Consider the following 52,481-nt stretch of genomic DNA (forward strand, 5'->3'; position numbering starts at 1 on the left):
ATGCTGTGCGTGACCCACGAAATGGGCTTCGCGCGCAAGGTCGCCAACCGCGTCATCTTCATGGACCGCGGCGAGATCATCGAGCAGAACAGCCCGGACGAGTTCTTCGACAACCCGCAGAACGAGCGCACCAAGCTGTTCCTGAGCCAGATCCTGCATTGAGGCCGGGCGCCGCCGGGCGCCGCGACCCGAACCGAAGCCGCCTTCCCTGGAAGGCGGCTTTTCTTTGGGCGCCGGCCGTGGGCGAAGCGGCGCGAAAGGAAAGGCGCCGAGCACGCCGGGGTGGCCGGCGTACGTTGTTTCCAGTCGGCCGGGGCGCGACGTTCACGGGAAAAACGCTCGGTTCTCCCGGTATCCCTTTGTTACGCCGTTCACCCCGCTGCGGTATGCTACCGACCGCCATCGATGCAATGAGAGGAGCAAACCAAATGAAACAGACCCCCCGCGGCGCCATGCGCCGTGTCCTGCTGGGCGGCGCCGCGGCCCTGGCCGCCACGCTGGCCCTGGGCGCGCCCGCGCTGGCGCAGAACACCGATTTCCCCACCAAGCCGCTGCGCTTCGTGGTGCCTTACCCGCCCGGCGGCCCGCTCGACACCATGGCCCGCATGCTGGCCGAGAAGGTGCGCGGCTCGCTCGGCCAACCCGTCGTGGTGGAAAACCGCTCGGGCGCCGGCGGCAACATCGGCGCCGACCTGGTGGCCAAGGCCCCGGCCGACGGCTACACCCTGGTGATGGGCGCCGTCGCGACCCACGCCATCAACCCCTGGCTGTTCGCCAACCTGCCCTATGACCCGGTGAAGGATTTCGCCCCGGTCACCATCGTGGCGTCGGTGCCGAACGTGCTGGTGATGAACGTCGAGTTCGCCGCCAAGAACAAGATCGAGAAGCTGTCGGACCTGATCGAGTACGCCAAGAAGAACCCGGGCAAGCTGAACTACGGTTCGGGCGGCAACGGCAGCGCCGGCCACCTGTCGGGCGAACTGCTCAAGGCGCGCGCCGGCATCAACGTCGAGCACATTCCCTACCAGGGCGCGGCCCCGGCGCAACTGGCGCTGCTGTCCGGCCAGTCGGACTTCATGTTCGACAACCTGGCGGCTTCGGCTCCGCTGATCAAGGACGGCAAGGTCAAGGCGCTGGCCGTGACCACGGCCAAGCGCTCGTCGCTGCTGGCCGACGTGCCGACGGTGGAAGAGTCGGGCATCAAGGGCTTCGACCTGGGCACCTGGTTCGGCGTCTTCACGACCGGCGGCACGCCGGCGCCGGTGGTGGCCAAGCTGAACAAGGCCTACGCCGAAGCGATGCAGCAGCCCGACGTCAAGCAGCGCCTGCTGACGATGGGTTCGGAAGCGCCGCCCATGACGCCCGAAGCCTTCGCCGAGTTCGTCAAGAACGAGAAGGCCAAGTACCAGGAGATCGTGAAGATTTCCGGCGCCAGCCTGAACTGAGGCCGGCGCGCCTGGCGCGTTTCGTCGGGAACGCGCCGGGCCTGACGCCGCCCCTGTCCGTCGGGGCGGCGTATCCGCCGGGCGCCGCGATCGCGGCGCCCGCGCTTCATCCCCACGCTTCGGTCATCCCCGCCGTTCGATCATTCGCGCGGCGCGGCCAGCAGGCCGTCGACCAACCGCGTCAGCAGCCTGCGGTCGGTGTCCAGGTCGGTGCAGCCGTACTGGTCGGCCTCGCGGTTCACCCACGCCTCATGCGCGCGCCACTGGTCGCCCGCGGCCTCCAGCCGCAGCGCGTAGATCCAGATGCCGGTCCAACTGCGATGAAAGCGCAACACGCCCTCGTCGAGATAGATGAACCACTTGTCTTCCATTTCGCGCGGGATGCGGCCTTGCCGCAGGCGGGCGTACTGGTCGGCCGTGTAGGTGGCGTCAAAGGGCAGCGCCGCGCGCTTCTTCGGCGCGGGCAGGTGTTTCCAGGATGCGGCTTGGGCGTCGGGCATGGCAACCGGTTTGATTTATGCTGGCGAGATGCGCGCACGCTCGGTAGTGGGCGGGCGCGATCCCTCGAATACTAAGGCCTGATCATGCATTTGTCCCCCGCCATTCCCATCCTGCGCATCTTTTCGGTCGAGAAGGCGCGCGAGTTCTACCTGGATTTCCTCGGCTTCGAGTGGGACTGGGAACATCGCTTCGAACCGGGCCTGCCGCTGTACGCGCAGGTGCATCGCGGCGAGCTGGTGCTGCACCTGAGCGAGCACTACGGCGATGCCACGCCGGGCGCGGCCATCTTCGTGCGCACCACCGGCGTCGACGATTACCAGGCCGAACTGATCGGCAAGCAGTACGGCTACGCGCGGCCCGGCGTCGAGGACGCGCCCTGGGGCCGGCTGCTGCGGGTGACCGACCCGTTCGGCAACCGCCTGACGTTCTGCGAATCGCAAGACTGAGTCCATGAGCCGCGCTACCCGGGCGCGCGCGCACGCCCAGGTAGCGCCGCGCGCGCTCCAGCGTTCCCGGCGGATCCGCGACGCCAGGTCCTCGGCGGCTACATCTTGCAGTCGGCCGCGTGCACGTCGGTGTGGTCGCGGGCGATGACCTTGAGATTCCTGTAGACCAGCTTGCCGTCCGCGCCGGCCTCGATGTGCAGCAGATACCAGTCCTGCACGGGGTGCTGGTTGGGGCCGAACTTGAACTTGCCGCGCACGCTGGGGAAGTCGGCACGGCGCAGCGCGTCGCGGAACGCGTCGGCCTTGCCGGTGATGTCGCCGTCCACGGCCTTCAGGCCCGAGGCGATCAGGTTGGCGGTGTCGTAGGCCTGCGCCGCATAGGCGGTGGGCGCGCGGTTGTAGGCCTTGGTGAAGGCTTCGACGAAGTGCCTGTTCTGCGGGTTGTCCAGGTCCGCGCTCCACAGCGAACTCAGGTAGAAGCCCTTGCCGGCGGTGCCGGTGGCGGCCAGCATGCGTTCGTCCATCGAGTAGATGGGCGTGATCATCTTGATCTTGTCGGCCAGGCCGGAGTTGGCGTATTGCTTGGTCAGGTTGATGCCGGCGCCGCCCGGGTGGAACTGGAAGATGGCGTCCGGGTTGAGCGCTCGGATGCGCGCCAGCTCGACCGAGAAGTCGGCCTGTTCCAGCTTGGTGTAGATCTCCTCGGCGATCTCGCCCTTGTAGGTGCGCTTGAAACCGGCGACGGCGTCGCGGCCGGCCTGGTAGTTCGGCGCCATGACGACGACGCGCTTGGCGCCCAGCTCGTTGGCGGCGATGCCGGCGGTGTCGGCGTACGAGTCGTTCTGGAAGGCGACGGCGAAGTAGTTGGGATTGCAGGCCTTGCCGGCGTAGTTGGAGGGGCCGGCGTTCAGGCTGACGTAGAAGCCGCCGGCGTTGAGCACCGTCGGCCCGACCGCCGCCATGACGTTGGAGAAGTTCACGCCGGTGAACAGGCGCACGCCGCCCTGCACCATCTTGTCGGCGATCTGCTTGGCGTTGGCCGGCTTGAGCGCGTCGTCCTCCACGCGCACGTTGACCGGCACGCCGCCGAGCTTGCCGCCGCCTTCCTTGACCGCCAGCATGAAGGCGTCGCGCTCGTCCTCGCCGATGTAGCCGGCGGGCGTGGACAGCGTGCCGATGAAGCCGATGTCCACGGGTTTCTGCTGGGCCTGGACGCCGCCGGCGGCCAGCGCCAGCAGCAGCGCGGCGCCGCCGCGGGTGATGCGTGTCGTCATGGTTGTCTCCTCCTGTGCCTGCTTTTTTTTATGGCTGGATGGGTCCCGCGAGACAGTTCTCCACCTTCCAGCCGTAGAGCCACTGCAACGCGTCGTAGAACTGCGACTGGCCGCGGCCGGTCCACAGCATGTTGCGCACGGTGCGTTCGACACCGCGCGCGTGATAGAGCCTGCCCATCTCGCGGGTCGACCAGACCACGCGCGCGCTGCGCGGAATGCGCACCGATTCGTACAGCCGGAAGGCGGCCTCCAGATCGTGGTCGCAACGCTTGACGGCCTCGCCCAAGGTCACCGCGTCTTCCAGCGCCATGCAGGCGCCCTGGGCCATGTATTGGGTCATGGGGTGGGCGGCGTCGCCCAGGATCGTCATTCGGCCCTGGCCCCACTGTTCGACCGGCTCGCGATCGGCGGTGGCCCAGCGCTTCCACGACGTGGGGCGGTCCAGCATCTGGTGCGGGCGCGGGTGGATGCCCTGGAAATACGACAGCACTTCCTCCTTGCTGCCTTCGCGTACGCCCCATTGTTCCTGCTCGCGGCTGTGGAAGGTCACCACCAGGTTGTATTGCTGGCCGCCGCGCAGCGGGTAGTGCACCAGGTGGCAGTGCGGGCCGGCCCACAGCACCGGCGCGTTGATGCGCAGTTCCTCGGGCATGTTGTCGCGCTCGACCACGGCGCGGTAGACCACGTGGCCGGTCACGCGCGGCGGATCGCCGATCAGGTGTTCGCGGATCACGGACTTGACGCCGTCGGCGCCCACCACGGCGTCGGCCTGGTAGCGGTTGCCTTCGGTGTCGGTGACCTCCACGCGCTTGCCGTCCTGCGCCACGCCGGCGATCTGCGTCGAGGTGCGAAAGCGGATCAACGGATTCTGCTGCACCGCTTCCAGGATCGACAGATGGATATCGGCGCGATGGATCACGGCGTAGGGGCCGCCGAAGCGCTCGCGGAAGGCCTCGCCGGTGTCGATGCGCACCACTTCGCGCGCGTCGACCGCGTCCATCATGATGATGTGGTCGGTGAAGACGGAGCGCTGGCGCGCCGTGGCGCCCACGCCCAGCGCGTCGAGCGCGGCGAAGGCGTTGGGGCCGAGCTGGATGCCGGCGCCGATCTCGCCGATGTGCGCGGCCTGTTCCAGCAGTTGCACCGCGATGCCCTGGCGCGTCAGCGCCAGCGCCGCGGCCAGGCCGCCGATGCCGCCGCCCACGACGATGACGGATTGGGGCGGGTTCTTTGCGGGAGTTGCATTCATTGCCAGGTTCCTTGCGTATTCATTCTTGACGGCCGAGGAAGGCGCCTTGCCGTTGCAGTTGCGCCTGCAGCGCCGCCACCGGCACCTCGGCGGGCGCATGGCCGTCGCGCAGCGCCATGGCGGCTGCGGTGCCGGCGGCCTCGCCCATGACGAAGCAACTGCCGCTGACGCGGGCGGCCGACTGGCCTTCGTGCGTCATCGAGGCGCAGCGTCCGGCCACCAGCACGTTGGCGGCGACGCCGGGACCGCGGCGCGGCACCATCATGCGGAAAGGGAGCTGGTTGTAGCCGCGCGATTCCGGAATCGGCGGCCACAGCCATTGCACGTCGCCGGCGGTGTGCATTTCCAGCGGCCAGCCGTTCACGCCGATGCTGTCCTCGAAGTCGGCGCAGCCCAGCACGTCTTCCTTGGTCAGCATGGCCTCGCCAACGATGCGGCGGGTCTCGCGGATGCCGAGCTGCGGCGCGATGTCGAGCACATAGGCGTTCTCAAAGCCCGGCACCTTGGCGCGCAGGAACTTCAGGTATTCGGTGATCTGGCGGCGGCCTTCCAGCTCGCCGGCCGAGAGCGAGGCGGCGTCGGTGCCGTCGGCCGCGCTGCCGTCGGCGTTGGCCAGTTGCGTGACGTTGACGCGCCACTCGTAGTCATGCTTTTGCGGCCGCACGATGGCGCCGCGCCGCGGGAAAGTGAATTCGCCGCTGGCGGCGGCCTGGTCCATCAGTTGGGGAATGGTCTTCCACGCCTCCTGGGCGCGGGCGCCGTCGACGTTGCCGACCTTGAACATCAGCGTGGGGTAGAGCATGTGGCCGTGCGCGTCGCCCTTTTCGAACGGCAGGCCGCCCCATTGCGCGATGTCGGCGTCGCCCGAGCAGTCGATGAAGACCTTGCCGCGCACCGCGCAGCGGCCGGACTTGGTCTCCAGGAACAGCGCGTCGACATTGCCGGCGGCGTCGCGCGCCAGGCCGGTGGCCAATGCGTGGAACAGGATTTTTGCGCCGCTGTCCTGCACCATGCCGTCGGCGGCGCACTTGAAGGCCGAGACGTCGTAGGCCTGGGCGTGGATCTTGCCCAGGATCAGGTGCGGGTCGTTCAGGCCGTCCAGCGCGCGCATGCGGTCCAGCAGCTCGTCCGTCATGCCGTGCACCACCTGGCGGATGGCGCCGCGCACGTTGGCGTGCAGGCCGCAGAAGTTGGAGACGCCCGCCGCCGTGCCCATGCCGCCGAGAAAGCCATAGCGTTCCACCAGCAGGACGCTGGCGCCGTTGCGGGCGGCGCTGGCAGCCGCCAGGATGCCGGCGGGGCCGCCGCCCAGCACGACAACGTCGTATTCGCCATAGAGCGGCACCTGGCGGGCGGGTTCGGTGAGGGTCATGCTTGTCTCCTTGCTGTCCTGCTTGACTGTCTGGTGGTGCGAAATGCGAAATGCTGGACGGCGAGGCCGCCCGTTCACAGGCCTTCTTATTGGCCCTTGATGCCGAGCTTGGTGATGAGCGGTTCCCAGCGCTTGAGCTCATCGTCCATGTAGGCGCGGAACTCGGCCTGGGTGCTGCCCACCGGATCCATGAACTGCGCCTGCAGGCGCTTGACCACCTCGGGGTCGCGGATCGCCTGGGTCAGCGCGTCCGACAGCTTCTTCTGGATGTCGGCGGGCACCTTGGACGAAATCACGAAACCGATCCAGGCCGAGCCCTCGATGCCGGGCACGCCGACTTCGGCCAGCGTGGGGATCTCGGGCAGCAGGGTGGAACGCCTGGACGAGGTCACGGCCAGCGCCTTCAGGCGGCCGTCCTTGACCATGCTCATGACCGCGATCGGCGGCAGCGCGGCGAACTGCGTGTCGCCCGACAGCAGCGAAGTCAGCGCGGCCGGCGACGACGGATACGGCACGTGCGTGGCGCGCGCGCCGATCCGCTGCAGCAGCAGTTCCACCGCCAGGTGCGAAACGGTGCCGGCGCCGGGCGAGGGGAAGTTGTACTTGTCCGGGTTCTTCTTGAGCGCCTCCAGCAACTGGCCGACGTTGTCGATGCCGGAGTTGGCCGGCACCACCAGCACGTTGGGCTGGTGCACCGCCAGCGTCAGCGGCGCCAGGTCGGTGGCCGGCGCGTAGGGCAGCTTGTCGAACAGCAGCGTGTTGTTCACCAGCGGGCCGGTGATCGAGACGCCGAAGGTGTAGCCGTCGGGCTTGGCGTTGGCGATGGCGAAGGTGCCGATGTTGCCGCTGGCGCCCGGTTTGTTCTCCACCACCACGGTCTGGCCGAGGATGGCGCCGGCCTTCTCGCCGACGATGCGCGCCACCTGGTCGGGGCTGGAGCCCGGACCGAACGGCACCAGCGCCTTGAGCGGCTGCGACGGCCAGGCGTCGGCGGCCTGCGCCGCGCCCAGCGGCGCCAGGGCCACCAGTCCCAGCGCCAGCGCGCGCGCCGTCAAAGCGCGCGCCCGCGCCAGGGTTGAGGGCTTATGCATGCTTGTCTCCCGCGATCTTCATATTGTTGAAATAGGTCTGCTCATTGGCGATGAAGGCCGCCACCATGGCGCGGTAGGCGGCGTCCACCACCTGGTCCAGGTTTTCGAAGCCCTGGTTGTGGCGCTCGGCCAGGCGCCGCGCTTTTTCGAACACCTCGGCCTGGCGCGCCGGCGCGCTGACCTGGAAGGCGTCGCGCTTGAAGCGCGCGGCGTCCTTGACGTACATGGCGCGTTCGGCGATCAGGCGCACGATCTCGTCGTCCAGGCGGTCGATGTTGGCGCGCACTTCGGCCAGGTTGGCGCACAGCGGGCGGTAGTCCGGGTCGGTGTATTCGCGCAGCGGCGCGCCCTGGGTGTCGGGCTCCTGGCCCGGGGAAACTTGCGAGGTCACTTGATGTAGTCCGGTTGGTTGGCGGGCGCGGCCTGCTGGAAGGCGGGTTGCGCGAGGCAATGTTCGTAGACGCCTACAAGGCGCGGGTAGGCCGACAGGTCGCAGCCCATGCGCTGGGCGTTGGCGACCTGCGGCACGACGCAGCAGTCCGCCAGCGTCGGCGCGTCGCCGAAGCAATAGGCGCCGCCGCCATGGCGCGCCAGCAGCGCCTCGACCGCGGTCAGGCCTTCGCGGATCCAGTGGTGATACCAGGCATTCTTCTGCGCGTCGGTGGCGCCCAGCTCTTCCTGCAGGTAGCGCAGGATGCGCATGTTGTTGACCGGGTGGATGTCGCAGGCGATGGCGTTGGAAAGCTCCAGCACGCGGGCGCGTTCGCGCGGCGCGGCCGGGATCAGGCGCGGCTCGGGGTGGGTGGCGTCCAGATAGTCGATGATGGCGAGCGATTGCGACAGTTGGAAATCGCCGTCGGTCAGCAGCGGCACGCCGGCCGACGGATTCCGCGCCACATAGTCCGCGGCGCGCTGTTCCTGCTTGCGCAGGTTCACCGGGGTGATGTCGACCGGCAGGCCCTTGAGCGCCAGCGCGATGCGCACGCGATACGAGGTGGAGCTGTTGAAGAAGCTGTGCAGTTGCATGGGCGGGCTTCCTCAGGCGATCCGCACGCTCAGCGTGCCCAGGCCGTCGACGCCGCCGACCATCGTGTCGCCGCGCACCACCGGGCCCACGCCTTCGGGCGTGCCGGTATAGATCAGATCGCCGGCTTCCAGGCGAAAGTACCGGGACAGGTAGGCGATGGTCTCGGCCACCGACCAGATCAGCTTGCCGATGTCGCTGCGCTGCTTGTCGGCGCCGTTGACCTGCAGCCAGATGCCGGCGCGGTGGATGTCGCGGGCCTGTGCGGCGGGCACCAGTGGACCGATCGGCGCGCTCTGATCGAAGGCCTTGCCCAGTTCCCACGGGCGGCCGGCCTCGCGCATTTTCATCTGCAGGTCGCGGCGCGTCATGTCCAGGCCGACGGCGTAGCCCCAGACGTGTTGCAGCGCCTGGTCGACGGCTATGTTGGCGCCGCCTTTGCCGATGGCCGCGACCAGCTCGATCTCGTAATGCAGGTTGGCGGTCTCGGGCGGGTAGGGCAGCGACAGCGTGCTGCCCTCGGCCACCGGCACCACGGCGTCGGCCGGCTTGCAGAAGAAGAAGGGCGGTTCGCGGTCGGGATCGAAGCCCATTTCGCGGGCGTGGGCGGCGTAGTTGCGGCCGACGCAATAGACGCGGCGCACCGGGAAGCTGTCCTGGCTGCCGGCGACGGGCACGGCAACGGGGGCGGCGGGATCAAACACAAAAGACATGGGTCACCTTTCTGGAATGCGGCGCCGGGGCCCGCGCGGGCCCCGGCCGGAATTGAAATGAAGGGAGGGAGCCGCCTTCAGGCGGTGCGTTCTTCGCGCCACAGGCCCAGCGCGTCCTGCACCGGGCGGTCGGAATAGCTGAACAGGGTGGCGTCTTCCAGCGCCGCCAACTGCACCGGCTGCCACGACGGCGCCACGAACACGTCGCGCGGGCCGAAATGGAATTCGGCGTCGCCGATGCGGGCGATGCCGCGGCCTTCCACCACGCTGTAGACGGTGGAGTCGGTGCTGCGATAGGGCTTGCCCTGGAAGCCGGCCGGCAGAAGCTGCATGAAGGTGGCCATGGTGGGCATGGGGTAGCCGCCCGTGGCCGGGTTCAGGTAGCGCAGCTTGACGCCGTCCCAGGGGTCGAGCTCGCCGTGGCGGTAGAGCGCGTCCAGCGCCTCGCGGCTGCGCTCGTAGGGATAGTTGAAGATCGGCGAGGTGCCGCCGGTGGCGCGATGCCGCACCGGCGCCATGTTGTGGCCGTAGCGCGCCATGCTGTCGCCTTCGGGACGCGTGACCGGCTGGGTGGCGGACGGATAGTTCTCGGCGAAGCCGGCATCCAGGAAGCGCAGCAGCGGGATGTCCAGGCCGTCCAGCCAGACCACCGGTTCGCCGCCGTCGACGGTCTCGGCGTTGCCGTGGTCGTGCCAGGTCCAGGACGGCGTGATGATGAAGTCGCCCGGATGCATGGTGGTGCGCTCGCCGTTGACGGCGGTGTAGGCGCCGCGGCCCTCGACGATGAAGCGCAGGGCGGACTGGGTGTGGCGGTGGCTGGGCGCGATCTCGCCGGGCAGGATCAGTTGCAGGCCGGCGTACAGGCTCTGCGTGATGCTGGCCTGGCCGGGCAGGCCCGGGTTCTCCAGGATCAGCACGCGCCGCACGGCTTCCTCGGCGCTGATGAGCGAGCCGGAGGCCAGCACGTCGTCGCGCACCTCGTCGTATTTCCAGATGGCGGGCACGCAGCGCGGCGCGGGCTGGCGCGGCACCAGGTTGTGCAGCGACTCCCACAGGGGGGCCATGTGCTTCTGGGCGATGCGGGCGTAATAGGCGGCGCGATCCGCGCCGGGGGGGTGACCGTCGGGCATGTCTGTCTCCTGGGGCCGGCGTCGGGGCCGGCTTCTGTGGGCCCGTCGCGGCGGGCGCGGCGGGGCCTGATATGGAGACGATTATGCGTAACGAGCTATGTGTTTTGAAATGAAATTATCTTATTATCCATATCAATAACTATATGGATAAGAGACCAAAGGGGACTCCATGGACTGGACTCACCGATTGCGCCTGCGCAATCTGAAAATGCTGCTCAGCCTGGCCCAGACCCGCAACATCAGCCACTCGGCCGCGATGCTCAACACGACCCAGCCGGGGTTGTCGAAGTGGTTGAAGGATCTGGAGGACGACATCGGCCTGCCGCTGTTCGAGCGCCATGCGCGCGGCCTGCGGCCGACGCCGCACGGCGACGTGCTGATCGCGCACGCGCAGCGGGTCGAGGCGCAACTGGACCGCGCCAGCGCCGACATGGCCGCCTTGCGCGAAGGGGGCGGCGGGCGGGTGGTGATCGGCGCGTCCGGCGCCTCGGCGTCGGATACCGTGCCGCTGGCGGTGATGAAGCTGCTCGAACGCATGCCGCAGGCCCGCGTGAAACTGGTGGAAGGCACCACCGACCGCCTGCTGGCGCAACTGGCGCAGGGCGACCTGGACATCGTGGTGGGCCGCTCGGCGCCCGAGCATCACGATCCGGCCATCCGCTTCGAGGCCCTCTACCTGGAGCCGATCCACCTGGTGGCGCGGCCGCGCCATCCGCTGTTCGCGCGGGAGCAGCCGGGCTGGCCGGAGCTGCTGTCATACCGCTGGATCCTGTGGCCCAAGGGCACGCCGATCCGCAACGCGGTCGACGCCGCGCTGGCCGCGGCCGGCCAGGCGCCGCCGGCCGATCACATCGAATCCAATTCGGTCACCATCAACCTCACGCTGATCAACAACAGCGACATGATCGGCGTCGCTTCGCATCGCGCCGCGCTGCGCTTCACGCAGATGAAGGCGATGCGCATCATTCCGATGCGCCTGTCGGGCTTCGGCTCGGTGGCCATGTACTGGCGCGAGGATGCGTTCCGGCCGACCGCCGTGCAGGAGGCGATGGCCGCGCTGCGCAACACGGTGGCCGAACACGCGCCGGGCGTGACGAGGCTGTGATGGCGCCGTCCGGCCCCGGGCTGAATGCGCTGATCGCGCAATGCCGCCGCCTGGAGGCGGCGCTGCGCGACGAGGCGGGCGCGCCGGACGCATCCGCGGCCATGCACCGTTTCGTTGCCGAGATGGATGCGCGCGCCGCGCCGCCGGGGCTGTGGTCGCCGCTGGCGCTGGCGGTGCTGACCATGGTTGGCGGCATCGGCGTCGGCATCGGCCTGCTGAGCCTGCTGCTGCGGCCGGCCGGGCCGGCGCTGGCGGCCTTCGCGCTGGTGCTGGCCTGCGCCGTCACGGCCCTGGCGCTGGCGATCGGCGTGGTGGCCTTCATGGGCGGCTACAGCCTGGGGCTGGTGCTGCTCAAGCGCACCGCGCTGGCGTTGGCCTCTGCCGGCGTGCTGGGCCTGATCGCCTGGTCGCAGGGCGACATGCGCGCGGTCGGCCCGGTGGTCGCGCTGCTGGGCGGCGCGGGCGCGTGGCTGCTGATGAACAGCAATGCGTTCTATGTGTTCGCCGGCTATCGCGTGGCGCTGCGGGTGATGCAGGCGCAGGCGCGGCGGCCGTAAGCGGCCGGCTGCGTGCGCGTGATGGGTGGGGGGGAGGGGCCGAGGCCGCCGATGCCTCGCGGCGATCCGCGCGCAGGCAGCCGGCGCGTGTCAGCGGCGCGCCGGGCGGCATCCGTTCACTTCGCGGTGTTGGACCAGCCCTTGGACAGCTCCACCGCCTGGCGCCAGCGCCGCATGCGGGCCTCGCGCACCGAGTCCGGCCAGGCCGGTTCGAAGGTGCGCTCGGCCTGCCACTTGGAGGCGAATTCGTCCTGATCCGACCAGAAGCCGACCGCCAGGCCGGCAAGGCCGGCCGCGCCCAGCGCGGTCGATTCGGGCACCCGCGGGCGCACCACCGGCACGCCCAGCAGGTCGGCCTGCATCTGCATCAGCAGGTCGTTGCGGGCGGCGCCGCCGTCCACCCGCAGCTCGGTCAGCGCGATACCGCTGTCGCCGTTCATGCAGGTCAGCAGTTCGGCGCTCTGCAGCGCGATGGATTCGAGCGTGGCGCGGGCGATGTGGGCGCGGGTGGTGCCGCGCGTCAGGCCCACCAGGGTGCCGCGGGCGTAGGGGTCCCAGTGCGGCGCGCCCAGGCCGGCGAAGGCCGGCACCATGAAGACGTCATCGGTGTCGGCCACGCTGGCGGCCAGCGATTCGATTTCCTCGGAACGCTGGATGATGCCCAGGCCGTCGCGCAGCCATTGCACCGCGGCGCCGGCGACGAACACGCCGCCTTCCAGCATGTAGGCCGGACGCCAGCCTGGCTGGCTTTGCGCCGGCAGGCCCCAGCCGACGGTCGACAGCAGGTGGTTGTGCGACTGCACCGGCTTGTCGCCCACGTTCATCAGCATGAAGCAGCCGGTGCCGTAGGTGTTCTTGGCCATGCCCGGCTTGAAGCAGGCCTGGCCGAAGGTGGCGGCCTGCTGGTCGCCGGCCACGCCGGCGATGGGAATCGAGCCGCCCAGCCATTCGGGCAGGGCTTCGCCCACCACCGCGCTGCTGGGCGCGATCGACGGCAGCACGCTGCGCGGAATATTGAGCAGCGCCAGGATCTCGTCGTTCCAGTCCTGCGTGTGCAGGTCGAACAGCATGGTGCGCGAGGCGTTGCTGGGGTCGGTGCTGTGCACCGCGCCGCCGGTCAACTGCCAGATCAGCCAGGTGTCGACGGTGCCGAAGGCCAGTTCTCCGCGCTCGGCCTTCTGGCGCGCGCCGGGCACGTGATCCAGCAGCCAGGCCAGCTTGGTGCCCGAGAAATAGGCGTCCAGCACCAGCCCGGTGCGCGATTGCAGGAAGTCGGCGTGGCCGTCCTGGCGCAACTGGTCGCACATGGGCGCGGTGCGGCGGTCCTGCCAGACGATGGCGCGGGCCAGCGGGCGGCCGCTGGCGCGGTCCCAGATCAGGGTGGTTTCGCGCTGGTTGGTGATGCCGATGGCGGCCACGTCGGCGGCGCTGGCGGCGGCGTTGCGCAGGGCCTCGCGCGCCACGTCCAACTGGCTGTGCCAGATCTCGCCGGGGTCATGTTCGACCCAGCCCGGCCGCGGATAGTGCTGGCGGAATTCACGTTGGCCGATGCCGCGCACCACGCCATCGCGATCGAACACGATGGCGCGGGAGCTGGTGGTGCCCTGGTCCAGGGCTAGGACAAATTCATTCGTCGTCACTGTTCTTGGCGCCGTTCAGGTGTGCCCCGGCCAGCGGGTCGAGGCGTCTAAAGGAAAAGACCGAAGCCGCGCACAGCAGGCCGATGACGATGAAGCCGACGATCACGTCGCCCACCACCAGGCTTTCCGCCCCGCGCAGGGTCATGCTGATGTTCAGGGTCACCGCGGCCACGCCCACGCCCAGGCTGATGCCGAGCTGCTGCGCCATGGCGGCGAAACTGCTGGCGCGGCTCATCTTGGCCGGGGGAATGTCGGCATAGGTTAGCGTATTTACGCCGGTGAACTGCAGCGAGCGGAAGAAGCCGCCGACCAGCAGGATGGCGATCATCAGCCAGACCGGGGTGGTGGGGGTGAACGTGGCGCAGACCACGATGAAGGCGCCGGTCAGCACCGCGTTCACGGTCAGCACGCGGCGAAAGCCGAAATGCCTGACGATGGGCGTGGCGACGAATTTCATCAGCAGCGCGCCGGCGGCGCTGGCGAAGGTGATCAGGCCGGCCGAGAACGGCGACAGGCCGAAGCCCACCTGCAGCAGCATGGCCAGCAGGAAGGGCGTGGCGCCGACCGCGAAGCGGCACAGGTTGCCGCCCAGCGTCGAGATGGCGAAGGTCGGGATGCGCATCAGCGCCAGATCGATGATCGGGTGTTCGGTGCGGCGCGCATGCCAGCCGTAGAGCAGGCCGCAGACGATGCCGACCGCGATCAGGCCCAGCAGCATCGGCAGCGGCATGACGTCGCGGCCGATGGCCTCGAAGCCGCTGACCAGCGTGGCCAGGCACACGGCGCTGAGCAGGAAGCCGAGCCAGTCCAGGCGCGGCGCCGATTCTTCCTTGATCTCGGCCACGTAGCGCAGCACCAGCGCGATGCCGAGCACGCCGATGGGGATGTTGATCAGGAAGATCCAGTGCCACGACATGTACGTGACCATGAAACCGCCCAGCGGCGGCCCGATCACCGGCCCCAGCAGTGCCGGGATCGACAGGAACGACATGGCTTTCAGCAGGTCCTGCTTGGGCACCGTGCGCAGCAGGATGATGCGGCCCACCGGCACCATCATGGCCCCGGCCATGCCCTGCACCACCCGGGCGATGACCAGTTGCGGCAGGTCCTGCGACAGGGCGCAGGCCACGGAGCTGAGGGTGAACAGGCCGATGGCGGCGATGAACACGCGGCGCGCGCCGTAGCGGTCGGCGGCCCAGCCGCTGACTGGCACGAACACGGCCACCGACAGCAGGTAGGAGGTGATGGCCACGTTCAACCGCACCGGGGTCGATCCCAGGGCCCGCGCCATGGCCGGCAGGGCGGTGGCGACCACCGTGGCGTCCAGCATCTGCATGAACAGCGCACAGCCGACGATGAAGGGAATCATGCGCGCCGCGCGCACCGCGTCCGGGGTCGAGGGAGGAGCGGGATTGGCTGCGGCTGCGGATTCGGCTGACATGGCGGAGGGGGGCGGTGGGACCCGGAAGATTGTAACGCCGGCTCCCGGCCCCGCGTGCAGTAAACTCCGGGTATCCGAAACCCACTGAAATTGGTGCCATGGCAACCAACTACGAATCCGAGATCACCAAGTTCCTCAAAGACTACAAGCAGTCGCACCCTGGCACCGAAGAACGCCAGCGCGAAGGCCGTGCGCGTCTGTGGGACAAGCCGCAGGACGCGGAGCTGCTGGAAGGCTTCCGCGCCGCCCGCGTGCCGCAAAAGCCGTACGTGTATCAGGCCGACTGATACCGTTGCGGCAGCCATGGCCCACACCCCCTCCGTCCCGGGCGATGCCCTGGCCGCGCTAGTGGAACCGTCCGTCGACAGCACGCCCGACACCGTTGACAGCGTCGCGTTCGCGCGCCTGTACGGCGAGCCGCTGTTCCAGATGCCGACGGACCTGTACATCCCGCCGGACGCGCTGGAGGTGTTCCTCGAAGCCTTCGAGGGGCCGCTGGACCTGCTGCTCTACCTGATCCGCAAGCAGAACTTCAACGTGCTGGACATCCCCATGGCGGATGTCACGCGGCAGTATCTGTCCTATGTGGAACAGATCCGCATCCACAACCTGGAGCTGGCCGCCGAGTATCTGCTGATGGCGGCCATGCTCATCGAGATCAAGTCGCGCATGCTGCTGCCGGTCAAGAAGACCGACACCGGCGAAGAGCCCGAGGATCCGCGCGCCGAGCTGGTGCGCCGCCTGCTCGAGTACGAGCAGATGAAGCTGGCCGCGCAAAAGCTCGACGCCCTGCCCCAGTTGGGCCGCGACTTCGTCACCAGCCATGCGGTTGCCGACCTGAGCGTCGAGCGCATGCTGCCCGAGGTCAGCGTCGACGACCTGCGCGCCGCGTGGGCCGACATCATGAAGCGCGCCAAGCTCAACCAGCACCATCACATCACCCGCGAACAGCTTTCGGTGCGCGACCACATGACGCACATCCTGCGGCGCCTGAACGACGTGCGCTTCATGGAGTTCGGCGACCTGTTCATGGAACGGGTGCGCGAGGGCGCGCCGGCCGCCGTGGTGGTGGTGCACTTCATCGCCATGCTGGAACTGGCGCGCGAATCGCTGCTGGAAATCACCCAGGCCGAGCCTTACGCGCCCATCTACGTGCGCCTGGCCTACACCAGCGTCGCGGCGGTCGCGGCCTGATCCGATTCCCCCCGGGCTGTGCGCCCAACCCCGGAGATCCCCCTTGAAAGTCGTCCACACCATCCAGGAATTGCGCGACCACCTGCGCGGCCAGAACCGCGTCTCGTTCGTGCCCACGATGGGCAACCTGCACGAAGGCCACCTGGCGCTGATGAAGCTGGCGCGCCAGCACGGCGACCCGGTGGTCGCCAGCATCTTCGTGAACCGTCTGCAGTTCGGGCCGAACGAGGATTTCGACCAATACCCGCGCACCCTGGCCGCCGACATCGAGAAGCTCGAACGCGAGCGCGACGTGTACGTGCTGTTCGCGCCCAACGAGCGCGAGATGTACCCCGAACCGCAGAATTTCCGCGTGCAGCCGCCGGACGACCTGGGCGACATCCTCGAAGGCGAATTCCGCCCCGGCTTCTTCGCCGGCGTCAGCACCGTGGTGCTCAAGCTGTTCTCCTGTGTCCAGCCGCGGGTCGCCGTGTTCGGCAAGAAGGACTACCAGCAACTGATGGTGGTGCGCAACATGTGCCGCCAGTTCCAACTGCCGGTGGAAGTGCTGGCGCACGAGACCGTGCGCGCCGACGACGGCCTGGCGCTGTCGTCGCGCAACCGCTACCTGAGCGAGGCCGAGCGCGCCGAGGCCCCGGCCCTGTACGCCGCCCTGCACAACGTCGGCCAGCGCCTGGCCGCCGGCGAGCGCGACGCCGCGAGGCTGGAGCGCGAGGCCACCCAGCAACTGACCGATCGCGGCTGGAAGGTCGACTACATCGCCCTGCGCCGCCAGCGCGACCTCAAGCGTCCGGAAGCTGCCGACCTCCAGGCGGGCGAGCCGGTGGTGGTGCTGGCCGCCGCCAAGCTGGGCGCGACCCGCCTGATCGACAACCTGGAGCTGGCCTACACGGCCTGAGCCGGTTGCGCCGCGGCCGGCTCAGGCCGGGCCGCGCACCCCTGGCAAAATTGCCAGCTTATGTCGCCGGCGAGGGCGGGGCAGACTCTCTGCATGTCATCATTGCAGAGCCATTCCATGCACGTTCCCCGCGCCGACCTCGATCGCCTCCTGTCCGCCCTGACGCCGCGCGAGCGCCAGATCGTCGCCTATGTCGCGGCTGGCCGTCCGAACAAGGTCATCGCGATTGACCTGGACATTTCCCTGCGCACCGCCGAGGCCCACCGCGCCCGGATCTTCGCCAAGCTGGGCGTGCGCAACGCCATGCAACTGGCCTGCCGGCTGTGCGCCTTTGGGCAACCGGGCGTGTCGCCGGTGCTGGGAGCGCCATTGCCGTGCGGGTCGGAGGCTGGGGCGCCGGTCGCCCCGCCGCCCGAGCCCGCTGCGGATACGCCCGCGTCAGACACGCGCTATGCGCTGCGGGCGGAGCGGGTCGATGCCATCCTCGCGGATTGCTGCGCGGCACTTATCAATAAAGGATACTGGAGTAAGTAGGCACTTACTTTTCGAGGGTGGCCAGCCGCCCCTCGGCTTTCATCGGTCCAGGACGCCGCCCCAAAAACCAAGGGCCTGGCGGATGCGTCATCCGGCAGGCCCTGCGGGGGATGGCCAGGCCGGGCTGGATACCCGGCCCGCCGCGCTCAGGGGCATTGAGGCGCCTGGGCCTTGGCCAGTTCGTCGATCGGATCCAGGTCCGGCTGGCGGGTCAGGTTGTAGTTCAGGTTGGGCGACTGGCCGCCGATGGAGCGCACGCGCAGCACGTTGTTGGCGGCGACCACGAATTCGACCCGCATGTTGCCCTTGCTGTCGAGCAGCAGGACGCGCGGCGGGCGCTCGTCGGTGGCGTCCCAGCAGCCTTGCTCGACGATCGGCGCGGCCTTCTGGGGATCGTTTTCCAGGTAGGCGGTGCGGCCGCGCCAGCGGCCGTTGGGCGCCAGGGTCAGGGTGACGCGCTGCGCCGTGCACTGCATGGCGGGCGAGAAACACGGCAGCGTACCCATGTAGGTCTGCGGCTGCGGCACCAGGCTGTTGGCGGCGGCGCTCTGCGTCGCGGCGGGCGCCGGGGCGGGCGCCGCGCCGGCGCCGCTGCTCGCGCCTTCCGGCACGGGCTGGCCATCCTCGGTGGTGGCGCCCTGGGCCGCGGCGGCCTGGGTCGGGGTCTTCTTCTGGTCGGGCTTCAGCGCGATCTGCACCTGCGACGGCGCCCGCAGCACGGTGCGGTAGCCGGCGCCGGAACCCTGGTACTGGGCGTCGGTGACGGTGCTTTCGACCGGGGGATCGTAATAGCCTTCGGTGCGTTGCTGGGCGCAGCCCGCGGCAGCCAGCGCCGTGCCCGCTAACAGCAGCCCCATCATGCTGAGTTTGCGGGGGCGGGTAAGGATTTCGACGCGCGCGGCCATGGCAGCTGATCCGTAAGTTGAGTCTGTCTCCGATTTTACGCACTTATGCGAAGATTCGATACGTTCCCCACCATCCTGAAAGGCGTTGCCGGCACTTTATGCACAAATTACGACACGGCTCCTGGCAGCCCGCCCGCCGTCCTGCCGTCCGCGCTCGTCCGCCGGCGCGGCGGACCGCGCCGCGAGGGCGCGCATGACGCTGTGGCATGTCTTGCCGGTGCCCCTGGCGGCGTTTGTCGCGCTGGCCGCGCTGGCCGGCCTGCTGGTCGGCGGCTGGCTGACGCAGGTCACCTACCGCCTGCCGCGCATGATGGAACGCGAGTGGCAGGCGCAGTGCCAGGAAGCGGCGGGCAATGCCCGGCCGGCGATCGACTCCGACCTGCGGGCGCCGGCCGCGCATTGTCCGAGCTGCGAGGCGCCGGTGACGGGCTGGCGCCGCCTGCCGCTGCTGGGCTGGCTGGCGCTGCGCGGCCGTTGCGCCGCGTGCGGCGCCCCGATCGGTTGGCGCTATCCCGCGATCGAGGCGATCACCTGCATCCTGTTCGCCGCCTGCGCCTGGCGTTTCGGCGCCACGCCCATCGCGTTGTGCGCCATGGGCTTGTCGGCGGCGCTGGTGGCGCTGGCCTGGATCGATCTGGAATCGACCCTGCTGCCGGACGCGATTACGCTGCCGCTGACCTGGGCCGGCCTGCTCGTGAATCTGTTCGACGCCTTCACGCCGCTACCGATGGCGGTAGTGGGCGCGGTGGCCGGCTACCTGTTCCTGTGGGTTATCTTTCATGCATTCCGCCTGCTGACCGGCCGCGAAGGCATGGGCTACGGCGATTTCAAGCTGCTGGCGGCGCTGGGGGCCTGGTTCGGTGTCGGCGCCTTGCCAATGCTGCTGCTGGGCGCCTCGGTGGTCGGCGTGGTGGTGGGCGGCGCCCTGACGCTCGGCGGCCGGGCACGCCGCGGCCAGGCCTTGCCGTTCGGCCCATACCTGGCGCTGGCGGGCGTGGCCGTGCTGCTGTTGGGCGGCGAGCAAGGCCTGGGATGGTTGCTGCATTGAACGCGCGTCCGCCCCGCGGCGGCGCGCGCCCGGTGGGACGCAGGGGCGGCGGGGAGCAGGGCGCACAGGAAGGACGAACATGTTCAAGATCGGTCTGACAGGGGGCATCGGCTCGGGCAAATCGCGAGTGGCCGACTTGCTGGGCGAATGGGGCGCATCGGTGGTCGATACCGATGAGATCGCGCGCGCGCTGACCGCGGCCGGCGGCGCGGCGATGCCCGCCATCGAACGCGAGTTCGGGCCCGACGCGTTGACGCCGGCAGGCGCTCTCGATCGCGACTGGATGCGCGAGCGCGCGTTTGCCGACCCGCAGGTCCGCCTGCGCCTGGAAGCTATCCTGCATCCGGCCATCGGCCACGAAACCGAACGCCAGGCCGAGGCCGCGCGCGGCGTCTATCTGGTGTTCGTGGTGCCGTTGCTGGTCGAGTCCATCGGGCGCTGGCGCGGCCGCGTCGACCGCATCTGCGTGGTCGATTGCGATCCCGACACCCAGGTGGCCCGGGTGCGCTCGCGCAGCGGGCTGACGGACTCAGCCATCCGGCGTATCATGGCGGCACAGGCTGCGCGGGCGGACCGGCTCGAGGTCGCGGACGACGTCATCGACAATGGCGGCGCGACATCGCCGGAGCAATTGCGCGCGCAGGCGAAGACCCTGCATGATCGCTGGCTCAAGCTGGCGGCCACCACGGGCCGGCAAGCTTCGGGCTTGGCCGGCACCCCTGAATAATCTCGGCCCGCCGGCCGACCTCTGATGGGCCTGTTTACAAGCGTGATTGTTTACGAATATCCCTTCAACGAGCGCATCCGCGCCTACCTGCGGCTCGAATACCTGTTCGACAGGCTGTTCTTCTTTGCGCGCGAGGGGGATTCACGCCAGCACCAGGTTGCCGTCACCTCGCTGTTCGATCTGCTCGATGTCTGCGAACGCACCGACGTGAAAGGCTCGGTGCTGCAGGACCTCGAACGCCAGCGCGTCGCGCTGGTTGGGTTGCGCGACCACCCCGGGGTGGCGCAGGACGCGCTCGAAGGCATGCTGCGCGAACTCGAAAAGGTGGCTTCGGCCCTGGCGGCGCCCGGCAAGACCGGCCAGTCGCTGCGCGAGAACGAATGGCTCACCAGCCTGCGCGGGCGCCTGGCGGTGCCCGGCGGCGCGACTCAGGTCGACATGCCGTCGTACTACGCCTGGCAGCATAAGTCCGAAGCCGCGCGCTGCGCGGACCTGCAGGCCTGGCTGGCGCCCTTCACCGCCCTGAACGACGGCCTGACCCTGGCGCTGCGCCTGTTGCGCGAGTCAGGCCGCAAGATCGACATCGTGGCCGAACAGGGCGCTTACCAGGAGATGCTGGGCGGCAAGCAGTACCAACTGCTGCGCGTCTGGGTCGATCCGGCGCAGGGGGTCTTTCCCGAGATCAGCGCGAATAAGTACATGATCTGGATCCGCTTTTCGACGCAGGACGGCGAATTCAAGCCCCAGCAGGTGGCGCGCAGCATCCCCTTCCAGATCACGCTCTGCAATTCGTAGCCCGTCGGGCGCGAGCGGGGGGGGCATCCCGCCCCGATTCCTGTTGCGGCCGATTTCAGCGGTAACGGACAATGGCTGAAATGTCGGTCGTCTAGGTCACAATACGGCTTTCTCCGTCAGTGCCGGAACCGTATCCCATGTCCGATAGCCGTCCCGTTTCGTCGCCTTCCCGCTGGACCCGCCGCAGAATCATCGGGTTGGCGGTGCTTTTGCTGGTGGTCGCCGGCATCGCCTGGCTGGCGCTGCGGCCGGCCGCCAAGCCGGGTGGCGCGGGCGGCGGGCGTCCGGGCGCGGGCGGACGTCCCAACATGGCCGCGGCCATGGCCAACCTGGCCGTGCCGGTGCGCGTGGCCAGCGCCGTCACGCAGGACATCGATATCTACCTGAAGTCCCTGGGCACCGTCACGGCCTACAACACCGTCACCGTGCGCAGCCGCGTCAGCGGCGAACTGGTCGACGTGCCGTTCCAGGAAGGCCAGCAGGTCAAGGCCGGCGACCTGCTGGCGCAGGTCGACCCGCGCGCCTTCCAGGTGGCCCTGGACCAGGCCCGCGGCACCCAGATGCAGAACCTGGCGCTGCTGGAGAACGCGCGCCGCGACCTGCAGCGCTATCAGGCCCTGTTCAAGCAGGACTCGATCGCCAAGCAGCAGGTCGACACCCAGGCGGCGCTGGTGCGGCAATACGAAGGCACCATCAAGAGCGACCAGGCCAATGTCGACAATGCGCGCCTGCAACTGGACTACGCCCGCATCACGGCGCCGATCAGCGGCCGCCTCGGCCTGCGCCAGGTCGACCGCGGCAACCTGGTGTCCAGCTCGGACACCAACGGCCTGGTGGTGATCACGCAGACCCAGCCGATCTCGGTGGTGTTCACGCTGCCCGAAACGCAATTGCCCGAAGTGCGCGCCGAACTGGCCCAGGGCCACACCCTGGCGGTGGAGGCCTATGACCGCGCCGACACCCGCCGCATCGCGTCCGGCACGCTGGAGACGCTGGACAATCAGATCGACGTCACCACCGGCACCCTCAAGCTCAAGGCAAAGTTCGACAACCAGGACGACGCGCTGTTTCCCAACCAGTTCGTCAACGTGCGCCTGCACGTGCTGACGCGCAAGGGCGTGACCGCGATTCCGACGGCGGCGGTGCAGCAGGGCTCGGCCGGCGCCTTCGTGTTCCTGGTGCAGCCGGACAATACCGTGCAGGTCAGGCAGGTCAAGCTGGGCGCCATCAACAATGGCATGGTGGCCGTCAACGAGGGCCTGCAGCCGGGCGACCGTGTCGTCACCGAGGGCACCGACCGCCTGCGCGCCGGCGCCAAGGTCGAGGTCGTGGGAGGGGGCGAGGTGATCCCCGCCGCCAAGGACAAGTCGCTGGGCGGGGGCGCGCCGGCGGGCACCACGCCCGCCACGCGCTGATCGAGGGGCCGCCCCGTGAGCCCGTCGCGCCTGTTCATCCTGCGGCCCGTGGCCACCACGCTGTCGATGGTGGCCATCCTGATCGCGGGCTTCATCGCCTACCGCATGTTGCCGGTGTCGGCGCTGCCCGAGGTCGACTACCCCACCATCCAGGTGACCACGCTGTATCCGGGCGCCAGCCCGGACGTGATGACGTCGCTGGTGACTTCGCCGCTGGAACGGCAGTTCGGCCAGATGCCGGGCCTGAACCAGATGTCGTCGACCAGTTCGGGCGGCGCCTCGGTCATCACCATGCAGTTCAACCTGACGCTGCCGCTGGACGTGGCCGAGCAGCAGGTGCAGGCCGCCATCAACGCGGCATCCAACCTGCTGCCCAGCGACCTGCCGGTGCCGCCGACCTACAACAAGGTCAATCCGGCCGACGCGGCGGTGCTGACGCTGGCCATCACCTCGCCCACCATGCCCTTGCCGCAGGTGCGCGATCTGGTCGATACGCGGGTGGCGCAGAAGCTGTCGCAGATTCCGGGCGTGGGCCTGGTGAGCGTGGCGGGCGGGCAGCGCCCGGCCGTGCGGGTGCAGGTCAATCCGCAGGCGCTGGCGGCCAACGGCCTGGGGCTGACCGACCTGCGCACCGCGGTGGTGGGCGCCAACGTCAACCAGCCCAAGGGCAACCTGGACGGGCCGCTGCGCTCGACCACCATCAACGCCAATGACCAGCTCAAGTCGCCGACCGACTACAACGACCTGATCATCGCCTACAAGAACAACGCGCCGCTGCGCCTGTCGGACGTGGCGCGCGCGGTCGAGGGCGCCGAGGACACGCGCCAGGCGGCCTGGGCCGGCGACAAGCCGGCCATCCTGCTGAACATCCAGCGCCAGCCCGGCGCCAACGTCATCGACGTGGTCAACCGCATCCAGGCGCTGCTGCCGCAATTGCGCGCCGCGCTGCCGGCCACGCTGGACGTGACGGTGGTGTCGGACCGCACCCAGACCATCCGCGATTCGGTGGCCGACGTGCAGTTCGAGATGCTGCTGGCGGTGGCGCTGGTGGTGATGGTGACCTTCGTGTTCCTGCGCAGCCTGACCGCGACGCTGATTCCCAGCGTGGTGGTGCCGCTGTCGCTGGTGGGCACCTTCGGCATCATGTACCTGGCCGGCTTCTCCATCAACAACCTGACGCTGATGGCGCTGACCATCGCCACCGGCTTCGTGGTGGACGACGCCATCGTCATGATCGAGAACATCGCCCGCCACATCGAAGAGGGCGAGACGCCGCTGCAGGCCGCGCTCAAGGGCGCGCAGCAGATCGGTTTCACGCTGATCTCGCTGACTTTCTCGCTGATCGCGGTGCTGATTCCGCTGCTGTTCATGACCGAGGTGGTGGGGCGGCTGTTCCGCGAGTTCGCCATCACGCTGGCGGTGTCGATCCTGATTTCGCTGGTGGTGTCGCTGACGCTGACGCCGATGATGTGCGCGCGCCTGCTGCGTGCCGAATCCGAGCAGAAGCACGGGCGCTTTCACCAGGTCACCGGCGCCTTCATCGACCGCACCATTGCCGCCTATGACCGCATGCTGCAGAAGGTGCTGCGGCACCAGCCGTTGACGCTGCTGGTGGCCCTGGCCACCTTCGCGCTGACGGTGCTGCTGTACATCCTGGTTCCCAAGGGCTTTTTCCCGCAGCAGGACACGGGACTGATCCAGGCCATCACACAGGCGCCGCAGTCCATTTCGTTCACCGCCATGGCCGAGCGCCAGCAGGCGGCGGCGCGGCTGGCGCTGGAGGATCCGGACGTGCAGGCGGTGTCGTCCTTCATTGGCGTGGACGGCAGCAACGCCACCCTCAGCGCCGGGCGCATGCAGATCGCGCTCAAGCCGCAGGCCGAGCGCAACGGCGACCTGCGCACGGTCATGGCGCGGCTGCAGGAAGCCTTCGGCAAGCAGGACGGCCTGACCGTCTACATGCAGCCGGTGCAGGACCTGACCATCGAGGACCGCGTCAGCCGGACCCAGTACCAGATGACCCTGTCCAATCCGGACCTGAAGGTGCTGAGCGAATGGACGCCCAAGCTGATCGACCGGCTGCGCCAGGTGCCGGGCCTGAAGGACGTGACCGATGACCTGCAGGACGACGGCCTGCAGACCTGGGTCGAAATCGACCGCGACGCGGCCTCGCGCCTGGGCATCACGGCGGCGGTGGTGGACGAGGCGCTGTACGACGCCTTCGGCCAGCGCCTGATCTCGACCATCTTCACCCAGTCCAACCAGTACCGCGTGGTGCTGGAGGTGCAGCCGCAGTTCCAGATGAATCCGGCCTCGCTCGGCCAGATCCACGTCCCGACCTCGACCGGCGCGCAGGTGCCGCTGTCGTCGATTGCCCGCATCACCGAGGGCAAGACGGTGCTGGCGGTGAACCGGCTGGACCAGTTCCCGATGGTGACGGTGTCGTTCAATCTGGCGCAGGGCGCATCGCTGTCGGCCGCGGTCGAGGCAATCACCGCGGCCGAGGCCGAGATCGGCATGCCGGCCAGCGTCGAGACGCGCTTCCAGGGCGCGGCGCTGGCGTTCCAGAATTCGCTGTCGAGCACGCTGTGGCTGATCCTGGCGGCCATCGTCACCATGTACATCGTGCTGGGCGTGCTGTACGAAAGCTACATCCACCCGATCACCATTCTGTCGACGCTGCCGTCGGCCGGCGTGGGGGCGCTGCTGGCGCTGCTGATCAGCGGCACCGAGCTCGACATGATCGGCATCATCGGCATCATCCTGCTCATCGGCATCGTCAAGAAGAACGCCATCATGATGATCGACTTCGCGCTCGACGCCGAGCGCAAGCGCGGCCTGTCGCCGCGCGCGGCGATCCATGAGGCGGCGCTGCTGCGTTTCCGGCCGATCCTGATGACCACGCTGGCGGCGCTGTTCGGCGCGCTGCCGCTGATGCTGTCCACGGGCACGGGCGCCGAGCTGCGCCAGCCGCTGGGCCTGGTGATGGTGGGCGGGCTGCTGCTGAGCCAGGTGCTGACGCTGTTCACCACGCCGGTGATCTACCTGATGTTCGACCGCATGTCGCGGCGCTGGCGCGCCATGCGCGAGGCGCGCGCCGGGAGCGCGCCGTGATCCTGTCGGCGCCCTTCATCGTCCGGCCGGTGGCGACCACGCTGCTGTCGCTGGCGGTCGTGCTGGCGGGCATGCTGTCGTTCTTCCTGTTGCCGGTGGCGCCGCTGCCGCAGATGGATATTCCCACCATCTCGGTGTCGGCCAGCCTGCCCGGCGCCAGCCCGGAGACCATGGCGTCCAGCGTCGCCACGCCGCTGGAGCGCTCGCTGGGCAGCATCGCCGGCGTGACCGAGATGACTTCCAGCAGCACGCAGGGCTCGACCCGCGTGACGCTGCAGTTCGACCTGTCGCGCGACATCAACGGCGCCGCGCGCGACGTGCAGGCGGCCATCAACGCCGCCCGCTCGCTGCTGCCGACCAGCCTGCGCAGCAACCCCACGTACCACAAGTCCAATCCCTCGGACGCGCCCATCATGACGCTGGCGATGACGTCCGACACCCTGAGCCAGGGCCAGATGTACGACCTGGCCTCGACCATCGTGGCGCAGAAGCTGGCGCAGGTCGATGGCGTGGGCGAGGTCACGGTGGGCGGCAGTTCGCTGCCGGCGGTGCGCGTGACGGTGCTGCCGGGCGCGCTGGCCAATCGCGGGGTGTCGCTGGACGAAGTGCGCACGGCGCTGGCCAATGCCAATGCCAACCGGCCCAAGGGCGTGCTGGAAAACGACCAGTACCACTGGCAGATCATGGTCAACGACCAGCTCAGCCGCGCCGAACAGTACCGGCCGCTGATCGTGGCCTGGCGCGACGGCGCGCCGGTGCGGGTGTCGGACGTGGCCAGGGTCGAGGACTCGGTCGAGGACCTGTACCAGACCGGCTTCTACAACCAGCGCAACGCGATCCTGATGATCGTGCGGCGCCAGGCCGACGCCAACATCATCGAAACCGTGGACGCGGTGCGCGCGCAACTGCCGACGCTGCTGGCGCTGATGCCGGCCGACGTGCAACTGACCGTGGCGCAGGACCGCACCCCCAGCATCCGCGCCTCGCTGCACGAGGCCGAGCTGACGTTGATCATCGCGGTGGGCCTGGTGGTGCTGGTGGTGCTGCTGTTCCTGCGGCGCTGGCGCGCGGCCATCATCCCCAGCGTCGCGGTGCCGGTGTCGCTGATCGGCACCTTCTGCGTCATGTATCTGTGCGGCTTCACGCTCAACACCATCTCGCTGATGGCGCTGATCGTGGCCACCGGCTTCGTGGTGGACGATGCCATCGTGGTGCTGGAGAACATCATGCGCCACGTCGAGAACGGCATGTCGCCGATGCGGGCGGCGCTGCGCGGCTCGCGCGAGGTGGGCTTCACGGTGCTGTCGATGAGCCTGTCGCTGGTGGCGGTGTTCATCCCGATCCTGCTGATGGGCGGGGTGGCGGGGCGCCTGTTCCGGGAATTCGCGGTGACGCTGTCGGCATCCATCATGGTGTCGCTGGTGGTGTCGCTGACGCTGACGCCGATGATGTGCGCGCGCCTGCTCAAGGCCGAGCCCAAGGAACCGAAGCCGCCCGGCCGGCTGGCGCGCTGGGCCGAGGGCGGCTTTGCCTGGATGCAGGACGGCTACCGCCGCAGCCTGGCGTGGGCGCTGGCCCATGGCCGGCTGATGATGCTGGTCCTGGCGGCGGCGGTGGGCCTGAACGTGTACCTGTACACCGTCGTGCCCAAGGGCTTCTTCCCGCAGCAGGACACCGGCCAGTTGCTGGGCTTTTTCCGGGTGGACCAGGGCACGTCGTTCCAGGCCACGGTGCCCAAGCTGGAGGCCTTGCGCAAGGTGGTGCTGGCCGATCCGGCGGTGCAGAGCATGACCGGCTACGCCGGCGGGCGCGGCGGCAGCAACAGCAGCTTCATGCAGATCCAGCTCAAACCGCTGGGTGAGCGCAATGTCTCGGCCGAGCAGGTCATCAACCGCCTGCGGGCGCGGCTGCAGAACATGCCGGGCGCGCGCATGTTCCTGGTGGCGCAGCAGGACATCCGCGTCGGCGGCCGCCAGAGCCAGGGTTCCTATGACTACACGCTGATGTCCGGCGACCTGCAACTGCTGCGTTCGTGGATGCCCAAGGTGCAGCAGGCCATGGCGAAGGTGCCCGAGATCACCGACGTCGATACCGACGTCGAGGACAAGGGCCGCGAGATCAACCTGGTGATCGACCGCGACGCCGCCACCCGGCTGGGCGTGAGCATGGCGACGATCTCGACCGTGCTGAACAATTCCTTCAGCCAGCGCCAGGTGTCGGTGATGTACGGGCCGCTGAACCAGTACCACGTGGTGCTGGGGGTGGACCCGAAGTTCGCGCAGGACATCGAGTCGCTCAAGCAGGTCGAGGTCATCACCGCCAGCGGGGCGCGGGTGCCGATGGCGGCCTTCGCCCGCTTCGAGAACGCCAATGCGCCGCTGAGCGTGCAGCACCAGGGCCTGTTCGTGGCCGATACGGTGTCGTTCAGCCTGGCGCCGGGCGTGTCGCTGGGCCAGGCCACCGCCGCCATCGATGCGGCGGTGGCGCGCATCGGCCTGCCGTCGGACCAGATTCAGGCCGGCTTCCAGGGCACGGCGGCAGTGCTGCAGCAGACGCTGGCGCAGCAGCCGTGGCTGATCCTGGCGGCGCTGGTCACCATGTATATCGTGCTGGGCATCCTGTACGAGAGCTTCGTGCATCCGCTGACGATCCTGTCGACGCTGCCGTCGGCCGGGCTGGGCGCGTTGCTGGCCTTGCTGCTGGTGCGCATGGACTTCACGCTGATCGCGCTGATCGGGGTGTTCCTGCTGATCGGCATCGTCAAGAAGAATGCCATCATGATGGTCGATTTCGCGCTGGAGGCCGAGCGCAACCAGCACATGGCGCCGCGCGAAGCCATCTTCCAGGCCTGCCTGACGCGCTTCCGGCCGATCATGATGACCACCATGGCCGCCATCTTTGGCGCGTTGCCGCTGGTGTTGGCCACGGGGGCCGGCGTCGAGATGCGCCAGCCGCTGGGCATTACCATCGTGGGCGGACTGGTGCTGAGCCAGATCCTGACGCTGTACACCACGCCGGTGGTCTATCTTTACCTTGACCGTTTCCGCCTCTGGGCCGCGCGCGGGCGCGCCCGGCGCGGCGGGGCCGCTTCGATAGAACAACTATGATCCGCAACGCCAAGCCTTTCCCTTCCGCCTTCCTGCCGCGCGCCGGCATCACCCTGGCGCTGTGCGCGGCGCTGGCCGCCTGCGCCGTCGGTCCCGACTACCAGCGGCCGGCGCTGGACGTGGGCGCGGCCTACAAGGAAGGCCAGGACGAGGTGCCGGGCTGGAAGCGGGCCGAGCCGCGCGACGACGCCGACCGCGGCCAATGGTGGCGCGTCTATGACGACGCCACGCTCAATGGCCTGGTGGACAACCTCAATGCCTCCAACCAGACCATTGCCCAGGCCGAGGCGAACTACCGCCAGGCGCTTGGCCTGGTGCGCGGCGCCCGCGCCGGCTTCTTCCCCACCGTGGGGGCGGGCGCCGGCCTGACCCGTTCGGGCAGTGGCGGCGGCAGCGGCGGTTCGTCGTCCGCCTCGTCGGGCGGCGGCGGCAACGTGTCCAACCAGTATTCGCTGACCGGCAGCGTCAGTTGGGAGCTGGATGTGTGGGGCCGGGTGCGCCGCAGCGTCGAATCGTCCGAGGCCAGCGCCGCGGCCAGCCTGGCCGACCTGGCCGCGACCCGCCTGAGCGCGCAGGCCGCGCTGGTGCAGGCCTATCTGCAACTGCGCGTGCTGGACGAACAGAAGCGCCTGCTGGACGCCACGGTGGCGGCCTATGAAAAGTCGCTGCAACTGACGCAGAACCGCTACAACGTTGGCGTGGCGGGGCAGTCGGACGTGGCGGTGGCGCGCACCCAGGTCGAAAGCACGCGCGCGCAGTCGATCGACCTGGACTGGCAGCGCGGCCAGTACGAACATGCCATCGCGGTGCTGATGGGCCAGGCGCCGTCGCACTTCAGCCTGCCGCCGGCGCCGTTCTCGCTGCAGTTGCCGCGGATTCCGGTGGGCCTGCCGTCCGAGCTGCTGGAGCGCCGTCCCGACGTGGCCGCCGCCGAGCGCCGCGCCGCCGCCGCCAATGCGCAGATCGGCGTGGCGCAGGCGGCCTGGTTCCCCAGCCTGACCCTGTCGGCCGACGGAGGCTTCCGCAACGGCCAGTTCGCCGAACTGCTGACCGCGCCGGCGCGCTTCTGGTCACTGGGGCCGGCGCTGGCGTTGACGATTTTCGATGGCGGCGCGCGCCAGGCGCAGGTCGAGCAGGCGCGCGCGTCCTACGATGCCCAGGCGGCGGCCTACCGCCAGGCGGCGCTGACCGGGCTGCGCGAGGTCGAGGACTACCTGATCCAGTTGCGCGTGATGGAGAACGAACAGACCGTGCAGCGCCGCGCGCTGGAGTCGGCGCGCGAATCGCTGCGGCTGATCCAGAACCAGTACAAGGCCGGGCTGGTCGATTACCTGAGCGTGGCGGTGGTGGATGCCACCGCGCTCAGCAACGAACGCAGCGCGCTCAGCCTGTACGGCAATCGCCTGGTGGCCAGCGTCAACCTGATCGTCGCTTTGGGCGGCGGCTGGAACGGGCTGCCCGCGGCGCAAGGCGTGGAGCGCGCCGCCGCGCCGGCCGCTGGCGCCACGTCGGGGGCCGTGCCGACCCCTGCCGCCGTCAGGTAGGGATAACGCCTAACTCCTCCTCTCCCCGATTGACAAGCCGCAGGCCCGGGTTCCTAATGCGACAAAAGTGACCGAATGGTCACGTCAGGCCCAGGCCCGGTCGTGGCGCCGTCCACGGCCCGGCTGCCGCGCCGAATCGCGACGCGCCGACGCACCGGATTCCGTTTGATCGATCGAACACTTCTGACGAAGGGGAAAGAGGATGGACAGGTTTTTTCGTGCGGGAAAGGGCGTCGCCATGGCGCTCGCGGGCGGGCTCGCGTTGACAGGTGCATTGGCCGCCCCGGCGGCGGCGGCCTGGCCGGAACGCCCCATCACCCTGATCGTGCCGTTTCCGCCGGGTGGCACCACCGACATTTTCGCTCGCACCATCGCCGAGCACATGCGCCCGGCGCTGGGCCAGTCCATCGTGGTCGAGAACAAGCCGGGCGCGGCCGGCAACCTGGGCGTGGCGGCGGCCGCGCGGGCCCAAGCCGACGGCTACACCATCGTGCTGGGTTCGGTGGGCACGCAGAGCGTCAATCAGTTCCTGTACAAGAACATCGGCTTCAACCCCGCGACCGACCTGACGCCGCTGGGCATGATCGCCTCCACGCCGAACGTGATGGCGGTGGCGGCCGCCTCGCCATGGCACACGTTGCAGGATGTCATGCGGGCGGTGAAGAAGGACCCGGGCAGGTATTCCTATGCCTCGCCCGGCATCGGATCTTCGGTGCACCTGACAGGCGCCTACTTCGAGTCGATGGCGGGTCTGCAGATGCTGCATGTGCCATTCAAGGGATCGTCGGCTGCGATCCCCGCGGTGATCGGCGGGCAGGTGGACATACTGATGGACAACCTGCCGAGCTCGATGGCGGCGCTCAAGGCCGGCGACCGGCTGCGCGGCATCGCCGTCACGTCGGCCGAGCGCAGTCCGGCCGCGCCGGACCTGCCCACCATGGCCGAAGCGGGCCTGCCGGGTTTCGAAGTGACCGCCTGGTCGGGTCTCTATGCGCCGCGCGGCACGCCCGCGCCGGTGGTGGATAAGCTGATCGCGGCGATGAAGCAGGCGCTGCAATCGCCGGCTCTGCGGCAGTCGCTGGCGCAAGGCGGCGCCACGCCCGGCAACCTGTTCGGCGCCGACCTGGCCGCCTTCGAGGTCAAGGAGCGCGACAAGTGGGGCAAGCTGATCCAGGGCCGCGGCATCAAGGCCGAATGAGGCCGGCCCGCCGCTGAACCCGGCGCGGCGCGCCGTCAGGCGGCGAGCGCGAAGCTCGCGGCTTGCACGGCGGGCGGTTGTCCGCGCATCAGATCGACCAGCATGCGCGCGCTGCCGGCGGCCAGGGTGAAGCCCAGGCCGCCATGGCCGGCGTTGAGCCACAGGTTGCGCCACGGCGTGGCGCCGATCAACGGCTTGCCGTCGGGACGCGCCGGCCGCAGGCCGGCCCAGGGTTGCGGCGCGCCGGCGGCGTTCAGGCGCGGGAACAGGCGCGCCACGTCGCGTTCCAGGCTGCGCGTGCGGCGCGGGTCAATGGCGCCGCCTGCCGCGCCGATGTCGACCATGCCCGCCACCCGCAGGCGCTGGCCCAGCCGCGCATACACCACCTTGCGGCCGATGTCGCTGATGCTGGCGCGCGGCGCGATGCTGTCGGGCGTCAGGTCGTAGGTCAGGCTGTAGCCTTTGAGCGGATAGATGCGCAGGTCCATGCCGATGCGGCGCGCCAGCGCCTGCGCGCCGATGCCGCCAGCCAGCACGTACTGGTCGGCCTGCAGGTCGCCGGCGGGCGTGGCCAGCGCCACGATGCGGCCGCCTTCGGTGCGCAGCGCCGACACCGGCGTGTCGAAATGGAATTGCGCCGCGCCGGGCGAGGCCCGCAGGATGCGTTCCAGCTCGGTGCACAGGCGCAGGCAGTCGCCGGCGTCCTCGGTCGGCGTGTGGATGGCGCCGGCGATGCTGTCGCCGATGTCGGCCAGCGCCGGCTCCAGCGCCAGGCAGGCCTGGCGGTCCAGGGCGCGTTGCTCGCAACCCAGCGAGGCCTGGTAGTCCATCTGCGCGAGCGCGCGGCCATAGGCCGCCGCGTCCTGGTAGACCAGCAGCTTGCCGCCCGAACTGAAGTCGAACGCCGGCCGCTCATGGCCGACCAACTGGTGCACGCAATGGCGGCTGTACAGCCCCAGCGCCAGCAGTTCACGGGTCGTGGCGCGGCTGCGGCCGCGGGTGCAGGCCCGAAGGAAGTCCAGGCACCAGCGCCATTGCGCGGGGTCGAGCCTTGGCCGCCAGCGCAGCGGCGTGTCGCGCCCCAGCAGCCACGCGGGCAGCTTGGGCAGCACCGCCGGGTCGGCCAGCGGCGCGACGAAGCTGTAGCTGAGTTGGGCGCCATTGGCGCGGCTGGTGACCAGGCCAGGGCCGGGGCCGGCTTCCACCACGCTGACGCGGTGGCCTTCGCGATGCAGATAGTAGGCGGTGGTCATGCCGACCACGCCCGCGCCGATGACGATTGTGTGCATGATGCTCCGGGAACGATGCGGCGCTCGCGTCAGGGCGCCGGATGACGGGGATTCAGGCGGCCCAGGCCGGCGTTTCGAAACCGGGGGCCCCGCGGTCGGCATCGCGCAGCAGGCGGCCGGGGCGGGCGCCGGTGGCCACGCCATGCGCCTCGACCAGCTCGCCGTTGACCAGCACCGCCTGGATGCCGGCGGACGGACGCAGCGGCTCGGCGAAGGTGGCCTGGTCGGTCACCGCGGCCGGATCGAACACCACCACGTCGGCATAGCAGCCGGGGCGCAGCACGCCGCGGTCGCGCAGGCCGAACTGGGCCGCCGTCAGGCTGGTCATGCGTCGGATCGCCTCTTCCATGCCCAGCACGCGCATTTCGCGCACGTAGCGTCCCAGCACCCGCGAGAACGCGCCCCACAGGCGCGGATGCGGCCGCTGGTCGTGCGGCAGGCCGTCCGAGCCGATCATCACGCTGCCGTGGCCGATGACGCGCTTGACGTCGTCTTCGTCCATCGAGAAATAGATGGCGCCGCCGGGCGACAGTTCCTCGGCCAGGCGCTGCGGGTCCTTGCCTTCGCGCGCCGCCAGCTCGCGCAGATCCACGCCCTGGATCTCGGGCCGCGTCTGTGACCAGGTGACGATGATTCTTTCGCCGGCCGGCACGCGGCGCGGCTCCAGGATGGTGGAAGAGGCAGAGTAGGGATAGACATCCATGCCCAGCGGCTGGTCGGCGCGGGCGCGGTCGAACAGCGCCAGCGTTTCGGCGGTGCGGCCGTGGTTGTGCTTGCCCGTAACCTTGTGGTGCGACAGAATCGCCGGCACGTCGGCGGCGCGGCCGATCAGGAAGGCTTCCTCCATGGCGTCGCAGACGTGGTCGGCCTCGTCCCGCAGGTGGGTGGTGTACAGGCCCTGCCACGATGACAGCGGCGCGGCCACGCCGATGACCTCTTCGGTGCTGGCGTGCATGGCGGTGGGGTAGTACAGGCCGGTCGACAGGCCTGCGGCGCCGGCCGCCATGGCCTGGTCGAGCGCGTGCCGCATGACCGCGATTTCTTTCTTGTCGGCGGGCCGGTCCAGGCGGTCCATCGCCGACACCCGCAGGCTGGAATGGCCCACCAGCGCCAGGCTGTTGACCGCGGCCGGGCTGGCTTGGAGCGCGGCGGCGTAGTCCTGCATCCGCGCATACAGTTCGCCGGTGTGCTGCGCCAGCAGGTTCAAGGGCGGCGGCACGACGTCGCCGGGCGCGTGCACCGGGGCCAGGCTGATGCCGCAGTTGCCGGTCACCACCGTGGTGACGCCCTGGCTGACCTTGGGCCGCATCAGCGGCGCGGCCAGCAGCGCGCGGTCGTCATGGGTATGGCAGTCGATGAAGCCGGGCGCCACCACCTTGCCGGTGGCGTCGATGCGGTGCAGGGCATGCCAGGCCGCGCCGTCGCCGATGGCCGCGATGCGCTGGCCCGAGATGGCCAGGTCGGCGCGGTGGGCGGGGGCGCCCAGGCCGTCGGCGATCAGGCCGCCGGTGATGATGAGGTCGTATTCCTGCAAAGCGGATTGCGCGGGCATGGGATGGGTCAGGGTCCGGGGTCGGCGGGCGGCCGCGTTTGCTTGCGGCGCGTCTCCAGGTGGGCGAGTGATTGCTGGTTGAGCGCGTCCGGGAAGCCCTGTTTCACCAGGTGCTCCAGCGCGCCGTTGATGCGCGCCCAGCCTTCCGGGGTGCGCAGCGGCACGCCCAGGAAATGGCTTTCGGTCTTGGCGCGCAGCATCAGGTACAGCACGCCCGCCAGCATCACGCTGACGACGGCGGGCACGTCCATGTCGGGGGTAAGGCCGTCGACGCGGTCGATGAAACCGCGCGCGGCGCGTTCGCGGCGATCCGCCAGCGGCGCGGACACCTCATTGCGTTCGATCAGTTCCCAGCGTCGTACTTCACGCAGCGTCTCGTTGCCGGACAGCGCGTCGATCTGCGCGCGCAGCATCGACAGCACCAGGTCGCCGGGGCTGCGCTGGCTCGATTCGTCCGCCGCCAGCAGGTCGGGATTGCGAGTCCAGAAATCCTGTTCCTGCATCCAGGCCAGCATCAGGCCGGGCATGCCGTCGAAATAGCGGTAGATGAGTTCCTTGCTGACGCCGGCGCGCTTGGCGATGGCGTTGATGCCTACGCCTCCCATGCCGGTTTCCTTGATCTGGTCTTCGAGGGCCTGCAGGATCTGGCGCTCGGTATTCTCACGTCGGGACATTGGCCGGTTCCTTCTTGGTGAGGGGAGGGTGTCATCTTGCCAGACTTCGCCGTCCGGGAACCGCGGCCGCGCGGCAAGGTGTCGGCCCCAAGCCATCCCTTGTTGTGACCGTATGGTCACAACAATGCTCAAGATAGGGCGCGGGCGCCCCGCGCGGCAAGGGGGGAGTTTCCCTAGGCGCAGGGAAAGGCGCCGGCGCGGCCGCGCGGGCCTGCCGCGCCCCGCGGCCACGGCCTCAGATCAGGCCGCGGATGCCGGCGATGCCGTGCGCGCCATGGCGCAGGGCGTGCGAGACCGTCTGGGTGGATTGCCCGCCGAGCGCGAACACCGGGATGCCAGCGTCGCGGTTGCCTTCGACGAAGCCGTCCCAGCCGAGCGTCGGTGCGCCGGGGTGGCTGGGCGTGTCCAGCACGGGGCCCAGCACGGCGAAGTCCGCGCCCAGCTCGCGCGCGTGCACCACCTGGGCGTTGTCATGCGCCGAGACGCCGACCAGCGCCCCGGCCGGCAGGTCGGGCCGGGCGGCCAGGCGCGCGGCATCGGCGCCGCGCAGGTGCACGCCGTCGGCCTCGCGCCACCAGGCGGCCGGATGGGCGCTGTTGACCAGCACCCGCGCGCCAGCGGCGTGGCAGCGCTTGACGATTTGCTGCAGCGCCTCGTGCAGCGAGGCCGAGGCCGGGCCGTCGGGCCACTGCGGTTCACGCAGTTGCACCAGCCTGACGCCGCGCGCCAGCGCCGCGTCCAGCCGGCCCAGGAACGCCGACAGGCCGGCGCGCGAGCCGATCGAACTGATGCCATAGGCGGTCGGTAGCTGCAGCCAGCGCAGCGGCGGCAGGGTGGCGGGCAGCAGGTCGCCGACGGACGCGGCGTTGGCCGGGTCGACCCATTCCAGGCGCTGGTTCTCCAGGCTGCGCGGCTCGCCTTCCCAGCCGATGACGTGGCAGAACGCCAGGCGCACCGTGGTGTGGGGGTAGGCGTGCACGTAGGTCACCCAGGGCCGCGACTGCGTCACGCGGATGCCGATCTCTTCCTGCAGCTCGCGCGCCAGCGCCTGCAGCACGGTCTCGCCGGGTTCGAGCTTGCCGCCGGGCAGCTCCCACCAGCCCGACCAGGGCTTGCCTTCGGGGCGTTGCCCCAGCAACAGCATGCCGTCCGGACGCAGGATCAGGCCGGCGGCGACATCAATGATTTTGTCAGACATGGCGGGCAGCCCAGTCACGGGCGAATTGGTAGGCGACGCGGCCCGAGCGCGAGCCGCGCTCGATGGTCCATTGCAGCGCCTCGGTGCGGGACGGTTCGATCTGGTCTTCCGGGCAGCCCAGCTCGCGCAGCCAGTGGTAGACGATATCGAGGTAGTCGTCCTGCTTGAAGGGATAGAACGACAGCCACAGGCCGAAGCGCTCGGACAGCGAGATCTTTTCCTCGACGGTTTCGCCGGGGTGGATCTCGCCGTCGGGCTGGTGCTTGGCCTGCAGGTTCTCGCTCATGTATTCCGGCATCAGGTGGCGCCGGTTGGAGGTGGCGTAGATCAGCACGTTGTCGCCCGAGGCGGCCACCGAGCCGTCCAGCACGGACTTGAGCGCCTTGTAGCCGGCCTCGCCTTCCTCGAACGACAGGTCGTCGCAGAACACGATGAAACGCTCGGGGCGCGAGGCCACCAGCTCGACGATGTCGGCCAGGTCGCCCAGGTCGGATTTGTCGACTTCGATCAGGCGCAGCCCCCGGTCGCCGTAGGCGGCCAGCATGGCCTTGACCAGCGAGCTCTTGCCGGTGCCGCGCGCGCCGGTCATGAGCACGTTGTTGGCGGGCTTCTTCTCGATGAACTGCACGGTGTTGCGGTCGATGATGCCTTTCTGGCGCTCGATGTGCTGCAGGTCTTCGAGGTCGATGCGGGCCACGTGGCGCACGGCGTCGAGCCAGCCGCGCGAACCGCGCTTGCGCCAGCGGAACGCGTGGGCGTTCCAGTCGATGTCGGGGGGCGCGGGGGGCAGCCAGGCTTCAAGCTGGGCCAGGACGCGCTCGGCGCGCTGGATGAGGGTGGTGAATTCGTTCGCGGTCACGGTGTGATCCTGGAAGAGCGAACGGGCGGGCCCGGCACCGGGCCCGCGTCGCGTTCGCGGGCATCGTCGGAAGAAGAGGGCGCGTGTCCCGCCGCAAAGGCGTCGTGGGGGCGCGCGCCGCTCAACGGCTGTCACCTGCCGGGGACCGCGGTGATGCCACGGATTCCCCGGGGGCAGTGACCGGCGATGGGTAAGGCGCAGCCACTGGATTTCATTGCTGCCGCCATCCCGCGAGGCCCGGCGCGCAACTGAACGCCGTCGCTTCGCGCCCGGGGTCAACCGGGCGGATGGCGGGTCTTGATCAGGAACGGTAATCGGCGTTGATCGACACGTACTCGTGCGAGAAATCGCAGGTGTAGACGGTGTCGCTGACCTGGCCGCGGCCCAGCGCGATGCGCACGGCGATCTCGGCCTGCTTCATCACGCGCTGGCCGTCGGCTTCCTGGTAGGCCGGGTTGCGGCCGCCGTCCTTGGCCACCAGCACGTCGTCCAGCCACAGGCGGATCTTCGACACGTCCAGGTCGTCGATGCCGGCATAGCCGACCGCGGCCAGGATGCGGCCCAGGTTGGGGTCCGAGGCGAAGAAGGCCGTCTTGACCAGCGGCGAGTGGGCCACGGCGTAGGCCACCTTGAGGGCTTCCTCGGTGGTGCCGGCTTCCTCGACGCGGATGGTCATGAACTTGGTGGCGCCTTCGGCGTCGCGCACGATCTTCTGCGCCAGTTCCAGCGCGGCGGCGGTCAGGGCCTCGCGCACAGCGGCGTAGGCGGCGTCGGACTCGGCGTTGACCTCGACCCCGGACCTGCCGGTGGCGACGATGATGAACGAGTCATTGGTGGAGGTGTCGCCGTCCACGGTGATGCGGTTGAACGAGGCGTCGGCGATCTCGACCGCCAGCTTGCGCAGGAGCGGCTGGGCGATGCCGGCGTCGGTGGCCAGGAAGCTCAGCATGGTCGCCATGTTGGGGCGGATCATGCCGGCGCCCTTGCTGATGCCGGTGAAGGTGACGGTCTTGCCGCCGATCTGGACGCGGCGCGACGAGATCTTGGGCAGCGTGTCGGTGGTCATGATGCCGTGCGCGGCGCTCGACCAGTGATCGGCGCCCAGGTTGGCGATGGCGCCCGGCAGGCCGGCGAACAGGCGGTCCAGCGGCAGCGGCTCCAGGATCACGCCGGTCGAGAACGGCAGCACCTGGGCGGCGGGCACGCCGAGCAGGCGGCCGAGCTCGGCGCAGGTGTCCTGGGCCTTCTTCAGGCCCTCGGCGCCGGTGCCGGCGTTGGCGTTGCCGGTGTTGATGACCAGCGCGCGGATCGGGCCGCCGTCGGCCAGGTGGGCCTGGCACACCTGCACGGGGGCGGCGCAGAAGCGGTTGCGGGTGAACACGCCGGCCACGCTGCTGCCTTCGGCCAGGCGGAATACCGTCAGGTCGCGTCGGTTGGCTTTGCGGATGCCGGCCTCGGTGACGCCGATTTCAACGCCGGCAACAGGGAAAATTTCGGACTCGGAGGGGATCTGCAGGTTAACGGCCATGACTTCGTCTCATGAATGAGCAGGACGGAAATCGCCGCCAGGGCAAGGCGGCGCGCGGGGGAAAGCTTCGTATTATCCCACTGCTTTGCGACAGCCGGCGGCGGCGGCCGGAAGGTCGGCTGTCAGGGGGCGGTCCGCATGGCGGCCACGTCCAGCACGCCGGCCTCGCGGTTGGACAGCACGCGGCGCACGGTGCCGTCGGGCGCCTGCAGCACCGACATGCCGGCGGCGACCTCCTTGCCGTCCGCCTGCCGCGCCGCGCGGCCACGCGATGGCGAGAACAGCAGGTCGCCGGGCTGCATGCCGGGCACCCGCGGGCCGGCCGTCAGCATGCGCGTGCCGGTGGGGTAGGTGATGCCGCCGAAGGCGCTTTCGCGCCCCAACAGGCCCTCGAATGCCAGCAGGCGGCGCTGGGCGTCCAGCGTCATGTCCACTTTCAGCAGCGGCAGGCCGTCCACGGACAAGGGCTCGCTGCCCTCGGCGCGCAGCAGCCAGCGCGGCGCCGCGCTGGCCGGGTCGGGGGCGCTGGCGCGGGCCGCCTCGTCGACCTTGAGCCAGGCGCCGGGCGGGATGGGTTGCTGGTTGAGGGTGTTGCCGATCGCCAGGTGGCAACTGGCAAAGCGCGGCTGGCCGCCCAGCATGACGAATTCGACCCGGTGGCCGTGGGCGCAGAGCCAGCCGTCCAGGGCCTGATCGCGGGCGATCTCGGCCGATAGGGTCTCGGGTTGTCGGCTGGTGGCCGGGTAGTGGAACAGGCGGGTGGCGCTGATGCCCTGCACGCTGGCTGGGTGGCCCTCGGGGAAGGTGGCGCGGTCGAACGAGGCCGGATCGCCGGCGCTGGTCAGGCGCAATACCGTGCCGGCCGGCATGTCGACGCCGGCCAGGCGGGTGGGCTGGTCCAGCACCCGTTCGAGGCTGGCGCCCAGGCGCGCGTCGCGCTGGGCGACCAGCCATTGGCTCAGTTGCTGGTAAGGGAAGATGCCGCCGACCAGGGCCAGCAGCGTCATCAGGATCGTGCCGCGGCGGCGATGGTCGCCCAGCCACAGCCGGGCGCCGCGGCTGGTGGCCAGGACGGCCAGCCAGGTCAGCAGCGTGGAGAGGCAGGCCAGCGACACTGCCATCAGCACGTAGTAATTACCGCCAGGAAGAGATACCGGAATCATGGCGGCAATTATGCGCCAAACCGTTGTCATTTTCCGTCCGCCCGAGGGGCCGGCGGCCGGTGCGCCGCGGCTCCCCGGGCCGGGCGGCGCGCAGGAGGCGGCTCAGTCCGCGGCGGCGGCCGAGCGGGTGGCGATCACCTGCAGCTTCAGTTCGCCCAGCGCCTGGAACAGCGCGTTGCGGCTGGCCTCGGGCAGCTCGCCGAACATCGACTTGACCCACGATTCGTGGGCCCGCGCCATCTTGGCGAAACTCTTCCTGCCCTGCGGGGTCAGCTTGATGAGCGAACTGCGGCGGTCGGACTCGACCTTGGTGCGCACCACCAGGCCTTCTTTTTCGAGTTGGTCGGTGATACCGGTAATATTGCCGTTGGTCACCATCATGTGGCGCGACAATTCGCCCATCTTCATGCCCTTGGGGGCGCGCTGCAATTGCGCCATCAGGTCGAAACGGGGCAGGGTGGTGTCGAATTCGTTGCGCAGCCGGCTGCGGATCTCGCCTTCGATGAGATTGGCGCAGGTCAGCATGCGCAGCCACAGGCGCAGCGCATGGTGATCGTCGGGGGCGGCGCGGGATTCCAGGTCGGGGGCGTCTGTCATGGTCGGGAGGTTACCGGGAATGCGTGGATCGGTCTGTATTCGTGAGTCACTGGTAAAAACCCTAGACTTGTTTTGCCGGATACTTTAAACCTAAACTATGAACCACGCCAGTTCTCCCCTTGCCGCACCACGGGATCGGCTGCTGCGGGCGCCGGTCTGACGCGCCGCCTGAACGGGTCGGCAGGCCGGGCATAGAAGTCCTTCGAATCGCAATCCCAGAAAAACACCCTCTGCGCGGCTCGCGCACGGAGCACACCACCATGCGTTTCATCACTTCCCTCGTTGCCGCCGCCGCGTTGGTTCCGGCACTGGCGCACGCCGACCCGGTCAAGGTCGGCATCGCGAATGACATTTCCGGCCCGTTCTCGGCCCTGGGCGCCGAAGCCCGCGACGGCTTCAACCTGGCCATCAAACAACTGGGCAGCAAGCTGGGCGGCCAGCCCGCCGAGTTCCTGCAGACCGACATGGGCGGCAACCCGGACCAGGCCCGCCAACTGGTGACGCGCTACATCCAGCGCGACAAGGTCGATTTCTTCACCGGCCCGATCGGCTCGAACGTGGCGCTGGCCGTCGGCCCCGCGCTGTTCGCCGCCAAGGTGCCGTACCTGTCGAACAACCCGGGCCCCAGCCAGTTCGCCGGCGCCCAATGCAACAACTACTGGTTCGGTTCGTCCTACCAGAACGACGCCTTCCACGAAGCCGCCGGCAAGGTCGCGGCCGACCGCGGCTTCAAGAAGATGTTCATCATGGCCCCGGACTACCCGGCCGGCAAGGATGCGTTGGCCGGCTTCAAGCGTGGCTACAAGACCGCCCCGGGCGACGAGGTCTACACCAAGCTCGGCCAGATCGACTACGCCGCCGAAATCGCCCAGATCCGCGCCGCCAAGCCGGACGCGGTCTATATCTTCCTGCCGGGCGGCATGGGCATCAACTTCGTCAAGCAGTTCGTGTCGGCCGGCCTGTCGCAGAGCGTCAAGCTGATCGGCCCGGGCTTCTCGGCCGACGAGGACGTGATCCAGGCCGTGGGCGAGCCGATGCTGGGCATGTACAACACGGCGCAGTGGGCGCATGACCTGGACGTGCCGCAGAACAAGGCCTTCGTCGAGGCCTTCCGCAAGGAATACAACGGCCGCTACCCGTCGGTCTACGCCGCCCAGGCCTACGACGTCATCATGGCCATGGACGCCGCCGTCAAGCAGGCCGGCGGCAAGGCCTCCGACCGCGAGGCCATCGTCAAGGCGCTGGCCAAGGCCGACTATCCCTCGGTGCGCGGCAGCTACACCTACGGCAAGAACCACTACCCGATCCAGGCCTACTACCTGCGCGTGGTCGACAAGGACGCCAACGGCCGCATCACCAACAAGCTGGTGGGCAAGGTGTTCGACAAGTACCAGGACGTCTACGTCGGCGACTGCAAACTATAAAAGGCGGCGGGACGCGTAAAGCGTCGCGGCTACACAATGTAGCCTGGCCCCGCGGGGTCGCACGGATCCGGCTTCGCCGGTCCGTCGCGACGCCCCCTTGAGGGGGAAGCGCGCAGCGCTCCGGGGGTGGGCCCACCAGGGGATTTATTCATGACGTTCACGCTCATCGTCGAGCAATTGCTGAACGGTCTGCAGTTTGGGTTGATGTTGTTTCTGATCGCGGCCGGGCTGACCCTGGTGTTCGGCATCATGGACATCATGAATCTGGCGCACGGCTCGCTCTATATGGCAGGCGCCTATGTCGCCGCCGAAACCATGCAGCGCACGGGTTCCTTCACCGCCGCCGTGCTGGTGGCCGCCGTCGCCACCGGCCTGGTCGGGGTGGCGCTGGAACTGACGCTGATCCGCCGCCTGGCGCTGCGCGACCACCTGGCACAGGTGCTGGGCACCTACGCCGTCATCCTCATCGCCAATGACCTGGTCAAGATGATCTGGGGCCCGGCCCCGGTCATGCTGAACATGCCGGCGCTGCTGTCCGGGCCGGTGCGCCTGCTGCCCGACCTGCTGTATCCGGCCTACCGCCTGATGATCATCGTCTTCGGCGTGGCCTCGGCCGTCGGGCTGTACTGGTTCGTGACGCGCACCCGCGCCGGCGTGCTGGTGCGGGCCGGCGCCTCGAACCGGCAGATGGCCACCCTGATGGGCGTGCGCGTGCCGCTGCTGTTCCTGGGCGTGTTCGTGCTGGGCGCCATGCTGGCGGCCGTGGCCGGCGCGCTGCTGGGCCCGATCACCTCGGTGCAGGTCGGCATGGGCGAGGAAATCCTGATCCTGGTGCTGGTGTGCATCGTCATCGGCGGCATCGGCTCGATCCGCGGCGCCTTCGTCGGCGCGCTGCTGGTGGGCATGGTCGATACCGCCGGGCGGGCCTTCCTGCCGATGCTGCTGCGCCAGGTGTTCTCGCCGGCCGTTGCGTCCAGCGTCGGCCCGACGCTGGCGGCCATTGCCATCTACGTGCTGATGGCGGCGGTCCTGGTGTTCCGGCCTTCCGGCCTGTTTCCGGCGCGAGGCTGATGATGCGGACCTCTTCGATGCTCTGGACCCTGGCCCTTTTGGCCGCGCTGGCGGCGTTCCCGCTGGTGGCGCCCGCGCTGGGCCTGGATTTCTATATCTCCTTCGTGCGGCGCGTGCTGATCTACGCGCTGGCCGCCACCAGCCTGAACCTGATCCTGGGCTACGGCGGCATGGTGGCGCTGGGCCACGCGGCTTTCTTCGGCGCCGGCGCCTACGCGGTCGGCATCCTGGCGATGTCGGGCGTGAGTTCGGCGCTGGTGTCGTGGCCGGTGGCGATGCTGCTGGCGGCGCTGCTGGCCTTCATCACCGGCGCGATCTCGCTGCGCACGCGCGGCGTGTACTTCATCATGATCACGCTGGCGTTCGCGCAGATGCTGTTCTACATCTTCATCTCGCTGCGCCAGTACGGCGGCGAGGACGGGCTGAACCTGCCGGGCTACTCCACGTTGCCGGGCATCGACCTGGCCAACGACGTGGCGTTCTATTACCTGGTGCTGGCGATCTTCGCCGTGATGATGTGGCTGTTCGGGCGGGTGACGCTGTCGCGCTTCGGCACCGCGCTGCAGGGCATCCGCGAAAACGAATCGCGCATGGAATCCATGGGCTACCCGGTCTACCGCATCAAGCTCACCGCCTTCACGCTGAGCGGCGCCGTGGCCGGGCTGGCCGGCGCGCTGCTGGCCAACCACAACTTGTTCATCTCGCCCAGCCTGATGCATTGGACCCAGTCGGCCAACCTGCTGATCATGGTGCTGGTGGGCGGCATCGGCCTGCGTTATGGCGGCGTGGCCGGCGCGGTGGTGATGCTGGTGCTGGAAGAAGTGCTGCGCCAGTGGACCGAATACTGGCACCTGCCCCTGGGCGTGCTGCTGCTGTGCGTGGTGTTCGGCGCGCCGCGCGGCCTGGTGGGCCTGTTCGGCCCGCTGTTCGGCGGCCGTGCCGCGCAAACCGGCAAGGCGGGATCATGAACCAGACCCATACCCCCACGCAGGCCCCCGCGCTGCAGGCCAGCAACCTGGTGCGCCGCTTTGGCGCGCTGGTGGCTACCGACAATGTCTCGATCTCGTTGAACCCGGGCGAGATCCACGCCTTGATCGGCCCCAACGGCGCCGGCAAATCCACCCTGATCCACCTGCTGTCCGGCACGCTGGCGGCCGATTCCGGTTCGCTGGCCGTGGATGGCCGCGACGTCACCGCCATGAACGCGCACCAGCGCGTGGCGGCGGGCCTGTCGCGTTCGTACCAGATCACCAACATCTTCAAGCAGTCCAGCGTGCTGGACAACCTGGTGCTGGCGGTGCAGGCCCACGCCGGCAGCAGCTTCCGCTTCTGGCGGCCGCGCGCTGCCGAGCCGGCCCTGTACGAGCAGGCCCGCGAGCTGGCGCGCGAATGCGCCATCGACGCCAGCCTGCTGGACCGCGCCGCCGGCACCCTGCCGCACGGCGAACAGCGCAAGGTGGAGTTCGCGCTGGCCCTGGCCGCGCGGCCGCGCGTGCTGCTGCTGGACGAACCCATGGCCGGCATGGGGCCCGACGAGACCCTGCGCCTGACCGACCTGATCGAATCCCTGCGCGGCCGCGCCGCCATGCTGCTGGTCGAGCACGACATGCAGGCGGTGTTCCGGCTGGCCGACCGCATCTCGGTGCTGGTCTACGGCCGCGTGATCGCCACCGGCACGCCGGACGAGATCCGCGCCAACCCGGATGTGCGCCAGGCCTACCTCGGCGATGACGAAACGGCGCCCGCGCGCCAGGAGCTTGCCTGATGCTCAGCATTGAATCGGCCCAGAGCGGCTACGGCGCCAGCCAGGTGTTGTTCGGCGTGGACCTGCAGATCGGCGCGGGCCAGGTGGTGACGCTGCTGGGCCGCAACGGCATGGGCAAGACCACGCTGCTGCGCACGCTGTTCGGCCAGTTGCCGCTGCGCGGCGGCAGGATCCATTTCGCCGAGCAGGACATCAGCGGCTGGAGCCCGGACCGCATCGCCCGCACCGGCATGGCCATCGTTCCCGAAGGGCGCCAGTGCTTTCCCAACCTGACGGTGCGCGAGCACCTGACCGCCTTCGTGGCCGCGCGCAATCCCGCCATCGGCGAGCCGTGGACGCCCGAACGCGTGTTCGAGCTGTTCCCGCGCCTGGGCGAACGCGCCCGCAACATGGGCAACCAGTTGTCCGGCGGCGAGCAGCAGATGCTGGCCATCGGCCGCGCGCTGGTCACCAACCCGCGCCTCTTGATTCTGGATGAGGCCACCGAGGGCCTGGCGCCCAAGATCCGCGAGGAGATCTGGAACTGCCTGGCGCGCCTGCGCCAGGCCGGCCAGACCATCCTGGTGATCGACAAGTACGTCGAGCGCCTGCTGAGCCTGGCCGACCGCCACGTCATCCTGGAACGCGGCAAGGTGGTCTGGACGGGCGACTCCGCCGCGCTCGATGCCGATCGCGGATTGTGGGAACGCTACCTGGGCGTGTAGCGCGAAAGCCGCAATCCCGGCGCGGAGCGCGGATTTTCTTTCAATATAAAACGCAACAAACACGCGGTTTGCGGGGCAGGGCCTGAATTAGGCTGACCTTTGGCAAATCCGCGTGTTTACGCCTGTTTCAATTCATCTCGTGGTTCTCTACACTTAGCGCGCCGTGCGTACCGCGTGGATGCGTCACGTCTTATCAAGCTGTCAGGGAAGACTTCGCATGGCGAAATGGGGTTTGCGCAAAAAATCATTGATGGCGCTGTTGCTGGCGTGCCTGGTCGCGCTGGCGCCAGCCGCGCTGATCGGCTGGCAGGTGCTGGACGGGGTTCGCGACCACTTTGGCCGCGCCTTCGCCGACAACTTCACGCAATTGAACCGCCAGCGCATCCTGGCGCCGGTGTCGCGCGAGCTGGCGCTGTCGCAGCGGCTGGCCGACAGCGAGGTCACGCGCCGCTGGCTGCGCAACGAAAGCGATCCGGCCGCGCGCGAACTGTTCTTCCGCGAGGCCGACGGCTACCGGCGCGACCTGCTGGGCCGCGCCTATTTCATCGCCAGCGCCGCCACCGGCCACTATTACTTCAATGACGACCAGCCGCTGTCGGAGGCGCCGCGCTACACGCTCAGCCGCGACGCGGCCGACGATGGCTGGTTCTACAACTCGCTCAAGGCGAGCGCGCGCTACAACATCAACGTCAATCCGGACCTCAAGCTCAAGACCACCCGGGTCTGGATCAACGTGCAGGTGCGCGACGGCGACAAGGTCATCGGCCTGACCGGCGCGGGCCTGGACGTGGGCGGTTTCCTGCGCGACTTCGTCAACAGCGGCCAGCCGGGCGTCACCCCCATCATCGTCGACGAGGAAGGCGCCATCCAGGCGCACATGGATGCGGCGCTGATCGCCTACAACTCCGGAGCCAGCGGCACGGAAGGGGCCAACGGTCGAGGCATGGTGTTCAACCTGTTCGACGCCGGCAGCGGCCGCGACGAGCTGCGCTCGGCGCTGCACGCCGCCCAGGCCGATCCTCAATCGGTGCAGACCGCCTGGGTCGCGATCGACGGCGTGCGCCAACTGGTGTCGGTGGCCTACATGCCCGAACTGCACTGGCACGTGCTGACGGTGGTCGACCTGGGCGCGGCCCGGGTGCTGGACACCGACTGGCTGTGGCCGGCCGCGATCGGCCTGGTGCTGCTGTTCGCGGCCCTGCTGCTGTGTTTCGGCTACGCCATCGAGCGCCTGATGCTGCGGCCGCTGCGCCGCCTGCAGCAATCGGCCCGCGCCATCGCCAACGGCAGCTACGACGTGCGCCTGCCGCCGGGCGGCCAGGACGAGATCGGCGACCTGAGCCGCGCCTTCGGCGTCATGGCCGACAAGGTGCGCCAGCACACCGCCGAACTGGAAAGCAAGGTGCGCGAGCGCACCTCCGAGCTGGAGGATGCCAACCGCGCGATGGCCGCCGCGCACAAGAAGATCGGCGATTCCATCGACTACGCCAGCCTGATCCAGCGCGCCATCCTGCCAGACCGCCAGTTGACCCAGTCGCTCGGCGCCCACCACTTCGTGCTGTGGAAGCCGCGCGACGTGGTCGGCGGCGATTTCTACGTGTTCCGCTCGGACGGCCCGAACTGCCTGCTGGGCATCATGGACTGCGCCGGCCACGGCGTGCCGGGCGCCCTGATGACCATGCTGGCGCGCGCCGCCATCGACCTGGCCATCACCGAAGCCGGCCCTGCCGACCCCGCCGGGATCCTGGCGCGCACCGACGGCGCCATCCGCGCCATGCTTGCCGATGCGCAACTGCCGCGGGCTCTGGCGACCAACACCGACGCGGGGCTGGTATATATTGACCGCCAATCCGGCATGTTGCGTTATGCCGGGGCCAAGATCAGCCTGTTTGCCAGCAACGGCGAAACCCTGCGCGAGGTGCCCGGGGGCAAGCGCGCGCTGGGCGACAAGCGGACCGGGGCCTACCAGAATATCGAGTTGCGCATGGAGCCGGGCTGGACTTACTACCTGGCGACCGACGGCTTCCTGGACCAGGCCGGCGGCGAGCATGGTTTCGGCTTTGGCAACACGCGTTTCGCCGAAATGCTCAAGAGACACGCGCGGCGGCCGTTAACTGACCAGGCGGCCGCGTTTACCGAGGCCCTGGCTCGCTACCAGGGCGAACGGCCGCAGCGCGACGACATTACCTTGCTGTCTTTCCGTTTCGAATAATCGTTATCAGGGCGGTAACTCCCATGAATGCCTCCGATCTCTACGCATTGGGCGAGCGGTTCGACCAGAATCGCACGCTGTTGTGCTTCAACGGGCCGATCTCCCGCAGCCTGATCGAGGAAATTGGCAACGCGCTGAAGAACTACCTGAATGCCGAGCATGCCCGGCCGGCGGAGGCCATGGACGTGTTCTCGGTCTACATCGAGATGATCCAGAACATCCGCCAGTACGCCGCGCAGAACGGCGACACGGACGCCGCCGCCACCGTGGTCATCGGGCGCCGCGACGAGAGCCGCTACGTGGTGTCGGCCGGCAACCTGGTCAAGGCCGAGGATGGCCGCAGCCTGGTGGCCCGCATCCAGCGGCTGGCCGGGCTGGACAAGGCCGCCCTGAAGGCGGAGTACAAGACCCAGTTGCACAAGCCCCGCACCCCCGGCGTGGCCTCCGGCGCCGGCCTGGGACTGATCGATATCGCGCGTCGGGCCGGCGCGCCGCTGGAGGCCAGCCTGACGCCCGCCGCGGGCGAGGGCCGGGCGTTCTTCAGCCTGAGCGTCGTGATCTGACCGCCGCCCCTGAGCCTTAGACCTTTTCGGAGTTACTGATGAAAGACCTGAATATCGCGGGGACCCAGTCCACGCCCGCCATCACCGCGGACGCCGCCGCCGGCGTGCTGGCGATGCGCGGCGACTCCTACCCCGAGAATTCGTTCGAGCTGTTCGGTCCGGTGATCGAGTGGGTCGAGGCCTACCTGCTCAGCAGCGCCGCGCCGCTGAATCTGGAACTCGAATTGCTCTACCTGAACACCAGCAGCATCAAGTCCGTCATGGACATCTTCGACTTGCTGGAGGCCGCCCACGGCAAGGGCCGCAGCGTCAGCGTCACCTGGTTCTACGACATGCGCAACGAGCGCGTCGGCGAGCTGGCCGAGGAATTCAAGGAAGACTGCACCTTCCCGTTCTCGGTCGTCGGCCGCCAATGAAGGCCGGCAACGCCGAGCTGGATGACCGCATCGCCGGCCTGCTGGCGGATCCGGCGTACGCCGGGCATCCGTTGCGCGAGGCGTTGCAGGATCTGTGGCGGCACACCGCCGAACAGATGGCGCGGATCGAGCGCGTCACGCACTTGTCGGACGCCTACCAGTCCATGGCGCACCAACGCGAAATGGGCCTGTGCGAGCAGTTCGACCGCCAACTGCGGCGGCTGGCGCGCATCGCGCGCATCTCGGATCACTACCAGAGCATGATGCGCGACCTCAATGCCACGCTGGAGGAAACCTCGCGCCGCGATCCGCTGACCGGCCTGCTCAACCGCCGCGCCTTGATGGAAATGATCAAGCAGGAGGTCCAGCGCGCCGCCCGCGGCGGCCAGGCCTTTGTGGTGGCCATGCTCGACGTCGACCATTTCAAGTCCGTCAACGACCGCTACGGTCACGAGATCGGCGACCGCGCCCTGGTCGAGCTGGCTGGCGCCATGCGCCGCAGCGTGCGCGAGTACGACCTGTGCGGCCGTTGGGGCGGCGAAGAGTTCCTGGTGCTGCTGCCCGCGACCCCGCCGGAAACGGCGCAGGGCGTGATGGACCGGCTGGTCGGCGCGGTGCGCGGCCTGGCCCTGGATGTCGGCGCCGACGTGTTGCGCCTGACCGTCAGCATCGGCATGGCCTGTCACCAGCTCGGAGAAACCTTTTCAGAAACGCTCAGCAGGGCGGACCAGGCGTTGTACCTGGCCAAACAGGATGGACGCGACCGTGTCGCACTTGGTTTCCCCCGGCCCTGAAATGAACCCGGAATCGCTGTTTTTCCGGTATGGAGCCCCTTATGCTTGATTCTCATCCAGGCGGTTCGAGCGCGGCCCCGCAGGGCGCCGCGTGGCAGGTGAGCAACTATCTGGCGTCGATGGACCGGGCACTGCTGCTGTTCGATTTCGATGCCGCCGGCTCCCTTATCAACGCCAACGACAACTTCCTGGCGGCGCTGGACTACACCCGCGCCCACATCGCCGGGCTGCGCCATGACCTGCTGTGCGACAGCATGGACGAGGGCAAGGGCATCGCCAGCGCCGAACATCTCTGGGCGCGGCTGCGCCGCGGCGAGTTCTTTTCGGGCACCTGCCGTTACCGCACGCGCAGCGGCGCGTCCGTGTGGATCGAGGCGACTTACCTGCCGATGCGCGACGAAAGCGGCGAAGTGCGCCGCATCGCGGTGATCTCGCGCAAATCGATCGCCGACGCCGAGCGCCAGGAGGAAATCCGCCTGCTGCTGCTGGGCATCAACGAAACCGGCAACGCCGTGGCCGTATCGGGCCGCGACGGCCGCATCGTCTACGTCAACGACGGGTTCCAGCGCATGCTGGGCTTCTCGCGCGCCGACGCGCTCGAGCAGGAGCTGGGCGAACTGCTGGCCGGCACCCGCCACGACGGCGGCACCCGCGAGGAACTGGACCGCCGCATCGCCTGCCGCGAGGGCTACCACAAGGACGTGCTGGTCTACGACCGCAGCGGCAAGCCGCTGTGGGTGTCGGTCATGGCCAATTCGGTGTTCGACGAGCGCGGTTCGCTGGTGAACGTCGTCGACGTGCTGACCGACATCACGCCCACCAAGGTGCACGAGGTGCTGCAGCGGCGAGTGCTGCAGGCCATGGTCAACGAGGCCTCGGTGGTGGAAGTGATGAATATGGTGTGCCGCGAGGTCGAGCGCCTGGCGCCCGAGGTCGCGGCAACGGTGCTGCGGGTGGACGAGGCCGGCAAGCTGCGGCCGCTGGCCGCCCCGAGCATGCCCACGGCCTACACCGAGGCGCTGGACGGCGAGGCCATCGGCCCGCAGTCGGGCGCCTGCGGCACCTCGGCCTTCCTGGGCCGGCCGGTGATCGTGCCCGACATCGCCACCGACCCGCTGTGGGATGACTACCGCCACCTGCCGTTGCCGGACGACATCAAGGCCTGCTGGTCCTCGCCCATCAAGTCGAGCGACGGACGTGTCATCGGCACCTTCGGCTTCTATTTCCGCGAACGCCGCCTGCCGGACGACTTTCACCATCGCCTGGTGGACGTCTGCGTCTATCTGTGCGCGCTGGCGCTGGAACGCGAAGAGGCCCGCGCCCGCATCCGCCAACTGGCGTTCTACGACGAACTGACCGGCCTGCCGAACCGCAACCTGCTGCTGGCCCAGGCCGAGCAGGCCATCGCCCGCGCCGAGCCGGAGCGCAAGCGCGTGGCGGTGCTGTTCCTGGACCTGGACCGCTTCAAGCAGGTCAATGACACGCTCGGCCACCCCATCGGCGACGCGCTGCTGCGCGACATCGCCCAGCGCCTGCGCCGCCTGGCGCGCGCCAGCGACATCGTCGGCCGCCTGTCGGGCGACGAGTTCGTGATGCTCATGCCCGATTTCGAGCATGGCCGCCTGACCGCCGCCGCCGAACACATCCTGGTGTCGCTGTCGCACCCGTTCGTGGTGGGCGGGATCACGCTCAATCCGTCGGTGAGCATCGGCATCAGCGTGTTCCCCGAGAATGGCCGCGACATGGACACGCTGCTGCGCCACGCCGACATGGCCATGTACCAGGCCAAGACGGCGGGGCGTAACCGCATCTCCTTCTTCAGCGCCGAGATGAACCGCCAGGCCCAGGAGCGCCTGGCGCTGGAAGCGGCGCTGCGCGACGCGTTGGAAGGGCGCGCGCTGCGACTGCATTACCAACCGCAGGTGGGCTTGAAGAACGGCAGCCTGTATGGGGTCGAGGCGCTGGCGCGTTGGCGCCATCCGACGCTGGGCGAGATCTCGCCGGCGCGCTTCGTGCCGCTGGCCGAGGAATGCGGCCTGATCGGCGACCTGGGCGACTGGGCGGTGCGCGAGGCCTGCTCGCAGCTCTCCATCTGGCGCAACAACGGCCTGCGCGTGCCGTCGGTGTCGGTGAATCTGTCGGCCACCAATTTCCACAACCTGAACTTGCCGCGCATGATCGCCGCGACCCTGGCCGAGTTCGGGCTGGCGGCGTCGGACCTGATGCTGGAGATCACCGAGGGCGTGGTGCTGGACGCGACGGCGGGCACGCTGCGCACGATCGCCGAGCTGCATCGTCTGGGCGTGCGCCTGTCGATGGACGATTTCGGCACGGGCTATTCCAGTCTGGGCCACCTGCGACGCCTGATCGTCGATGAACTGAAGCTGGACCGCAGTTTCGTCCAGGGCCTGGAGAACGACGACGCGGCGCGGGCGCTGACCAGCGCCGTCATCCGCATCGGCGAAAGTCTCAGCCTGCCGGTGGTGGCGGAGGGGATCGAGAATGAGGAGCAGCGGCGCTTCCTGATCGAGCAGGGGTGCGCGGCGGGGCAGGGGTTTCTGTTTTCGCCGCCGTTGCCGGCGGGGGATCTTGAGGAGTGGTTGCGGGCGCGGGGGTGAGCGGGGGTTTGCTTGATTGCTGCTTCTGCGGTGACGTGGGTTCTTAAGGCGCGCGTGGTGGGGTCGGTGGGGGATGGCGGGGCTACGATTGCGGTCCGGAGCGTTCGCTCCGGACTTCCCCGTGGTCAACCTCGTCCGCCTTCGGCTCCCTACGGTTTCCCTCGGGCGCATCTACACGCCCCGCCATCCCCCACCGACCCCGCCACGCGCTCGCGATGAGGCTTAGCCTCGGGCGCTGGGACGGGTTGTGTGCTTGGCATGCTGGTGACCGTCATGATGCGGGGAGAGGGTCTTGCGGGGCCCGCCGCAAGCCGGCCGCGCGGGCGGCCTTTTGCGGCTTACGCGATGTCTTGCGTCGGAATGATGACGCTCTCGCGTGTGGGGACGGCGGAACCGTTTGCTATTGATAGTCTGTTGGCATCCCGACGGCTTGTGGTCGGCGGGAGGGCGCGTCATGCGTAACATGCCGCCGAGTCGGGAGTGTCAGTATTTTTGTGTTTAAGGCATTAAACGCCTGGCCGAGGATCGGTCAGGCTTGTTGATGCTATCTCAGCGATACGGGTCGGTGAAGCGTTCGGCATAAATGA

Annotated in this window: 46 protein-coding genes and 1 pseudogene; 27 read left to right on the plus strand and 20 right to left on the minus strand. The window is 69.0% G+C overall.

What is annotated here, in order from left to right; genetic code table 11:
• Together HV783_RS21850 and HV783_RS21855 are read left to right on the plus strand one after the other, a co-directional pair.
• Positions 1–162: pseudogene (locus HV783_RS21850) on the plus strand (amino acid ABC transporter ATP-binding protein); the annotation flags it as partial.
• 266 nt (positions 163–428) lie between these two features.
• The gene (locus tag HV783_RS21855) at positions 429–1,445 is read left to right on the plus strand and encodes a Bug family tripartite tricarboxylate transporter substrate binding protein (RefSeq protein ID WP_049070977.1); all 1,017 of its coding nucleotides are present in this window, start codon (positions 429–431) and stop codon (positions 1,443–1,445) included.
• A 140-nt stretch (positions 1,446–1,585) separates the two neighbouring features.
• Here the strand turns inward: HV783_RS21855 and HV783_RS21860 are convergent, their stop codons facing one another.
• The gene (locus HV783_RS21860; RefSeq protein ID WP_175168381.1) at positions 1,586–1,945 is read right to left on the minus strand and encodes a hypothetical protein; all 360 of its coding nucleotides are present in this window, start codon (positions 1,943–1,945) and stop codon (positions 1,586–1,588) included.
• An 84-nt stretch (positions 1,946–2,029) separates the two neighbouring features.
• Here HV783_RS21860 and HV783_RS21865 point away from each other — a divergent pair, with 84 nt between their 5' ends.
• Complete coding sequence (locus tag HV783_RS21865) at positions 2,030–2,392, plus strand: glyoxalase superfamily protein (protein WP_054503354.1); 363 nt, start codon at positions 2,030–2,032, stop codon at positions 2,390–2,392.
• Between the two features lie 98 nt (positions 2,393–2,490).
• On the opposite strand, the gene HV783_RS21870 is transcribed toward HV783_RS21865, so the two are convergent.
• From HV783_RS21870 to gtdA, 8 genes are all read right to left on the minus strand, one after another.
• Positions 2,491–3,666, minus strand: a complete 1,176-nt coding sequence (locus HV783_RS21870; protein ID WP_054503355.1) for an ABC transporter substrate-binding protein — start codon at positions 3,664–3,666, stop codon at positions 2,491–2,493.
• 28 nt (positions 3,667–3,694) lie between these two features.
• Entirely contained in the window at positions 3,695–4,915 is a 1,221-nt protein-coding gene (locus HV783_RS21875) for a 3-hydroxybenzoate 6-monooxygenase (protein ID WP_054503356.1), read from the minus strand.
• Between the two features lie 19 nt (positions 4,916–4,934).
• On the minus strand, positions 4,935–6,287 hold the full coding sequence (locus HV783_RS21880; protein ID WP_175189857.1) for an FAD-dependent oxidoreductase: 1,353 nt from the start codon (positions 6,285–6,287) through the stop codon (positions 4,935–4,937).
• An 86-nt stretch (positions 6,288–6,373) separates the two neighbouring features.
• Positions 6,374–7,378, minus strand: coding sequence for a Bug family tripartite tricarboxylate transporter substrate binding protein (locus HV783_RS21885; RefSeq protein WP_175189858.1), 1,005 nt, complete (start codon positions 7,376–7,378; stop codon positions 6,374–6,376).
• Positions 7,371–7,769, minus strand: a complete 399-nt coding sequence (locus tag HV783_RS21890; protein WP_054446332.1) for a chorismate mutase — start codon at positions 7,767–7,769, stop codon at positions 7,371–7,373. Before HV783_RS21890 ends, HV783_RS21885 begins: the two co-directional genes overlap by 8 nt.
• Positions 7,766–8,404, minus strand: coding sequence for a maleylacetoacetate isomerase (gene maiA / locus HV783_RS21895; RefSeq protein ID WP_064526627.1), 639 nt, complete (start codon positions 8,402–8,404; stop codon positions 7,766–7,768). The genes HV783_RS21890 and maiA overlap by 4 nt, the downstream gene beginning before the upstream one ends.
• A gap of 12 nt (positions 8,405–8,416) precedes the next feature.
• Positions 8,417–9,115, minus strand: coding sequence for a fumarylacetoacetate hydrolase family protein (locus HV783_RS21900; protein WP_064526625.1), 699 nt, complete (start codon positions 9,113–9,115; stop codon positions 8,417–8,419).
• 77 nt (positions 9,116–9,192) lie between these two features.
• On the minus strand, positions 9,193–10,245 hold the full coding sequence (gene gtdA, locus HV783_RS21905; RefSeq protein WP_054503361.1) for a gentisate 1,2-dioxygenase: 1,053 nt from the start codon (positions 10,243–10,245) through the stop codon (positions 9,193–9,195).
• Positions 10,246–10,414: 169 nt separating this feature from the next.
• Between gtdA and HV783_RS21910 the strand changes: the two genes are divergently transcribed.
• Positions 10,415–11,350, plus strand: coding sequence for a LysR family transcriptional regulator (locus HV783_RS21910; protein WP_049070997.1), 936 nt, complete (start codon positions 10,415–10,417; stop codon positions 11,348–11,350).
• Positions 11,350–11,907 (plus strand): hypothetical protein, encoded by a 558-nt coding sequence (locus HV783_RS21915; RefSeq protein WP_059269217.1) that lies wholly within the window; start codon positions 11,350–11,352, stop codon positions 11,905–11,907. Before HV783_RS21910 ends, HV783_RS21915 begins: the two co-directional genes overlap by 1 nt.
• A 116-nt stretch (positions 11,908–12,023) precedes the next feature.
• On the opposite strand, the gene glpK is transcribed toward HV783_RS21915, so the two are convergent.
• Positions 12,024–13,547, minus strand: a complete 1,524-nt coding sequence (gene glpK, locus HV783_RS21920) for a glycerol kinase GlpK (RefSeq protein ID WP_175189859.1) — start codon at positions 13,545–13,547, stop codon at positions 12,024–12,026.
• Entirely contained in the window at positions 13,534–14,988 is a 1,455-nt protein-coding gene (locus HV783_RS21925; protein ID WP_049071001.1) for a DHA2 family efflux MFS transporter permease subunit, read from the minus strand. The genes glpK and HV783_RS21925 overlap by 14 nt, the downstream gene beginning before the upstream one ends.
• 98 nt (positions 14,989–15,086) lie before the next feature.
• On the opposite strand from HV783_RS21925, the gene HV783_RS21930 reads away from it, so the two are divergent.
• The 4 genes from HV783_RS21930 to HV783_RS21945 all read left to right on the plus strand — a co-directional run bounded on the left by HV783_RS21930 (position 15,087) and on the right by HV783_RS21945 (position 17,614).
• Positions 15,087–15,275, plus strand: coding sequence for a DUF3460 family protein (locus HV783_RS21930; RefSeq protein WP_006386935.1), 189 nt, complete (start codon positions 15,087–15,089; stop codon positions 15,273–15,275).
• A gap of 16 nt (positions 15,276–15,291) precedes the next feature.
• On the plus strand, positions 15,292–16,182 hold the full coding sequence (locus HV783_RS21935) for a segregation and condensation protein A (protein ID WP_054503364.1): 891 nt from the start codon (positions 15,292–15,294) through the stop codon (positions 16,180–16,182).
• Between the two features lie 43 nt (positions 16,183–16,225).
• A complete protein-coding gene (panC, locus tag HV783_RS21940) occupies positions 16,226–17,080 on the plus strand; it encodes a pantoate--beta-alanine ligase (RefSeq protein WP_054503365.1) in 855 nt (284 codons plus the stop codon).
• 117 nt (positions 17,081–17,197) lie between these two features.
• Positions 17,198–17,614, plus strand: coding sequence for a response regulator transcription factor (locus HV783_RS21945; protein ID WP_054503538.1), 417 nt, complete (start codon positions 17,198–17,200; stop codon positions 17,612–17,614).
• 146 nt (positions 17,615–17,760) lie between these two features.
• On the opposite strand, the gene HV783_RS21950 is transcribed toward HV783_RS21945, so the two are convergent.
• On the minus strand, positions 17,761–18,519 hold the full coding sequence (locus HV783_RS21950; protein WP_175189860.1) for a copper resistance protein NlpE N-terminal domain-containing protein: 759 nt from the start codon (positions 18,517–18,519) through the stop codon (positions 17,761–17,763).
• Positions 18,520–18,712: 193 nt separating this feature from the next.
• On the opposite strand from HV783_RS21950, the gene HV783_RS21955 reads away from it, so the two are divergent.
• The 8 genes from HV783_RS21955 to HV783_RS21990 all read left to right on the plus strand — a co-directional run bounded on the left by HV783_RS21955 (position 18,713) and on the right by HV783_RS21990 (position 31,467).
• Positions 18,713–19,567, plus strand: coding sequence for a prepilin peptidase (locus HV783_RS21955; RefSeq protein ID WP_054503367.1), 855 nt, complete (start codon positions 18,713–18,715; stop codon positions 19,565–19,567).
• A gap of 79 nt (positions 19,568–19,646) precedes the next feature.
• Complete coding sequence (gene coaE, locus HV783_RS21960) at positions 19,647–20,294, plus strand: dephospho-CoA kinase (protein ID WP_116792783.1); 648 nt, start codon at positions 19,647–19,649, stop codon at positions 20,292–20,294.
• Between the two features lie 42 nt (positions 20,295–20,336).
• On the plus strand, positions 20,337–21,089 hold the full coding sequence (gene zapD, locus HV783_RS21965) for a cell division protein ZapD (RefSeq protein WP_054503539.1): 753 nt from the start codon (positions 20,337–20,339) through the stop codon (positions 21,087–21,089).
• Between the two features lie 137 nt (positions 21,090–21,226).
• Positions 21,227–22,504 carry an MdtA/MuxA family multidrug efflux RND transporter periplasmic adaptor subunit gene (locus HV783_RS21970; RefSeq protein ID WP_064526616.1) on the plus strand — a complete coding sequence of 426 codons (1,278 nt, stop codon included), beginning with the start codon at positions 21,227–21,229 and terminating at the stop codon, positions 22,502–22,504.
• Positions 22,505–22,519: 15 nt separating this feature from the next.
• Positions 22,520–25,618: an MdtB/MuxB family multidrug efflux RND transporter permease subunit gene (locus HV783_RS21975; RefSeq protein ID WP_064526613.1), complete on the plus strand. Its 3,099-nt coding sequence runs from the start codon at positions 22,520–22,522 to the stop codon at positions 25,616–25,618.
• On the plus strand, positions 25,615–28,725 hold the full coding sequence (locus HV783_RS21980) for a multidrug efflux RND transporter permease subunit (protein ID WP_054503371.1): 3,111 nt from the start codon (positions 25,615–25,617) through the stop codon (positions 28,723–28,725). The genes HV783_RS21975 and HV783_RS21980 overlap by 4 nt, the downstream gene beginning before the upstream one ends.
• A complete protein-coding gene (locus HV783_RS21985; protein ID WP_175189861.1) occupies positions 28,722–30,269 on the plus strand; it encodes an efflux transporter outer membrane subunit in 1,548 nt (515 codons plus the stop codon). The genes HV783_RS21980 and HV783_RS21985 overlap by 4 nt, the downstream gene beginning before the upstream one ends.
• Before the next feature lie 238 nt (positions 30,270–30,507).
• On the plus strand, positions 30,508–31,467 hold the full coding sequence (locus tag HV783_RS21990) for a Bug family tripartite tricarboxylate transporter substrate binding protein (RefSeq protein ID WP_175189862.1): 960 nt from the start codon (positions 30,508–30,510) through the stop codon (positions 31,465–31,467).
• Between the two features lie 35 nt (positions 31,468–31,502).
• Here HV783_RS21990 and HV783_RS21995 read toward each other — a convergent pair whose 3' ends face one another.
• The 8 genes from HV783_RS21995 to HV783_RS22030 form a co-directional block, all read right to left on the minus strand.
• A complete protein-coding gene (locus HV783_RS21995) occupies positions 31,503–32,756 on the minus strand; it encodes a D-amino acid dehydrogenase (RefSeq protein ID WP_054503374.1) in 1,254 nt (417 codons plus the stop codon).
• A gap of 52 nt (positions 32,757–32,808) precedes the next feature.
• On the minus strand, positions 32,809–34,308 hold the full coding sequence (locus HV783_RS22000; protein WP_175189863.1) for an N-acyl-D-amino-acid deacylase family protein: 1,500 nt from the start codon (positions 34,306–34,308) through the stop codon (positions 32,809–32,811).
• 8 nt (positions 34,309–34,316) lie between these two features.
• Positions 34,317–34,982, minus strand: coding sequence for a TetR/AcrR family transcriptional regulator (locus HV783_RS22005; RefSeq protein ID WP_054503376.1), 666 nt, complete (start codon positions 34,980–34,982; stop codon positions 34,317–34,319).
• A gap of 235 nt (positions 34,983–35,217) precedes the next feature.
• Complete coding sequence (locus tag HV783_RS22010; protein WP_175189864.1) at positions 35,218–36,180, minus strand: Nudix family hydrolase; 963 nt, start codon at positions 36,178–36,180, stop codon at positions 35,218–35,220.
• Entirely contained in the window at positions 36,173–37,039 is an 867-nt protein-coding gene (locus HV783_RS22015; protein ID WP_054503378.1) for an ATP-binding protein, read from the minus strand. The genes HV783_RS22010 and HV783_RS22015 overlap by 8 nt, the downstream gene beginning before the upstream one ends.
• 301 nt (positions 37,040–37,340) lie before the next feature.
• A complete protein-coding gene (gene argJ, locus HV783_RS22020; RefSeq protein WP_175189865.1) occupies positions 37,341–38,567 on the minus strand; it encodes a bifunctional glutamate N-acetyltransferase/amino-acid acetyltransferase ArgJ in 1,227 nt (408 codons plus the stop codon).
• Between the two features lie 122 nt (positions 38,568–38,689).
• Positions 38,690–39,730, minus strand: a complete 1,041-nt coding sequence (locus HV783_RS22025; protein WP_054503380.1) for a hypothetical protein — start codon at positions 39,728–39,730, stop codon at positions 38,690–38,692.
• Positions 39,731–39,832: 102 nt separating this feature from the next.
• On the minus strand, positions 39,833–40,327 hold the full coding sequence (locus tag HV783_RS22030; RefSeq protein WP_054503381.1) for a MarR family winged helix-turn-helix transcriptional regulator: 495 nt from the start codon (positions 40,325–40,327) through the stop codon (positions 39,833–39,835).
• Between the two features lie 260 nt (positions 40,328–40,587).
• On the opposite strand from HV783_RS22030, the gene HV783_RS22035 reads away from it, so the two are divergent.
• The 10 genes from HV783_RS22035 to HV783_RS22080 all read left to right on the plus strand — a co-directional run bounded on the left by HV783_RS22035 (position 40,588) and on the right by HV783_RS22080 (position 51,894).
• On the plus strand, positions 40,588–41,751 hold the full coding sequence (locus HV783_RS22035) for an ABC transporter substrate-binding protein (RefSeq protein ID WP_064526594.1): 1,164 nt from the start codon (positions 40,588–40,590) through the stop codon (positions 41,749–41,751).
• Between the two features lie 150 nt (positions 41,752–41,901).
• The gene (locus HV783_RS22040; RefSeq protein WP_006388547.1) at positions 41,902–42,822 is read left to right on the plus strand and encodes a branched-chain amino acid ABC transporter permease; all 921 of its coding nucleotides are present in this window, start codon (positions 41,902–41,904) and stop codon (positions 42,820–42,822) included.
• Positions 42,822–43,790, plus strand: a complete 969-nt coding sequence (locus HV783_RS22045; RefSeq protein WP_376787170.1) for a branched-chain amino acid ABC transporter permease — start codon at positions 42,822–42,824, stop codon at positions 43,788–43,790. The genes HV783_RS22040 and HV783_RS22045 overlap by 1 nt, the downstream gene beginning before the upstream one ends.
• Positions 43,787–44,587, plus strand: a complete 801-nt coding sequence (locus HV783_RS22050) for an ABC transporter ATP-binding protein (RefSeq protein WP_054503382.1) — start codon at positions 43,787–43,789, stop codon at positions 44,585–44,587. The genes HV783_RS22045 and HV783_RS22050 overlap by 4 nt, the downstream gene beginning before the upstream one ends.
• Positions 44,587–45,291 (plus strand): ABC transporter ATP-binding protein, encoded by a 705-nt coding sequence (locus tag HV783_RS22055; protein WP_049071045.1) that lies wholly within the window; start codon positions 44,587–44,589, stop codon positions 45,289–45,291. The genes HV783_RS22050 and HV783_RS22055 overlap by 1 nt, the downstream gene beginning before the upstream one ends.
• A 217-nt stretch (positions 45,292–45,508) precedes the next feature.
• Positions 45,509–47,503, plus strand: a complete 1,995-nt coding sequence (gene siaA, locus HV783_RS22060) for a biofilm regulation protein phosphatase SiaA (protein ID WP_196767545.1) — start codon at positions 45,509–45,511, stop codon at positions 47,501–47,503.
• 23 nt (positions 47,504–47,526) lie between these two features.
• Positions 47,527–48,066 (plus strand): biofilm regulation protein kinase SiaB, encoded by a 540-nt coding sequence (gene siaB, locus HV783_RS22065; RefSeq protein ID WP_054503384.1) that lies wholly within the window; start codon positions 47,527–47,529, stop codon positions 48,064–48,066.
• A 38-nt stretch (positions 48,067–48,104) separates the two neighbouring features.
• A complete protein-coding gene (siaC, locus tag HV783_RS22070) occupies positions 48,105–48,482 on the plus strand; it encodes a biofilm regulation phosphoprotein SiaC (protein WP_054503385.1) in 378 nt (125 codons plus the stop codon).
• Positions 48,479–49,276, plus strand: a complete 798-nt coding sequence (siaD, locus tag HV783_RS22075) for a biofilm regulation diguanylate cyclase SiaD (RefSeq protein WP_054503386.1) — start codon at positions 48,479–48,481, stop codon at positions 49,274–49,276. Before siaC ends, siaD begins: the two co-directional genes overlap by 4 nt.
• Before the next feature lie 41 nt (positions 49,277–49,317).
• Complete coding sequence (locus tag HV783_RS22080; protein WP_064526584.1) at positions 49,318–51,894, plus strand: sensor domain-containing protein; 2,577 nt, start codon at positions 49,318–49,320, stop codon at positions 51,892–51,894.
• Positions 51,895–52,481 lie beyond the last annotated feature (587 nt).

Origin of the sequence: Achromobacter dolens, assembly GCF_902859745.1 — a bacterium.
Lineage (GTDB): Bacteria > Pseudomonadota > Gammaproteobacteria > Burkholderiales > Burkholderiaceae_B > Achromobacter > Achromobacter dolens.

Bases quoted from the DNA above. Each gene is read 5' to 3' on its own strand.
- HV783_RS21865 (WP_054503354.1), top strand. From the start codon at position 2,030: ATGCATTTGTCCCCCGCCATTCCCATCCTGCGCATCTTTTCGGTCGAG.
- maiA (WP_064526627.1), bottom strand. From the start codon at position 8,404: ATGCAACTGCACAGCTTCTTCAACAGCTCCACCTCGTATCGCGTGCGC.
- siaD (WP_054503386.1), top strand. From the start codon at position 48,479: ATGAAGGCCGGCAACGCCGAGCTGGATGACCGCATCGCCGGCCTGCTG.
- HV783_RS21925 (WP_049071001.1), bottom strand. From the start codon at position 14,988: ATGTCAGCCGAATCCGCAGCCGCAGCCAATCCCGCTCCTCCCTCGACC.
- HV783_RS21985 (WP_175189861.1), top strand. From the start codon at position 28,722: ATGATCCGCAACGCCAAGCCTTTCCCTTCCGCCTTCCTGCCGCGCGCC.
- gtdA (WP_054503361.1), bottom strand. From the start codon at position 10,245: ATGCCCGACGGTCACCCCCCCGGCGCGGATCGCGCCGCCTATTACGCC.
- HV783_RS21860 (WP_175168381.1), bottom strand. From the start codon at position 1,945: ATGCCCGACGCCCAAGCCGCATCCTGGAAACACCTGCCCGCGCCGAAG.
- HV783_RS21910 (WP_049070997.1), top strand. From the start codon at position 10,415: ATGGACTGGACTCACCGATTGCGCCTGCGCAATCTGAAAATGCTGCTC.
- HV783_RS21880 (WP_175189857.1), bottom strand. From the start codon at position 6,287: ATGACCCTCACCGAACCCGCCCGCCAGGTGCCGCTCTATGGCGAATAC.
- siaC (WP_054503385.1), top strand. From the start codon at position 48,105: ATGAAAGACCTGAATATCGCGGGGACCCAGTCCACGCCCGCCATCACC.
- coaE (WP_116792783.1), top strand. From the start codon at position 19,647: ATGTTCAAGATCGGTCTGACAGGGGGCATCGGCTCGGGCAAATCGCGA.
- HV783_RS22050 (WP_054503382.1), top strand. From the start codon at position 43,787: ATGAACCAGACCCATACCCCCACGCAGGCCCCCGCGCTGCAGGCCAGC.
- HV783_RS21955 (WP_054503367.1), top strand. From the start codon at position 18,713: ATGACGCTGTGGCATGTCTTGCCGGTGCCCCTGGCGGCGTTTGTCGCG.
- HV783_RS22005 (WP_054503376.1), bottom strand. From the start codon at position 34,982: ATGTCCCGACGTGAGAATACCGAGCGCCAGATCCTGCAGGCCCTCGAA.
- HV783_RS22010 (WP_175189864.1), bottom strand. From the start codon at position 36,180: ATGTCTGACAAAATCATTGATGTCGCCGCCGGCCTGATCCTGCGTCCG.
- HV783_RS21870 (WP_054503355.1), bottom strand. From the start codon at position 3,666: ATGACGACACGCATCACCCGCGGCGGCGCCGCGCTGCTGCTGGCGCTG.
- HV783_RS22000 (WP_175189863.1), bottom strand. From the start codon at position 34,308: ATGCCCGCGCAATCCGCTTTGCAGGAATACGACCTCATCATCACCGGC.
- siaB (WP_054503384.1), top strand. From the start codon at position 47,527: ATGAATGCCTCCGATCTCTACGCATTGGGCGAGCGGTTCGACCAGAAT.
- argJ (WP_175189865.1), bottom strand. From the start codon at position 38,567: ATGGCCGTTAACCTGCAGATCCCCTCCGAGTCCGAAATTTTCCCTGTT.
- HV783_RS21990 (WP_175189862.1), top strand. From the start codon at position 30,508: ATGGCGCTCGCGGGCGGGCTCGCGTTGACAGGTGCATTGGCCGCCCCG.
- HV783_RS21945 (WP_054503538.1), top strand. From the start codon at position 17,198: ATGCACGTTCCCCGCGCCGACCTCGATCGCCTCCTGTCCGCCCTGACG.
- HV783_RS21995 (WP_054503374.1), bottom strand. From the start codon at position 32,756: ATGCACACAATCGTCATCGGCGCGGGCGTGGTCGGCATGACCACCGCC.
- HV783_RS21970 (WP_064526616.1), top strand. From the start codon at position 21,227: ATGTCCGATAGCCGTCCCGTTTCGTCGCCTTCCCGCTGGACCCGCCGC.
- HV783_RS22080 (WP_064526584.1), top strand. From the start codon at position 49,318: ATGCTTGATTCTCATCCAGGCGGTTCGAGCGCGGCCCCGCAGGGCGCC.
- HV783_RS22055 (WP_049071045.1), top strand. From the start codon at position 44,587: ATGCTCAGCATTGAATCGGCCCAGAGCGGCTACGGCGCCAGCCAGGTG.
- HV783_RS22040 (WP_006388547.1), top strand. From the start codon at position 41,902: ATGACGTTCACGCTCATCGTCGAGCAATTGCTGAACGGTCTGCAGTTT.
- HV783_RS22035 (WP_064526594.1), top strand. From the start codon at position 40,588: ATGCGTTTCATCACTTCCCTCGTTGCCGCCGCCGCGTTGGTTCCGGCA.
- HV783_RS21950 (WP_175189860.1), bottom strand. From the start codon at position 18,519: ATGGCCGCGCGCGTCGAAATCCTTACCCGCCCCCGCAAACTCAGCATG.
- HV783_RS21885 (WP_175189858.1), bottom strand. From the start codon at position 7,378: ATGCATAAGCCCTCAACCCTGGCGCGGGCGCGCGCTTTGACGGCGCGC.
- HV783_RS21930 (WP_006386935.1), top strand. From the start codon at position 15,087: ATGGCAACCAACTACGAATCCGAGATCACCAAGTTCCTCAAAGACTAC.
- HV783_RS22045 (WP_376787170.1), top strand. From the start codon at position 42,822: ATGATGCGGACCTCTTCGATGCTCTGGACCCTGGCCCTTTTGGCCGCG.
- siaA (WP_196767545.1), top strand. From the start codon at position 45,509: ATGGCGAAATGGGGTTTGCGCAAAAAATCATTGATGGCGCTGTTGCTG.
- HV783_RS21855 (WP_049070977.1), top strand. From the start codon at position 429: ATGAAACAGACCCCCCGCGGCGCCATGCGCCGTGTCCTGCTGGGCGGC.
- HV783_RS21915 (WP_059269217.1), top strand. From the start codon at position 11,350: ATGGCGCCGTCCGGCCCCGGGCTGAATGCGCTGATCGCGCAATGCCGC.
- HV783_RS21900 (WP_064526625.1), bottom strand. From the start codon at position 9,115: ATGTCTTTTGTGTTTGATCCCGCCGCCCCCGTTGCCGTGCCCGTCGCC.
- HV783_RS22025 (WP_054503380.1), bottom strand. From the start codon at position 39,730: ATGATTCCGGTATCTCTTCCTGGCGGTAATTACTACGTGCTGATGGCA.
- HV783_RS21875 (WP_054503356.1), bottom strand. From the start codon at position 4,915: ATGAATGCAACTCCCGCAAAGAACCCGCCCCAATCCGTCATCGTCGTG.
- HV783_RS22030 (WP_054503381.1), bottom strand. From the start codon at position 40,327: ATGACAGACGCCCCCGACCTGGAATCCCGCGCCGCCCCCGACGATCAC.
- HV783_RS21935 (WP_054503364.1), top strand. From the start codon at position 15,292: ATGGCCCACACCCCCTCCGTCCCGGGCGATGCCCTGGCCGCGCTAGTG.